The organism is Actinomadura sp. 3N508, assembly GCF_044326375.1.
In the GTDB taxonomy this organism is placed as follows: Bacteria; Actinomycetota; Actinomycetes; order Streptosporangiales; family Streptosporangiaceae; genus Spirillospora.
Window position 1 is genome coordinate 170,770 of record NZ_JBIRAX010000014.1, and the last position, 55,003, is coordinate 225,772.

52 protein-coding genes and 1 pseudogene (2 of these 53 running past the window's edge) are annotated in these 55,003 nt (G+C 72.3%); 31 read left to right on the forward strand and 22 right to left on the reverse strand.

Annotation, left to right across the window (positions count from 1 at the left end):
• The 4 genes in view from ACH34S_RS37090 to ACH34S_RS37105 are tightly spaced (each overlapping or abutting the next) and all read left to right on the forward strand, a layout consistent with a single transcriptional unit that may run on beyond the window.
• Positions 1-1,157 carry the 3' portion of a phage resistance protein gene (locus ACH34S_RS37090; RefSeq protein WP_395957576.1) on the forward strand. Its footprint begins 2,515 nt before the window's first position, so 1,157 of the gene's 3,672 nt are visible here — the last part of the coding sequence; its start codon lies beyond the left edge, outside the window; its stop codon occupies positions 1,155-1,157.
• Positions 1,154-3,874 carry a BREX-2 system phosphatase PglZ gene (gene pglZ, locus ACH34S_RS37095; protein ID WP_395957577.1) on the forward strand — a complete coding sequence of 907 codons (2,721 nt, stop codon included), beginning with the start codon at positions 1,154-1,156 and terminating at the stop codon, positions 3,872-3,874. The genes ACH34S_RS37090 and pglZ overlap by 4 nt, the downstream gene beginning before the upstream one ends.
• A complete protein-coding gene (gene brxD, locus ACH34S_RS37100) occupies positions 3,874-5,217 on the forward strand; it encodes a BREX system ATP-binding protein BrxD (RefSeq protein WP_395957578.1) in 1,344 nt (447 codons plus the stop codon). Before pglZ ends, brxD begins: the two co-directional genes overlap by 1 nt.
• A complete protein-coding gene (locus tag ACH34S_RS37105) occupies positions 5,214-7,343 on the forward strand; it encodes a DEAD/DEAH box helicase (RefSeq protein WP_395957579.1) in 2,130 nt (709 codons plus the stop codon). Before brxD ends, ACH34S_RS37105 begins: the two co-directional genes overlap by 4 nt.
• Here ACH34S_RS37105 and ACH34S_RS37110 read toward each other — a convergent pair.
• Together ACH34S_RS37110 and ACH34S_RS37115 are read right to left on the reverse strand one after the other, a co-directional pair.
• Complete coding sequence (locus ACH34S_RS37110) at positions 7,340-8,308, reverse strand: TIGR03557 family F420-dependent LLM class oxidoreductase (protein WP_395957580.1); 969 nt, start codon at positions 8,306-8,308, stop codon at positions 7,340-7,342. The genes ACH34S_RS37105 and ACH34S_RS37110 overlap by 4 nt on opposite strands.
• Positions 8,309-8,434: 126 nt before the next feature.
• Positions 8,435-8,971, reverse strand: coding sequence for a bacterioferritin (locus ACH34S_RS37115; protein ID WP_395957581.1), 537 nt, complete (start codon positions 8,969-8,971; stop codon positions 8,435-8,437).
• Positions 8,972-9,193: 222 nt separating this feature from the next.
• On the opposite strand from ACH34S_RS37115, the gene ACH34S_RS37120 reads away from it, so the two are divergent.
• From ACH34S_RS37120 to ACH34S_RS37130, 3 genes are all read left to right on the forward strand, one after another.
• Positions 9,194-9,505, forward strand: coding sequence for a hypothetical protein (locus tag ACH34S_RS37120; RefSeq protein WP_395957582.1), 312 nt, complete (start codon positions 9,194-9,196; stop codon positions 9,503-9,505).
• Between the two features lie 99 nt (positions 9,506-9,604).
• Positions 9,605-9,862, forward strand: coding sequence for a hypothetical protein (locus tag ACH34S_RS37125; protein WP_395957583.1), 258 nt, complete (start codon positions 9,605-9,607; stop codon positions 9,860-9,862).
• Complete coding sequence (locus tag ACH34S_RS37130) at positions 9,862-11,208, forward strand: hypothetical protein (RefSeq protein ID WP_395957584.1); 1,347 nt, start codon at positions 9,862-9,864, stop codon at positions 11,206-11,208. Before ACH34S_RS37125 ends, ACH34S_RS37130 begins: the two co-directional genes overlap by 1 nt.
• A gap of 55 nt (positions 11,209-11,263) precedes the next feature.
• Here ACH34S_RS37130 and ACH34S_RS37135 read toward each other — a convergent pair whose 3' ends face one another.
• Positions 11,264-12,487: a PP2C family protein-serine/threonine phosphatase gene (locus tag ACH34S_RS37135; RefSeq protein WP_395957585.1), complete on the reverse strand. Its 1,224-nt coding sequence runs from the start codon at positions 12,485-12,487 to the stop codon at positions 11,264-11,266.
• Positions 12,488-12,581: 94 nt separating this feature from the next.
• On the reverse strand, positions 12,582-14,381 hold the full coding sequence (locus tag ACH34S_RS37140; protein WP_395957586.1) for a serine/threonine-protein kinase: 1,800 nt from the start codon (positions 14,379-14,381) through the stop codon (positions 12,582-12,584).
• A 333-nt stretch (positions 14,382-14,714) separates the two neighbouring features.
• On the opposite strand from ACH34S_RS37140, the gene ACH34S_RS37145 reads away from it, so the two are divergent.
• From ACH34S_RS37145 to ACH34S_RS37155, 3 genes are read left to right on the forward strand one after another with little or no spacing between them, the layout of a single operon-like run.
• On the forward strand, positions 14,715-15,578 hold the full coding sequence (locus ACH34S_RS37145; RefSeq protein WP_395957587.1) for an arpA protein: 864 nt from the start codon (positions 14,715-14,717) through the stop codon (positions 15,576-15,578).
• A gap of 54 nt (positions 15,579-15,632) precedes the next feature.
• Positions 15,633-16,445: a class I SAM-dependent methyltransferase gene (locus ACH34S_RS37150; protein ID WP_395957588.1), complete on the forward strand. Its 813-nt coding sequence runs from the start codon at positions 15,633-15,635 to the stop codon at positions 16,443-16,445.
• A gap of 18 nt (positions 16,446-16,463) precedes the next feature.
• Entirely contained in the window at positions 16,464-18,263 is a 1,800-nt protein-coding gene (locus tag ACH34S_RS37155; RefSeq protein ID WP_395957589.1) for a choline/carnitine O-acyltransferase, read from the forward strand.
• 30 nt (positions 18,264-18,293) lie between these two features.
• On the opposite strand, the gene ACH34S_RS37160 is transcribed toward ACH34S_RS37155, so the two are convergent.
• Genes ACH34S_RS37160 through ACH34S_RS37180 form a run of 5 tightly spaced genes read right to left on the reverse strand, consistent with a single transcriptional unit; the run spans position 18,294 to position 22,446 of the window.
• Positions 18,294-18,869 (reverse strand): antibiotic biosynthesis monooxygenase, encoded by a 576-nt coding sequence (locus tag ACH34S_RS37160; RefSeq protein WP_395957590.1) that lies wholly within the window; start codon positions 18,867-18,869, stop codon positions 18,294-18,296.
• 37 nt (positions 18,870-18,906) lie between these two features.
• Complete coding sequence (locus ACH34S_RS37165; protein ID WP_395957633.1) at positions 18,907-20,082, reverse strand: ABC transporter permease; 1,176 nt, start codon at positions 20,080-20,082, stop codon at positions 18,907-18,909.
• 38 nt (positions 20,083-20,120) lie between these two features.
• The gene (locus ACH34S_RS37170; RefSeq protein WP_395957591.1) at positions 20,121-20,801 is read right to left on the reverse strand and encodes an ABC transporter ATP-binding protein; all 681 of its coding nucleotides are present in this window, start codon (positions 20,799-20,801) and stop codon (positions 20,121-20,123) included.
• Positions 20,798-21,928, reverse strand: a complete 1,131-nt coding sequence (locus tag ACH34S_RS37175; protein ID WP_395957592.1) for a peptidoglycan-binding protein — start codon at positions 21,926-21,928, stop codon at positions 20,798-20,800. The genes ACH34S_RS37170 and ACH34S_RS37175 overlap by 4 nt, the downstream gene beginning before the upstream one ends.
• Positions 21,925-22,446: a hypothetical protein gene (locus ACH34S_RS37180; protein WP_395957593.1), complete on the reverse strand. Its 522-nt coding sequence runs from the start codon at positions 22,444-22,446 to the stop codon at positions 21,925-21,927. Before ACH34S_RS37180 ends, ACH34S_RS37175 begins: the two co-directional genes overlap by 4 nt.
• A 180-nt stretch (positions 22,447-22,626) precedes the next feature.
• On the opposite strand from ACH34S_RS37180, the gene ACH34S_RS37185 reads away from it, so the two are divergent.
• From ACH34S_RS37185 to ACH34S_RS37200, 4 genes are all read left to right on the forward strand, one after another.
• Positions 22,627-23,283: a response regulator transcription factor gene (locus ACH34S_RS37185; protein ID WP_395957594.1), complete on the forward strand. Its 657-nt coding sequence runs from the start codon at positions 22,627-22,629 to the stop codon at positions 23,281-23,283.
• Positions 23,280-24,479, forward strand: coding sequence for a sensor histidine kinase (locus tag ACH34S_RS37190; RefSeq protein WP_395957595.1), 1,200 nt, complete (start codon positions 23,280-23,282; stop codon positions 24,477-24,479). The genes ACH34S_RS37185 and ACH34S_RS37190 overlap by 4 nt, the downstream gene beginning before the upstream one ends.
• A 258-nt stretch (positions 24,480-24,737) precedes the next feature.
• Positions 24,738-25,310 (forward strand): papain-like cysteine protease family protein, encoded by a 573-nt coding sequence (locus ACH34S_RS37195; RefSeq protein ID WP_395957596.1) that lies wholly within the window; start codon positions 24,738-24,740, stop codon positions 25,308-25,310.
• A 1-nt stretch (position 25,311) separates the two neighbouring features.
• Complete coding sequence (locus tag ACH34S_RS37200) at positions 25,312-26,106, forward strand: hypothetical protein (RefSeq protein WP_395957597.1); 795 nt, start codon at positions 25,312-25,314, stop codon at positions 26,104-26,106.
• Here the strand turns inward: ACH34S_RS37200 and ACH34S_RS37205 are convergent.
• Both ACH34S_RS37205 and ACH34S_RS37210 read right to left on the reverse strand, forming a co-directional pair.
• Positions 26,103-27,146 carry a LysR substrate-binding domain-containing protein gene (locus ACH34S_RS37205; protein ID WP_395957598.1) on the reverse strand — a complete coding sequence of 348 codons (1,044 nt, stop codon included), beginning with the start codon at positions 27,144-27,146 and terminating at the stop codon, positions 26,103-26,105. The two genes, ACH34S_RS37200 and ACH34S_RS37205, sit on opposite strands and share 4 nt — an antisense overlap.
• 140 nt (positions 27,147-27,286) lie before the next feature.
• Positions 27,287-28,195, reverse strand: coding sequence for a helix-turn-helix domain-containing protein (locus ACH34S_RS37210; RefSeq protein WP_395957599.1), 909 nt, complete (start codon positions 28,193-28,195; stop codon positions 27,287-27,289).
• 281 nt (positions 28,196-28,476) lie between these two features.
• Between ACH34S_RS37210 and ACH34S_RS37215 the strand changes: the two genes are divergently transcribed.
• The 5 genes from ACH34S_RS37215 to ACH34S_RS37235 are packed head-to-tail and all read left to right on the forward strand — an operon-like array spanning position 28,477 to position 32,443.
• Complete coding sequence (locus tag ACH34S_RS37215; RefSeq protein WP_395957600.1) at positions 28,477-29,868, forward strand: ATP-binding protein; 1,392 nt, start codon at positions 28,477-28,479, stop codon at positions 29,866-29,868.
• A complete protein-coding gene (locus ACH34S_RS37220; RefSeq protein ID WP_395957601.1) occupies positions 29,865-30,299 on the forward strand; it encodes a roadblock/LC7 domain-containing protein in 435 nt (144 codons plus the stop codon). The genes ACH34S_RS37215 and ACH34S_RS37220 overlap by 4 nt, the downstream gene beginning before the upstream one ends.
• Positions 30,296-30,652: a DUF742 domain-containing protein gene (locus ACH34S_RS37225; RefSeq protein WP_395957602.1), complete on the forward strand. Its 357-nt coding sequence runs from the start codon at positions 30,296-30,298 to the stop codon at positions 30,650-30,652. Before ACH34S_RS37220 ends, ACH34S_RS37225 begins: the two co-directional genes overlap by 4 nt.
• Positions 30,630-31,229 (forward strand): GTP-binding protein, encoded by a 600-nt coding sequence (locus ACH34S_RS37230; RefSeq protein WP_395957603.1) that lies wholly within the window; start codon positions 30,630-30,632, stop codon positions 31,227-31,229. The genes ACH34S_RS37225 and ACH34S_RS37230 overlap by 23 nt, the downstream gene beginning before the upstream one ends.
• The gene (locus ACH34S_RS37235) at positions 31,226-32,443 is read left to right on the forward strand and encodes a cytochrome P450 (protein WP_395957604.1); all 1,218 of its coding nucleotides are present in this window, start codon (positions 31,226-31,228) and stop codon (positions 32,441-32,443) included. Before ACH34S_RS37230 ends, ACH34S_RS37235 begins: the two co-directional genes overlap by 4 nt.
• Here ACH34S_RS37235 and ACH34S_RS37240 read toward each other — a convergent pair.
• The gene (locus ACH34S_RS37240) at positions 32,412-33,839 is read right to left on the reverse strand and encodes an SPFH domain-containing protein (RefSeq protein WP_395957605.1); all 1,428 of its coding nucleotides are present in this window, start codon (positions 33,837-33,839) and stop codon (positions 32,412-32,414) included. The two genes, ACH34S_RS37235 and ACH34S_RS37240, sit on opposite strands and share 32 nt — an antisense overlap.
• A 471-nt stretch (positions 33,840-34,310) precedes the next feature.
• Between ACH34S_RS37240 and ACH34S_RS37245 the strand changes: the two are divergent.
• Positions 34,311-35,675: pseudogene (locus tag ACH34S_RS37245) on the forward strand (cytochrome c oxidase assembly protein); the annotation flags it as partial.
• A 14-nt stretch (positions 35,676-35,689) separates the two neighbouring features.
• On the opposite strand, the gene ACH34S_RS37250 reads toward ACH34S_RS37245, so the two are convergent.
• The 5 genes from ACH34S_RS37250 to ACH34S_RS37270 form a co-directional block, all read right to left on the reverse strand.
• Positions 35,690-37,039, reverse strand: a complete 1,350-nt coding sequence (locus ACH34S_RS37250) for an HD-GYP domain-containing protein (RefSeq protein WP_395957606.1) — start codon at positions 37,037-37,039, stop codon at positions 35,690-35,692.
• 23 nt (positions 37,040-37,062) lie between these two features.
• Positions 37,063-38,427, reverse strand: a complete 1,365-nt coding sequence (locus ACH34S_RS37255) for an HD-GYP domain-containing protein (protein WP_395957607.1) — start codon at positions 38,425-38,427, stop codon at positions 37,063-37,065.
• A gap of 588 nt (positions 38,428-39,015) precedes the next feature.
• The gene (locus ACH34S_RS37260) at positions 39,016-39,945 is read right to left on the reverse strand and encodes an NAD-dependent epimerase/dehydratase family protein (RefSeq protein WP_395957608.1); all 930 of its coding nucleotides are present in this window, start codon (positions 39,943-39,945) and stop codon (positions 39,016-39,018) included.
• 23 nt (positions 39,946-39,968) lie between these two features.
• On the reverse strand, positions 39,969-40,274 hold the full coding sequence (rsrA, locus tag ACH34S_RS37265; protein ID WP_395957609.1) for a mycothiol system anti-sigma-R factor: 306 nt from the start codon (positions 40,272-40,274) through the stop codon (positions 39,969-39,971).
• On the reverse strand, positions 40,271-41,026 hold the full coding sequence (locus tag ACH34S_RS37270) for a sigma-70 family RNA polymerase sigma factor (protein ID WP_395957610.1): 756 nt from the start codon (positions 41,024-41,026) through the stop codon (positions 40,271-40,273). The genes rsrA and ACH34S_RS37270 overlap by 4 nt, the downstream gene beginning before the upstream one ends.
• A gap of 179 nt (positions 41,027-41,205) precedes the next feature.
• Here ACH34S_RS37270 and ACH34S_RS37275 point away from each other — a divergent pair, with 179 nt between their 5' ends.
• Complete coding sequence (locus ACH34S_RS37275; RefSeq protein WP_395957611.1) at positions 41,206-41,976, forward strand: methyltransferase domain-containing protein; 771 nt, start codon at positions 41,206-41,208, stop codon at positions 41,974-41,976.
• Here the strand turns inward: ACH34S_RS37275 and ACH34S_RS37280 are convergent.
• Both ACH34S_RS37280 and ACH34S_RS37285 read right to left on the reverse strand, forming a co-directional pair.
• Positions 41,973-42,308 (reverse strand): TraR/DksA family transcriptional regulator, encoded by a 336-nt coding sequence (locus tag ACH34S_RS37280; protein WP_395957612.1) that lies wholly within the window; start codon positions 42,306-42,308, stop codon positions 41,973-41,975. The genes ACH34S_RS37275 and ACH34S_RS37280 overlap by 4 nt on opposite strands.
• Positions 42,309-42,385: 77 nt before the next feature.
• The gene (locus ACH34S_RS37285) at positions 42,386-43,237 is read right to left on the reverse strand and encodes an SOS response-associated peptidase (protein ID WP_395957613.1); all 852 of its coding nucleotides are present in this window, start codon (positions 43,235-43,237) and stop codon (positions 42,386-42,388) included.
• Here ACH34S_RS37285 and ACH34S_RS37290 point away from each other — a divergent pair.
• The 8 genes from ACH34S_RS37290 to ACH34S_RS37325 all read left to right on the forward strand — a co-directional run bounded on the left by ACH34S_RS37290 (position 43,236) and on the right by ACH34S_RS37325 (position 50,929).
• The gene (locus tag ACH34S_RS37290; protein WP_395957614.1) at positions 43,236-44,039 is read left to right on the forward strand and encodes a DoxX family membrane protein; all 804 of its coding nucleotides are present in this window, start codon (positions 43,236-43,238) and stop codon (positions 44,037-44,039) included. The two genes, ACH34S_RS37285 and ACH34S_RS37290, sit on opposite strands and share 2 nt — an antisense overlap.
• Before the next feature lie 176 nt (positions 44,040-44,215).
• On the forward strand, positions 44,216-44,782 hold the full coding sequence (locus ACH34S_RS37295; RefSeq protein ID WP_132175169.1) for a sigma-70 family RNA polymerase sigma factor: 567 nt from the start codon (positions 44,216-44,218) through the stop codon (positions 44,780-44,782).
• Positions 44,779-45,474, forward strand: a complete 696-nt coding sequence (locus ACH34S_RS37300) for an anti-sigma factor family protein (protein WP_395957615.1) — start codon at positions 44,779-44,781, stop codon at positions 45,472-45,474. Before ACH34S_RS37295 ends, ACH34S_RS37300 begins: the two co-directional genes overlap by 4 nt.
• A 38-nt stretch (positions 45,475-45,512) precedes the next feature.
• Positions 45,513-46,784: a 3-phosphoshikimate 1-carboxyvinyltransferase gene (gene aroA / locus ACH34S_RS37305; protein ID WP_395957616.1), complete on the forward strand. Its 1,272-nt coding sequence runs from the start codon at positions 45,513-45,515 to the stop codon at positions 46,782-46,784.
• 17 nt (positions 46,785-46,801) lie between these two features.
• Positions 46,802-47,809 carry a ribosome small subunit-dependent GTPase A gene (gene rsgA, locus ACH34S_RS37310; protein ID WP_395957634.1) on the forward strand — a complete coding sequence of 336 codons (1,008 nt, stop codon included), beginning with the start codon at positions 46,802-46,804 and terminating at the stop codon, positions 47,807-47,809.
• Between the two features lie 60 nt (positions 47,810-47,869).
• Complete coding sequence (locus tag ACH34S_RS37315) at positions 47,870-48,526, forward strand: serine/threonine-protein kinase (protein ID WP_395957617.1); 657 nt, start codon at positions 47,870-47,872, stop codon at positions 48,524-48,526.
• Complete coding sequence (locus tag ACH34S_RS37320; RefSeq protein ID WP_395957618.1) at positions 48,514-49,437, forward strand: hypothetical protein; 924 nt, start codon at positions 48,514-48,516, stop codon at positions 49,435-49,437. Before ACH34S_RS37315 ends, ACH34S_RS37320 begins: the two co-directional genes overlap by 13 nt.
• Positions 49,438-49,441: 4 nt before the next feature.
• The gene (locus ACH34S_RS37325) at positions 49,442-50,929 is read left to right on the forward strand and encodes an FAD-binding oxidoreductase (RefSeq protein ID WP_395957619.1); all 1,488 of its coding nucleotides are present in this window, start codon (positions 49,442-49,444) and stop codon (positions 50,927-50,929) included.
• Positions 50,930-50,939: 10 nt separating this feature from the next.
• On the opposite strand, the gene ACH34S_RS37330 is transcribed toward ACH34S_RS37325, so the two are convergent.
• On the reverse strand, positions 50,940-51,800 hold the full coding sequence (locus ACH34S_RS37330) for a hypothetical protein (RefSeq protein WP_395957620.1): 861 nt from the start codon (positions 51,798-51,800) through the stop codon (positions 50,940-50,942).
• Positions 51,801-51,934: 134 nt separating this feature from the next.
• On the opposite strand from ACH34S_RS37330, the gene hisN reads away from it, so the two are divergent.
• Together hisN and ACH34S_RS37340 are read left to right on the forward strand one after the other, a co-directional pair.
• Positions 51,935-52,738, forward strand: coding sequence for a histidinol-phosphatase (gene hisN, locus ACH34S_RS37335; RefSeq protein ID WP_395957621.1), 804 nt, complete (start codon positions 51,935-51,937; stop codon positions 52,736-52,738).
• Positions 52,739-52,864: 126 nt separating this feature from the next.
• Positions 52,865-53,056 (forward strand): hypothetical protein, encoded by a 192-nt coding sequence (locus tag ACH34S_RS37340; RefSeq protein WP_132175183.1) that lies wholly within the window; start codon positions 52,865-52,867, stop codon positions 53,054-53,056.
• A gap of 16 nt (positions 53,057-53,072) precedes the next feature.
• Here the strand turns inward: ACH34S_RS37340 and ACH34S_RS37345 are convergent, their stop codons facing one another.
• Positions 53,073-54,539: a carboxylesterase/lipase family protein gene (locus tag ACH34S_RS37345; protein WP_395957622.1), complete on the reverse strand. Its 1,467-nt coding sequence runs from the start codon at positions 54,537-54,539 to the stop codon at positions 53,073-53,075.
• Positions 54,540-54,613: 74 nt separating this feature from the next.
• On the reverse strand, positions 54,614-55,003 hold the end of the coding sequence (locus ACH34S_RS37350) for an SDR family oxidoreductase (protein ID WP_395957623.1). It continues 414 nt past the right edge of the window; 390 of the gene's 804 nt are visible here — the last part of the coding sequence; the start codon falls outside the window, past its right edge; it ends in the stop codon at positions 54,614-54,616.

The following is a 55,003-nucleotide window of genomic DNA, read 5'->3' on the forward strand; positions in this document are numbered from 1 at the left end:
TCCGCAAGAGCGAGGTCTCCACCGTGCTGCGGACCGTGGAAGAAGCGGTGCAGAACCGGGTCGGCAGGCTTGAGGTTCCCAAAACCGACGTGCCGGTGCTCAAGCGCGTCGCACACCCGGCGCAGATCGCCACCGTCAGCGAAGTGTTCGTCCTGCGCGACGACTGGAAGATGCTGCTCGGGCGTAGGGCCGCGCAGAGCGGCCGTCCCGTTCAAGAGGTCGTCGTCCGCGACGTACGGAAATGGATTCTGGAGGAACAGCCGGGCCTGCCGCCGCTCATCGTCGACCTGATCACCGCCTGCTACGCGCTGCAGGACAACCGCTCCTGGTTCCGAGGCGACCGGCAGATCGCCCCGCAGGAACCCGGCGACATCCATTCCGACATGATGCTGCGCCGCCAGGAACTGCCGAGCGAGGAGGAATTCCAGCGCGCGGGCGAGCGCGCCGAGGCGATCTTCGGTGTGCCGAAACAGCCCGTGAACACGGCACGGGCCGTCCAGTCCATGGCGAGCGCCGTGCGCGTTCAGGCGGGCGACCTGGTCAGTTCTTTGGAAACGCTCGTCACGATCGCCACCGACAATCGTGTCACCCTCGGGCTGGACGACGACTCGCCCCGCCTCGTCACCTCGAAGGCGATGGCCGCCCTGCTCAACCGGGTGGCTGCGGAGACGGACCCGACGAAGCTGCTCAAGAAGCTGGCCGCTGCTGAACTGCCCGAGGATGGAGACGTCTACCGGGCCGTGCTGACGGGCGTCCGAGATCTCGTCAGCACGCTTCCAGCCCTCCAGTGGCGCATTCTCGACCAGCTCCCCACCCTGGCCGAAACCGCAGGGCCGAAGCAGGAACGCGCCGCCGCCCTGCTGGCACGCCTGCGCAGCGCCTCCCGCCACGACGAGTACACCGTCCCGCTCAAAGCCCAGATCCAGGAGATCGAAAGCCTCGCCGTAGACCTCATCATCGACCGCACCGATGGGGAGCATCACTCGGGAGGCGGCACGATCGTGGCAACGGCCACGCTGACGGGCAGCGGGGTCGCGTCATGGAACAGGCGCGTCCTGGGGCGTGACATCGAAGAAGTGATCGAGGAGCTGCGCGCGACCGCTGAAGCCCGTCCGGACAGAACCTTGGACATCACGTGGCGGACTGTGCACGAATGAGCGAGCAGACCGGCGGACGGAATGTCGTGCCCGAGGCGAACCCGAGTGTCGTCGAAGGAGCGCTGCGGCATGCGCTGCGCAAGGCCGCCGCGCACCGCGAGCGGTTCGGGCCGTCCACCGGGCAGGAGCGTGTGCTGCTGCTTCGCGCCGCGCCGGAGTGGCGGCATCTGTCGGGCGAGGTGACCGTCGCGGTCGACGGCGATGAGAAGGTCACGGCGGTCGTCCGGGCGTGCGGGACCGTGCTGTCCGTCCTGGAAGCGCTGGACGAGCCGCGGGCCCCCGAGGCGTACCTGGTGGTGCTGACCCCGTGCGAAGACGATGACTTGGGCGACTCGGTGCTCGCGCGGGCGCTCGGCAACGAGGTCCGGACGATCAACAGATGGGATCTGGTCGCGGAAGCGTTCGGCGCGCGGCGGCTCGATCCGCGCCTCAGCGGCCGGGAGTACCGCTGGGTGGCCGAGGCCCTCATCGACGCGCAGCCCGGGGCGGGCTGGAGGCACGTCAACGCGCCCGTCCTGCAACTCGACACGGTGCTGCGGCGGCTGACGGCGGCGCGGTTCGGCAAGGACGAGGACGAGCGGCTCGACGCGGCGGCACTGCTGGAATGGAGCCGCGACGAGCTGCGCGTCGGCCGGTTCACCGCACTGCCCGATGAGGAGCGCGCCGGGCTCGCGAGCTGGCTGGAGGCATCGGTCGGGCCGGTCGCGAGGGTGGTGTTCCGGCTGCTGGCGGGCGGGCAGGTGCGGGACGCGGTGCCGTTCGGGCTCGCGGCCGCGGAGCTGTACGCTCCTGCGGCTGGACGGAAGAAGGCTCTCGCCGAGGCCCGTGTCCGCGCAGAAGAGCGCTTCCTCGGCGGGACGGCCCCGGACGAGACGTCGCTGCGGGCGTTCGCCGAGGCGGCCGAGTCGCTCGTGCTGCGCTGGAACGACAACGGTCACACGGCCGAGGCCAGGCTCGCGTGCTCGCGCGCCGAGGAGATCCTCGCCGAGCTGCGCGTCGGCGACCTTGCGGGCACGAGTAAGGTCCTGGACGCGGGGCTGGACGCGAGGCTGACCGCGCTCGCGGGCGAGCTGGCGTCCGTCCTGCCCGCACCGCGCGCGGGAGAGCTGGCCGAGGCGGAGGCCGCGCTGGACGCGCTGCTCGAACACCGCCGCCCGGGCGGTCGCACCGACGAGGTCGAGGCGGCGGTGTGCGCCGTCCGGCTCGTCCGCTGGCTGACGGCCCCGGAGGAGCCGCCCGCCACCGTCGCCGACGGCGCCACCCGGCATATCCGCTCGTGGGGGTGGGCGGACAGGGCGGCGACGGTCGTGTTCAACGCCGACACGAGCCGCGTGCCGCGCGCGGAGGCGGCCTACTCCGCCGTCTTCCACGCCGTCAGGGCGCGCAGGGCGGAACTCGATCACGCCTTCGCCGACCGGCTCGTCGCGTGGACGGAGGCGTCCGCCGAGCCCGGGCGGCTGCTGCTCGCCGAGACGCTCCTCGCGGGTACGGCCCGTCCCATGGCCGAGCGCGCCGCACCCTTGATCATCGTCGTGGACGGGATGAGCGCCGCCAACGCCTGCGCGCTCGCCGAGGAGGTCACCGCGACCCGGACGTGGCGGGAGGTCGGGCGGGAGGCCGACGGGCGGGAGGCGGCGCTCGCGACCATCCCGTCCGCGACGGTCTTCTCCCGCGCGAGCCTGTTCTGCGGCGCTCTCACGTCCGGCGGGCAGTCCAAGGAGCGCAGCGGTTTCGCGGCGATGTGGCGTGGGCGGCGCAGCGCGCTGTTCCACAAGGCGGGTCTCGGCACCGGGCCTGGCGCGCGGCTGGCGGACGACGTCCGCCGCGCCATCGCGGACGCGGGAACGGTCGTCGGCGTCGTCCTCAACACCGTGGACGACGCCCTCGCGGACGACTTCCGCGTCAACGCGCCGACCTGGCGGCTCGACCAGATCGACTATCTCCCCACCCTGCTCGCCGAGGCGGCAGGGGCACGGCGTCCCGTCATCATCACCTCCGACCACGGGCACGTGCTCGACCACCGCGACGGGGTGCAGCCGGTGACCGCCGAGTCCGCCCGTTACCGCACCGGTGCTCCCGGGGACGGCGAATTCGCCGTGCGCGGGCCGCGCGTCCTCGCCAGCGGCGGCGAGGTGACCGTGCCCTGGGACGAGCGCATCCGCTACCTTCCCCGCCGTGCCGGGTACCACGGCGGTGTGTCGCCCGCCGAGATGGTGATCCCCGTGCTGGTATTCGTCCCGCCCGGTGTGCCCGCCCCCAAGGGCTGGTTCGAGTACGACACCACCTCGTTGCACGAACCGCTATGGTGGAACCCGCTCCCGAGCGCTCCCGCGCCGCCGCCCGCGCCGCGGAAGACCGTCGTCCAGGACGACGACGCGCTGTTCAGCGTCACCGAGGCCGCAGCGGCCACGGCGGGGCTCGGAACCCAGATCGTGGCGTCCGCGCTGTTCGCCGCGCAGCGCCGGTTCGTGCGGAAGGCGCCGCCGGACGAGGAGATCGCCGCGCTCGTCGACGGCCTCGCCGACGCGGGCGGGAAGCTGCCGACCGGGCAGGCCGCCGCGCTCGTCGGGCAGCCCGCGTTCCGGATGCCGGGCTACCTGTCCACGGTCGGGCGGCTCCTCAATGTCGACGGCTACCAGGTCATCAGCGAGAGCGACGGCGGCCGCACCGTGGAGCTGGACGTCCGGCTGCTGACGCTCCAGTTCCTGGAGAGCTGATGGACGTCACCGCAGTGAGCGCGGCACGGCGCCGGGAGGTCATCGACGCGCTGCGGCGCGGCACCGTCCCGCACGCCGGGCTCGACCTGTTCGCCGTGGGGCTGGAGCGGTTCGAGAACGCGCTGGACGAGGAGCTGTCCGCGGTCGCCGCGAAGGGGTCGGTGTTCAAGGCGGTCCGCGGCGAGTACGGCTCCGGCAAGACGTTCTTCGCGCGGTGGCTGGCCGAGCGGGCGAAACGGCGCGGGTTCGCCGTCACCGAGATCCAGGTCTCCGAAACCGAGACCCCGCTGCACCGGCTGGAGACGGTGTACCGGCGGCTGGTGGAGCGGCTCGCCACGTCGTCGCACCGGCCGAGCGCGCTGCGGGACGTCATCGACGGCTGGTTCTACACGCTGGAGGAGGACGTCCTCGCGGCGGGCTCGGTCCCGGCCGACGCGGACGGGATGCCCGACGCGGGCGCCCTCCAGCGGGGCGTCGACGAGCTGCTCGAACAGCGGCTCGCGTCCGTCGCGCGCACGACGCCAGCGTTCGCCGCCGCGCTGCGCGGCTACCGCAGGGCGGCTCTCGCCGGTGACACCGCCGTCGCCGAGGGGCTCATCGCCTGGATCGGCGGGCAGCCGAACGTGTCCGCGGCGGCCAAGCGGACCGCCGGGATCAAGGGCGATCTCGACCACTTCGGCGCCCTCGGGTTCCTGCAAGGGCTGCTGGCGGTCCTGCGTGATTCCGGGCATCCGGGGCTGCTCGTCGTCCTGGACGAGATCGAGACGCTGCAGCGGGTGCGCGGCGACGTCCGGGAGAAGGGCCTAAACGCGCTGCGCCAGCTCCTGGACGAGATGGACGGCGGCCGTTTCCCCGGCCTCTACCTGATGATCACCGGGACTCCGGCGTTCTTCGACGGCACCCAGGGCGTCCAGCGGCTCCCGCCGCTGGCGCAGCGGCTCGCGACCGACTTCGGCGACCCGAGGTTCGACAACCCCCGTGCCGTGCAGATCCGGCTGACCGGGTTCGACCAGGAGAAACTCGTCCGGCTCGGTGGTCGTGTCCGCGACCTCTACGCGGTGGGGGCGCATCCGCGCGTCGCGTCGATGGCCGACGATTCCTACGTCGGCGAGCTGGCGCGTGCCGTGTCCGGTGAGCTGGGCGGGCAGGTCGGCATCGCCCCGCGGATCTTCCTGCGCAAGCTCGTCGAGCAGGTGCTCGATCGGGTGGACCAGTTCGAGGAATTCGATCCGCGTCGCCATTATTCGCTTACCCTTTCGGCCGCCGAGCTGTCGGACGTGGAGCGTAATGCGTGGCGGCAGCGCGCGGCCGACGCCGACGACGTCGAACTCGACCCGCCATGAGCCTCGCGGGCCGATCGGGCGCGCTCCACCCGTCCCTCGCGCATCACGTCGTCAACAGCCTGGGCTGGGCGAAGCTGCGCCCGCTTCAGGACGAATCGCTCGCGCCGCTGCTGGCCGGCGACGACGCGCTGCTGCTCGCGCCGACCGCAGGCGGCAAGACGGAGGCGGCCGTCTTCCCGCTGCTGACGCGGATGGCCTCGGAATCCTGGGGGCCGGTCTCGCTGATCTATGTGGCTCCGCTTAAGGCTTTGCTCAACAATCTTTTGCCGCGCCTGGAGACCTACACCGGCTGGCTCGGGATGCGGGCTGGGATCTGGCACGGCGACATCACCGGCGGGCGGCGCGCACGGCTGCTGCGCGAACCTCCCGAGCTCCTGCTGACCACCCCGGAGTCACTCGAATCCATGCTGGTGAGCACAAAGGTGGAGCATCGCCGCTGGTTCTCCGGGGTCCGCGCCGTCGTGGTGGACGAGGTGCACGCCTTCGCCGGCGACGACCGGGGCTGGCATCTGCTGGCCGTCCTGGAACGGCTGGCGCGGCTGACGGACGCACCGATCCAGCGTGTCGGGCTGTCGGCCACGGTCGGGAACCCGGAGTCGCTGCTGAGCTGGCTCCAGGGCTCTGTTCGCCGCTCCGCCCACGTCATCGCGCCCGGGGTGGAGATCCCGGAACGTCCGAGCAGCCACCCCGCGTTCACGGAACCCGCAGGGCGGCCGCCGCCGGGGGACGTGCAACTCGACCATGTCGGCTCCATCGCCAACGCCGCCAAGGTCATCGCGGCCCTGCATCCCGGTGAGAAGCGGCTCGTCTTCTGCGACTCGAAACGGCTCGTCGAGGAACTCGGGGCCGCCCTGCGCGCGCGTGGCGTAACGACCTTCCTGTCCCACGCGTCGCTGTCGGCCGACGAGCGGCGACGCTCCGAGCAGGCGTTCGCGGACGCCCGCGACTGCGTCATCGTGTCGACCAGCACCCTCGAACTTGGTATCGACGTCGGCGACCTCGACCGTGTGCTCCAGATCAACGCGCCCGCGTCCGTCGCGTCCTTCCTCCAGCGCTTCGGCCGCGCCGGAAGGCGCACGGGAACCGTCCGGAACTGCCTTTTTCTTGCGCTGGACGAGCCTGGATTCCTGCACGCCGCCGGGCTCCTCCTGCTGTGGGGCCAGGGCTGGGTGGAGCCGGTCGTGCCGCCTCCCGAGCCCCGGCACATCGTCGCCCAGCAACTCCTCGCGCTTTGCCTCCAAGAGCAGCGGATCGGCTCCCACCTGTGGCGCGACTGGCTCGGCCGGTTCGGCGACGGAGCCGAACCCGTCGTCCGCCACCTGACCGAGCTCGGTTTCCTCGACTCCGACGGCGGCATGTTGTTCATCGGGCCGGAAGCGGAAAAACGCTTCGGTCATCGGCATTTCATGGAATTGACCAGTTCGTTCACCGCCATGCCCGAGTTCACGGTGCTCAGCGGCCGGGACGAGATCGGCCGCACCGACCCCGGGCTGCTCACCGAGCGGATCGACGGGCCGCGGCTGCTCCTGCTGGCCGGCCGGTCCTGGCGGGTGACCTGGATCGACTGGAAACGCCGCCGCTGCTTCGTCGAACCCGCCGACGGCGGCGGCAAGGCCCGGTGGACGGTCCCGGCGCTGGACGGCATGTCGTTCGCCCTGTCCCGGGCCGTCCGCGAGGTGCTGCTCGGCGCGACGCCGCCCGTCCGGCTCACCCGGCGCGGGGAGCAGGTGCTCGCCACGGTCCGGGAAGCGGCGATCGACACCGTCCACCCCGGCGGCACGGTGATCGCCCGGTCCGGCGACGATGTCCGCTGGTGGACGTGGGCCGGTCACCGCACCAACGCGACCTTGAAGGCGACGTTGGGCGATCTGGCCGACCCGGGGCAGCGCGTGGACGACTTCTGCATCCGCCTTCGAGCCGGCCTCACCGCCCCCGGCTGGAAGTCCGCCCGCGACGAGGCCCGCGAGCATCCATGCCTGCCCGCGCCCGACGTCAGGGCGCTACACGGGCTGAAGTTCAGCGAGGCGCTCCCGGAGCGCCTGGCCGAGGCGACGCTGTCGGCGCGCCTGGCCGATCTGCGCGGTGCGGAGATCGTCCTGGGCGAGCCGTGCCGCCTCATGCTTTAGGGGAAGTGTTCGCGGAGGGCGGGGAGGAGGTCGGCCTCCGCCCAGGTGCGGAAGTCCTTCTGGTGGTCGGGGCCCGACTGGCAGAAGGAGATGTGCGTGAAGCCCGCGTCGGCCCACTGGCGGACGGCCCGGAGGTAGTCGTCCACGTTGTTGCCGCACGGGACCGACTTGGCGACGTCCTCGGGACGGACGGTCTGGGAGGCGGCCTCGAAGTTCACCGGGCCCGGCAGCTCGGCCATCACCTTCCAGGCCGGGGCCGAGAACCTCCAGATGCGGTGGGCGCGCCGGACGCATTCGTCGTAGTCGTCGCCGTAGGCGACCGGGATCTGGCCGTAGACGGGCTTGCCCGCGCCGCCCTCGTTGTGGAAGAGGTCGACGACCTTCCCCACGGGCTGGTCGGAGATGAGGGCGTCGGCGTGGCGGGCCGCGATGCGGCCGGCGCGCGGGCCGTAGGCGGCCATCCCGATCGGGACGGGACGGTCCGGCAGGTCGTACAGCTTCGCGGAGTCGACGGTGAAGTGGCGGCCCCGGTAGTTCACGTAGTCGCCGCCGAAGAGCGCCCTGATGATCTCGACGGCCTCCTCGAACATCTCGTGCCGGACGTCCACCGACGGCCAGCCGCGTCCCACGACGTGCTCGTTCAGGTTCTCGCCCGAGCCGAGGCCGAGCGTGAAGCGGCCGTCGGACAGGACGCCCATCGTGGCCGCCTTCTGCGCCACCACCGCCGGGTGGTAGCGCATGATCGGGCAGGTCACGAACGTCATCAGCGGGATGCGGTGGGTGGCCTGGGCGAGCGCGCCGAGCACCGACCAGGCGTAGGCCGAGTGGCCCTGGTCCTCCAGCCACGGGAAATAGTGGTCGGAGATGACCGAATAGTTGAAGCCGGCCTCCTCCGCCTCCACCAGGTCGGCGATGAGTTGTTTCGGCGGTGTCTGTTCGCAGAGCAGCGTGTATCCGAATTCCATGCGGGCTCGCCTACCCCTCCGGACGCGTCGAATGGTCAAGACATGGTCAGGACAGGTCTCGTTTCGGTATCGAAAGAGTTCCGCCCGGCGGTCTGGGAGATCGGCTCGGCGATCAAAGGGATCGGCTCAGTAACCGAGCAGATCGGCCAGGTCGTCGGCGTGTTCCTCTTCTTCTTCGAGGATGTGCTCCATCAGCCGGCGGGTGGTCACGTCGCCGTCGCCGAGCCAGCGGATGATCTCCTGATAGGACTCGATGACGATCCGCTCGGCGACGAGATTCTCCTTGAGCATGCCGGTCAGGTCGCCGTCGTCGAACGTCTCGTAGGTCGTGTGGGAGCGGGTCGCGAGCGTCTCCGGGTCGAAGTCCGGTTCGCCGCCGAGCTGGTTGATCCGCTCGGCCGCGCGCATCGCGTGGTCGCGCTCCTCGTCCGCGTGCTCGCTGAACTCGGCGGCGACCTGCGCCCGGTCGATCCCGCTGGCGCTGATCGCGTGCCGGGAGTAGCGCATCCAGCAGACGATCTCGGTGGCGAGCACGTCGTTGAGGACGCCGATGACCTGGTCGGCGCTCCGGCGATATCCCTCCGTCACCGGCCCGTCCGCCATTTTCTGCCGGGCGCGGTCGCGGATCGCCGCCACGTCGATGCTGAAGCTGTTGTCGGCCATTTCCCGTCCTTCCTGGTCAGCACGCGAACGTAGGGCCCCCTACCCGCCCTGCGCGCGTCATGCCGTCCGGTTGATCGCCACGGCGAGCCGCGCGCCCCTTAGTTGGCCACTGAGAGTGACATCTGCTATACGTAGAGCTACCTCGCTTCGACCTGAGGCGAGGAAAGGGACATCCGGTATCCACCTTGAGAACCGGGCGTGACAAGGGAGAAAAGGAACCACATGAAGTCCTTCAGCTACAGCGAGCTGGACAAGCTGACCGGCGAGGTCCTGCCGGAGCGCGCCGTGCTGTCCACCCTCCTCGTCGGTGGTGGCCACGACGACGACAACGAGAACGACAACACCAACCTCAACCTCGGCGGCGGCCACGGCCACGGCGGCGGCGACGAGGGCGTCACCGCGGTCGTTCCGAACTGCCAGAGCAACATCAACCACTCGCAGGGCGGGCTCATCGGCGCCCTGGGGCTCTCCTCCGAGAACCCCAACCAGTCCTTCACCTGCGCGAGCAGCACGGTGGTCGGTTCCAGCCACTGATCTGGCATGGCTTGACGGCGGGCCTCGGCCCGCCAGGGAAGGGCTGGCGTTCTCCCGCCAGCCCTTCCCCCTCTTTCCGGACAAGGCGAAAGCGAACCGATGCGCGACACCAACCCTCATGCACTCACCTACGCGGACCTCGACCGGCTCGCCCCCGAGGTCCTCCCCGCGCGGCTGGTGCTCTCCACCGCCGCGCCGCTCGGCGGAGGCGACGGCGACGGCAGCACCACGGTCGTGTACTCCTGCCAGGCGATCAGCTCCCCCGGCAACGCCGGTCTCCTCGGGACGGGCCTGCTCGCGCAGGCGCCGTACTCCTCCCTGACCTGCGTGCCCGGCACCGTCGTCCAGCAGCACTGATGGGGACCCCCGGCACACCGGCCGTGGACGGCGCCGACGCGCCCGCGGCCCTCACGCTGCCCAGGCTCGTCGACGGCGCGGAACTCCTCGGCGAGTTCAAGAACTCCGGCTACCGGGAGCCGCCGCAGCTGGTCCGGCTGCCGAACGGGCAGCTCGTCCGGCTGCCGCCGCTGCTGTACGTCCTCGCCAGGGCGCTGCACGCGCACCGCGACCTCGCGGGCGCCGACGTCGCGCAGGCCCTCGACCGGATCGCGGACGCGGTCACCGAGGAGGCCGGCGCGCGGGTCACCGCCGAGCAGATCGTCTACCTGGCCGACCGCAAGCTCGCGCCGCTCGGCGTCACCACCTACAGCGACGGCAGGGAGCCCCCGTCCGTCAAGGCCGACCCGTTCCTCGCGCTGAAGTGGCGGGTCGCGGTGTTCCCCGAGTCGTTCACCTGGTTCGTCGGCGGCCTGTTCGGCTGGCTGTTCCGGCCCGTGGTGATGGCGATGATGCTCGCCGCGTTCGTGGCCGGCGAGGCCTGGATGCTCACCACCGCGTCGGTGGCGGACGCGTTCGCGCTCATGATCGTCAACCCGGTCACCATCCTGCTGGTCATGGCGCTCGGGGTCGCCTCGGTCGCGTTCCACGAGTTCGGGCACGCCAGCGCCTGCCGGTACGGCGGCGTCCGGCCCGGCGCCATGGGCTGCGGCATCTACCTCGTGTGGCCCGCGTTCTACACCGACATCACCGAGTCGTACCGGCTCGGCCGCGGCGGGCGGCTCCGCGCCGACCTCGCCGGGGTCTACTTCAACGCCGTGTTCGTCGTCGCGCTCGCGCTCGCCTACCACCTGACGGGGTTCGAGCCGCTGCTCATCGCCGTCCTGTACGTCAATCTGGAGATGTTCCAGCAGCTCCTGCCGACGCTGCGGTTCGACGGGTACTACATCATGTCCGACCTGATCGGCGTCCCCGACCTGTTCAAGTACATCGGGCCGATCCTGCGCCGCACGCTGCTGCGCCGCCCCGCGGGCGCGGAACTCGCCGACCTCAAGCGATGGCCGCAGATCTTCGTCACGGTCTGGGTGCTGACCGTGATACCGGTGCTGATCTTCCAGATCGGCCTCATCATCAGCCAGGTCCCCGAGCTGATCGCCAAGGACTGGTGGATGATCAAGCGGCTCGCGTCCGAGGCGTCGCACGGCGCCGGGGCGCTCGAGCTGATCACCTCCGCGCTGCAGATCGTTCTCCTGGTGCTGCCGCTGGCCGGTGTCGCGCTGATCCTTTACGGGGTGGGGCGCGGGCTGGTGCGGTGGGCCGTCCGGTACGTGCGGGGCCCCGCGCCCGGCCCGATGCCGGACGCCTGATCACGCCTCGGCATGCGCCGGGCATCCCCTCGCAGGGGTGCCCGGCGTTCTGCGTTCAGGTCTGCCGCAGCGGGGCCTCGGGGTCCTTCGGGATGTCGCACGGGCCGTGCCATTCCAGGAGCAGGACGGTGGCGTCGTCGTCCAGGCGTCCCTCATGATGTTCGAGGATGCTGCGGACCAGGCGCCGCAGCGTCTCGGGGACGGCCATCCCGTCGGCCTCGCGCTTGATGATGAAGTCGGTGAACCGCTCCAGGCCGAACTCCCGCTTGTCGGGGTCGCGCGCCTCCACGATGCCGTCGGTGTAGAGGAGAATGCGGTCGCCCGGCTGGAGCTGCTCGCTGCACAGCTCCGGAACCACCCCGAGCCCCGTGCCGAGCGGCGTGCCCGGACGGCACTCCAGCGTGCTCACCCAGCGCGCCCCGCGGATGATCACCGGCTCGGGATGGCCGTACGCGATCCACGACACGACGCCGGATTGGAGGTCGAGCTGCATCAGCACGGCGGTGACGAACCGCCCGTCGTCGCCGTCCCGGCCCTGCAGTTCCTCGTCGATCGCCTGCCCGGTCTCGACGAGGTTCGCGCCGTGGAGCCGGGCGTTCCGGCAGGCGGCGATCGCGAGGTTGGAGGTCAGGCCTGCGGTGGTGTCGTGGCCCATGGCGTCGAAGATCGCGAGGTGGACGGTGTCGCCGGCCAGCGCGTAGTCGAAGGTGTCGCCGCCGAGTTTGTAGGCCGGTTCCAGCGCGGCTCCGATGACGACCTGGTTGTTGGCGAAGGTCATCGGAGGCAGGAGCCGCCACTGCATCTCCGCCGACACCGTCATTTCCCTGGTGCGTACCAGCCGGGACAGCGAGTCGCTGTACGGCCCCTTGCTGACGATCATCAGCGCGACCAGGCCGGCCAGGTACTCGGCGTCGTCCTTGGCCCCGTCGTCGTCCTGGCGGACGGTGGTCCTGAGCACCCCGATCCGCTCGGACCCGTCGAGGATCGGCAGCCAGTAGTGGCAGGTCCCGTCGTCGAAGATCTGCCCGGTCACCGGCTCCAAGGTCTGGAACGCGCGGCCCGCGATGGTGCCCTCGATGTTCAGTTCGGCGGCCTCCGGGCCCGGATCCTGCCCGGCGTCCGGACCCTTGCCGGTCAGCAGCCGCAGGACGGTCTGCTGCAGGTCCGCCATGTAGATCAGGGTGTCGTGCAGGCCCGCGTCCGCGGCGTGCCGGGCCACCGCGCCCGGCAGCTGCTCCATCGACATCAGGTGGCTGGCCGCCACCAGCTCTCTCAGCATCGGTCGCCGTCCCGCGTCATCCGTTCCTTGCCCGGATCCATTCGACTTGGCCTACCCACTGTGGCCGTGCCCATGTCTTGAAAGTCGCGCCTGGTCAGGTGCGGGACGGGGACGGCCCGCCGGGCAGCATCGCGACGATCTCCGGCTTCAGCAGATCGCGGACGGTCGCGTACGCCGCCCCGAAGTTCAGGTTGCCGCAGCCGTCGCTCCCGCCCGCGAGGTAGGAGACCTGGAACTCGGCGGGCGTGAAGAAGGCACTCAGGAACGGCGGGAGCGCCTGCGCGCCCGGCTCGGTGCCCTTACGGGGGAGGAAGTCGGAGCGCTCGAACCTTCCGTCGGGGCTGCAGTCGTCCCAGCGGCGCTCACCGGGGACCGGGTGCTGCGCGACGAGCGAGCGGATCCGGGCCACACCCGCGTCCGTCAGCGCGGTGGGACGGAACACGTCGGTGTTGGTGAGCCTGCGGCCGGTGCGCAGGTCGACGGTGACGGTCTCACCGCCGGGCGACCCGTCCGCCTGCTGGCACCAGTCGGTGACGTGGAAATAGCGGACGGACACCAGCCGCGGGCCACGGAGCCCGAGCCTCGTCTCCGCGCCCAGCTTCAGGGGTTTTCCCTGGCAGTCGATCCTGGTCGTGCGCGCCATCTCGATGAGGCGGTCGAGCGGGGCGCGCAGCGCGGCGTTGATCCGGCGTTGCAGCGCGGGATCGTTCAGGCCGCTGACGGTCGGATACCGCGTGTTCTGGATCTCGATCCTCGCCCGGTCGCCGGTGAGCGTCCGGTTGTCGGCCGCCATGGCGACGACCGCGACGGGGTCGGGCGGCGGTTCCGTGCTGTCCCGCGCCACGTAGACGCCGCCCGCCGTCGTCGCGACCACGGCGGCACCGGCGGCGGCCAGCCCGGCCTTCCCGGCGGTGGTGGCGAGGAACCCCTGGCTCACGGACGCGCCCACGCCCGTCCCGGTGGTGCCCGCCGCGCTCACCGTTCCGGCCGCGCCCGCCGTCCCGGCGGTGGCGGCCCCCGCCGCTCCCGGCACCGAGAGCGCGGCGAGCGGGAACAGCGCGGCCAGCGCGACCGCGGCGGCGGCCAGCGCGCGCAGGCCGCGCCGCTCCCAGTCGCTCCCGTACGCGGCGACCGCCGTGGACTCCAGCATCGTCACGAACGACGCCGCGCCCAGCGGCCGCTCCCCCGGCGTCTTCGCCATGCCCTGCAGGACGAGCGGGCGCAGCGGCTCCGGCACGTCCGCCACGTCGACGGTCCCGGTGAGGTGCTGGTTCATCAGCGCCGCCCGCTCGCCGGCGGCGAACGGGCGGCGTCCCGTCACGCACTCGAAGAACACGCAGGTCGCCGCGTACACGTCGGTGGCGGGCGAGGACGCCTCGCCGCGCCACTGCTCCGGCGCCATGTACACGGGCGTCCCGGCGAACGAGCCCTCCCCGGCCAGAACGGCGACGCCGAAGTCGACCAGCTTGCTGAGCCCGTCCGCCTGCACCACGACGTTCGCCGGCTTGTAGTCGCGGTGGACGACGCCGACGGCGTGCGCGGCGGCGAGCCCGAGCAGCGAGCCCTTCAGGACGAGCAGCGCCGCCTCCGGTTCGAGCCGCCCGTTCTCGCGCAGCACCTCCTTCAGCGACGCGCCGTTGATCGCCTCCATCACGATCGCGGCGCCGTGCTCGCTCTCGGTGAACCGGTAGAGGCGCGCCACGTACGGGCTGGTCAGCCGGCCGAGCATCTGCGCCTCGGACCGCAGCGCCGCGACCGCCTGCGGATCACCCTGGGCGAGGTACTTGATCGCGACGGGCGTCCCGGACTGGGTGTGGTGGGCGAGGACGACGCGTCCCTGCGCTCCGCGTCCCAGTTCGCGGTCCTCGGTGAACTCCGCCAGCCGCCAGTCCATCCCACGCTCCCTGTACCGCGCTTGCTCGTTCATGTCCCACAGGACGCTGACGCCCCTGCGTAAGGAAAGGTTCGCGCTTTTTGCCCTGGGGGGCGACCCCCTGGAACCCCCGTGCTCGGGTCGTGCGACCTCCGGCGCTGGGCGCCTCCGGCCGCTGGACCCGTGACCCCGGCTGAGGTTCCCGCCTCCGGGAGGCTGCTGGGACGTCCGAAGGCACAGGTCACGGGGCCGCCTTATCGGCTTCTGCCGAACGTTCGGGAAAGCGCTGCCATGAATTGCCGGAGGGGATTGTGCTAAAACCCGTCTGAGGTTCGCCGACGCGGAAGGATACCCATGGACGCAGCGGAGGCTCTCGGCCGGGTGATCGACACGGAGCGCTATCCGCTGACGGAGCCGGGCGGCGCCGCATGGAACGCCGTCGTTTCCCGGGCCAGGGACGAGCTGGCGAAATCGGGATGCCGCGTGCTGCCCGATTTCATTCGCGCCCCATTACGGGACGCGCTGCGCACCGAATGCGCGGCGATCGCGCCGGACGCGCATTATGACGTCGAAACCGTCAACGCCTACAACATCGACATCCGCACCCCATTACCGGACGATCACCCCGGCCGTATCACGGTCGAGCGGGGCAACGCCTTCGTCGCCCGCGACCGCATCCCGGCGGGCTCCATCGTTCACCTGCTGTATTCGAGCGGGCTGTTCCAGCGGTTCGTGGCGGACTGCTTCGGGCTGCCGCGCGTGCACGAGCTCGCCGACCCGCTGTCGGGGCTGTGCCTCAACGTCGTCAACCCGGGGATGGAGCATCCCTGGCATTTCGACACCAACGAGTTCACGGTGAGCCTGCTGACGCAGGAGCCCGAGGGCGGCGGCGCCTTCGAGTACTGCCCCGGCATCCGGTCGGCGGAGTCGGAGAACTTCGGCGACGTCCGCCGGGTGCTCACCGGGCGGGGCGGCGATCTCGTCCGGCGGCTGACGCTCCACCCCGGTGACCTGCAGCTTTTCCAGGGACGGTACGCGCTGCACCGGGTCAGCACCGTCACCGGGGACACGGCGCGGCACACGGCGATCTTCGCCTACAGCGAGCGGCCCGGGGTCGTCGGCAGCGTCGCCCGCACGCGGCAGCTGTTCGGCCGCGTCATGCCCGAGCACCTGGCGGCGGAGGGACGCGCCGTCCGCGTCGACCGCCTGCTCGATTAGACCGAGCCCCATCACCTAGACCGAGCCCCATCACCCTCGACTCGGAGGACCTCCGTGCGCGTCGACACGACCGGGAAGATCTCGCTCGGCCACATCTACACGAGTCCCGATCCGCGCGCCTACTTCGCCGCGCTGCGCGATCTCGACTACCACATCCCGGAACTGGCCAAACCGCACTTCCGCGGGCTCATCGCCGAATACCGGGAGGCGCATCGGGTCCCGGTACCGACCGTTCTGGATATCGGCTGCTCCTATGGCATCAATGCGGCCCTGGTGAAATACGGCATCACCATGGGCGACCTGTACGATCGCTACAGCGGCCGCGACGCCCATCGGCACACGCGCGGAACGCTGCTGAGCCGCGATCGGGAGTTGGTCCGTTCCCTTGAAAAGGAAAGCCGGGTGCGGTTCCTCGGCCTGGACGCATCGGAGGAAGCCCTTTCCTACGCGCTCGAAGCCGGTTTCCTGGACGGCGCCGTCCACGCCGATCTGGAGAACGGCGACCCGACCGGCGAACAGCGAACCCGGCTCGCCGGAGCCGACCTGGTCATCTCCACCGGCTGCCTCGGCTACGTCACCGAGCGGACCATTTCCCGGATCGCCGGAGCGCACGGGCGACGGCGCCCGTGGATGGCGCATTTCGTGCTGCGGATGTTCCCGTTCGACGCGATCGCGGGCGTCCTCGCCGCCGCCGGGTACGCGACCGTCCGGCACGGCGGGCTGTTCAGGCAGCGGCGGTTCGCGACGCCGGAGGAGCGCTCGCTCGTCCTGGACCGGCTGTCGGACGTCGGCGTCGACCCGTCGGGCGTGGAGACCGGCGGGTGGCTCTACGCACAGCTCTATGTTTCACGGCCGACCGACCAATGAAGAACAACGAGGAATGATTTGAACGCCAGCGAAGAATTCTCGTCCCGCACCTTCGGCAACGAGGCCGATCTGCCGCGCGTGCCGCTGCCCACGCTCGACGCGACGTGCCGGCGGTTCATGGAGTGGTGCGCGCCGCTGCTGACCGTGGACGAGCGGACCAGGACCGAGGCCGCGCTGGCCGACTTCGCCCGCCCGGACGGGCCAGGCCGCAAGCTCCAGGCTGCGCTGGAGCGCTATGACGCGTCCGAGGGCGTCGACAGCTGGCTCGACACGTTCTGGCCGTACCGCTACCTGGGCCGGCGTGACCGGATCGCGCTGAACGCGAACTTCTTCTTCCTGTTCAGGGATTCGGGCGAGGACCAGGTGGAGCGCGCGGCCGGGCTCATCGCCGGCGCGCTGGACTACAAGCTGCGGCTGGACGACGAGGCGGTCCCGCCCGCCGTGCAGCGCGGGCGCCCCCTGTCGATGGTGCAGAACAAGTTCCTGTTCTCCACGACGCGCATCCCGGGCGTGCGGCAGGACACCGTCCGCGCCCCGTACACCGACGACTGGCCGGGCCCGTCGCAGGCCCGCCATATCGTCGTGTTCTACCGCGGCAACATCATCCGGATGGACGTGCTCGGCCCCGGCGGCCGCCCGCACGCGCTGGACGAGCTGACCGCCGGCCTCGGCACGATCATGAAGGCGGAGACCGCGCCGGAGCCGTCCGCCGGGCACCTCACCACCAAGGCCCGCGCCGAGTGGGCGGAGAGCCGCATGGCGCTGCTCGCCGCCGATCCCCGCAACGCGGAGGCGCTCGACGCCGTGGAGACGGCGCTGTTCTGCGTCTGCCTGGAAGACTTCACGCCCAAGAACACCCTCGACGCCTGCGACCACCTCCTGCACGGCGACAGCGGCAACCGCTGGTTCGACAAGGCGCTGTCGTTCATCGTGTTCGCGGACGGGACGGCCGGCGTCAACGTCGAGCACTGCCGCCTGGACGGCACCACGATCCTCAGCTTCGTCGACGCGCTGCTCGGCACGCCGCCCGCCGTGGTCGCGCAGCGGTCGGGCGCCAAGTCGCAGGGGCTCCCCCTCATCGAGCCCATCGAGTTCGTGCTGGACGACGGGCTGCGGCGCGACATCCAGGACGCCGCGTCCTCGTTCGCCGCGTACGGCGCCGCGACCGCCACCACGACCGTCTCGTTCGACGGCTTCGGCGCGGACGCGATCAAGAGCCTGAAGATGTCGCCGGACGCGTTCGTCCAGATGGCCTACCAGCTCGCCCACAAGCGCGCGAAGGGCTTCGTCGGCGCCACCTACGAGTCGATCGCGACCCGCCAGTACCGCAACGGGCGCACCGAGGCGATGCGCGTCGTCACGCCCGAGGTGCTGCATTTCGCCGAGCTCATGGACGATCCCGGCGCGGGCCGCACGATCCGCCGGGACGCGTTCCGCGCCGCCGCCGACGCCCATGTCAGGCGGGCGAAGGAGTGCCAGGCGGGGCAGGCCCCCGAGCAGCACCTGTGGGAGCTGCAGCTGATCCACGAGCGGAGCGGCGCCGAGCCGGGCCTCGCCGGGCCGCTGCCGCTGTTCGACTCGCCCGGCTGGCTCGTCATGCGCAACGACTATCTGAGCACCAGCTCGGCGCCGTCCGCGAACATCCGGTACTTCGGGTTCGGGTCGACGAGCGAGCAGTGCATCGGCGTCGCCTACGTCCTGCTCCCGGACCGCTTCAACGTCTACCTCAGCACCCCGCATCCGGTGGCGGGCGCGATGTTCGCGTTCGCCGAGCGGCTCCGGGAGGCCGTCCACGAGCTGCGCGACCTGCTCGCCTGACGCCCCGCCACCGCCCGGTCACCGCCCGGCCTAGCGGCCGGGCTTCGCGGGGCGGTGCACCCGCCCCACCGGGTACAGCCAGCGCCGGAACAGCCTGCTGAGCGCCGGCATGACGACCAGGGTGAGCAACGGGACCACGATCACCGGGAAGGTCAGCGCCTTCAGCGGCAGCGGCCACGACGTCGCCATCGGCGTCACGAACGCCTGCAGCAGGAGGCTCAGCGGGTACACGGCGATGAACGTGACGGCGATCATCTTCAGCTTGGACGGCGCCGGAACCGACTCGCCCGGCAGGCTGAACCAGGTCTCCAGGCCCGTGGTGTCGCGGAGGTGCTCGGTCGCGATCCCGTGGACCCGGTCGATCCACTCCGCGCGCTCGCCGGACGCCAGCCAGCGGTCGAGCCCGTCCTGGTCGGCGAAGTTGACCACGGTGTAGTACCGGTGCCGCGACCCTTCCGCGCGCAGCCAGGTCGCGCCCCGGTGCCCGGGGAAGCGGGTCGCGACCTGGTGCAGGCCCTCCGCCCATTCCTCGAAGTCGCGTTCCCGCCCGGGCCGGACGTCCCAGGTGATCACGATCGTGACGGGCTCGCCGTCCCCTTCCGCCATGAACGGACTCTCACCCGTTCCGGCGCGTCCATTCACGTCAGGTCGTCGCGAGTGCCTCCGTGGGGCTGAGGCGGGACGCCCTGATCGCCGGGTAGAGCCCGGCCATCGCGCCGATGACCAGGGTGGCCGCGACGCCGCCCGCCACCGCCCACGCCGGGATGACGACCGGCCAGCCCTGGTAGAGCGCGTAGATGGCCGTCACCAGCGACCCGATGGCCGCGCCGCCGATCCCGCCCAGCGCGGACAGCAGCAGCGACTCGGCGAGGAACTGGGTGCGGATCTGCCCGCGGGTCGCGCCGAGGGAACGGCGCAGCCCGATCTCCGAGCGGCGCTCCAGCACCGAGATGACCATGGTGTTGGCCACCCCGACACCGCCGACGAGCAGCGCCACCGCGCCGAGCCCGAGCAGCAGCCCGGTGAACGCCTCGCCCGCCGCCTTCCGCGCGGCCAGCGCGTCGGACGGGCGGGACACCTCCACCTCGTTCGGCGCCGCCGGGTTCGCGGTCGCGCCGAGCACGTCCCGGACGTCCTCGACGCTCGCGTCCTGCGACCGGGTGTAGATCGTCGTCGGATGCCCGTCGAAACCGAGCCTGGCCTGCGCCGCCGGCCAGCCGATGAGCGCGGCGGTGTCCAGCTCGGGGGCGAGCGGCGCGGGGTCGAGGATGCCGATGACGGTGAACCAGCGGCCACCGATGAGGACCTGCACGTCCGCGGCGGCGTGGCCGATGCCGAGCCGTTCGGCGGCGGCCGACCCGAGGACGGTCGCGGGGTAGCTGCCGGTCGCGGCGTTCAGCCAGGTGCCGCTGCGCAGCCGCGCGCCCGTCGCGTCGCGCAGGTCGGTGCGGGCGGCGTAGGCGGCGATGCCCTTGGTCTCGGTCTCGGGCATCTTGCCGGTGCGGTAGACCTTCGCGTCGTCCAGGAGGGCGATGGACGAGACCTCCCGGATCGGCGCGATGCGTCCGACCATGTCCTCCGATTCGAGCGGGAGCTGCGCCTTGTCGCCGGTCAGGGTGCTGCCGGGCGAGACGGTCAGCAGGTTCGTGCCGAGCGCGGCGAGCGCCCGGTCGAGGTCGGCGCGCGACGACGAGGACACCCCGACGACCGCGACCATGGCCGCGATCCCGATCGCGATGCCGAGCGCGGACAGGAACGCCCGCATCGGACGCGTACGCAGCCCGACCGCGCCGACCCTGACGACGTCGCCCGGCCACATCCGGGCGGGCTGGAGCGGCCGGGTGGCCGCGGGGGCCGTCACAGCGCCGCCCCGGTGAGCGCCGTGTCGTCGACGACGAGGCCGTCGCGCATCCTTACCTGGCGCGGCAGGCTGCCCGCGATCTCCCGGTCATGGGTGATCACCACGACGGTGGTCCCGGCGGCGTTCAGCTCGCGGAGCAGCGCCATCACCCCGTCGCCGGACGCCGAGTCGAGCGCGCCGGTCGGCTCGTCCGCGAGGAGCAGCGCGGGCTCGCCCGCGACGGCCCGCGCGATCGCGACGCGCTGCCGCTCGCCGCCGGACAGCTCGTGCGGCTGGTGGTCCAGCCGGTGGCCGAGCCCGACCCGCTCCAGCGCCGCCGCGGCCTTCCGGCGCCGCACCGCCGGGCGGAGCCCGGTGTAGAGCAGGCCGTCCGCGACGTTGTCGAGCGCGAACGTCCCGGCGGCGAGGTGGAAGTGCTGGAAGACGAACCCGATGCGGCTCGCCCGCAGCGCGGAGAGCTTCGCGTCGGGCAGCCGCCCGACGTCGTGGCCGTCGATGTGGACGGTGCCCGACGTCGGCCGGTCCAGCGTGCCGAGGACGTTCAGCATCGTCGACTTCCCCGACCCGGACGGCCCGACGATCGCGACCAGCTCCCCCGCGCCGATGTGCAGCGACACCCCGGCCAGCGCGCGGACGCCGCCCGGGTACTCCTTCGTCACGTCCCGCAGATCGATCATTTCGGTACCCCCACGAGGACGCCCTCGGCGATGCCGGGCCCGGAGACCTCGACCTTCCCGTCCGCGAACAGGCCCGTCTCGACCGGCACGTACGACGCCGCGCCGCCCTTGACGATCTCGACGCCGAACCCGCCCTCCCGCAGCGCGACCAGCGCGGACACCGGCACGGTCAGCACGCCCTCGCGCTGCCCGGCGGTGAACGTGACGTCGACGGACGCGAGCGCGTACCCGGCGGCGGCCTTCTTCGCCTCCGCCGAGCGGAGCCAGATGGTGACCTCCACCTTGGTCGCCGGGTCCTCGCCCTGCTCGCCCGGCTGGATCACCGTCGTGACCTCGTCGATCTTGGCCTTGACGGTCCTGTTCTCGGGGAGTGTCACCTCGACGGCGGCGCCCTCCTTGGCCATCCGCTGGTCGCCGGTGTCGAGCTCGACGGTCACGGCCTTCGCGGTGCCGGTGTAGTCGAGGACCTTCTTGCCCGGTGCCGCCGGTTCGCCCGCGTTCGCCTGGACGGTGTCGACCCGGACGGCCCCGTCCGCGAACGCGACCCGCCCTAGCTCCACGATCCCGGTCTCCGCGACGCCGATGTCGTCCTGCCATTCCCGGACGGCGTCGGCGGTGTCCTCGGTGTACTCGGCGTCCACGGTGAAGCCGTCGTAGCCGAGCGCGCTGAGGTTCGCCTCGAACCGCTTCACGTCGGAGCCCTCCGTGCCGGGGCGGAGCGGCCGGTAGGACGGTTTCGACCCGTACATCAGCACGACCGGGGCGCCGTCCACCTCGTACAGCTCGTGGCCGCGGGTGATCTCGTCGCCGCTCTCGGGGAGCTTGGTCAGCGTGCCCCTCGCCTGGCTCGTCACGGTGTGCGTGGGGCCGTGGCCGAGCTGCCCGTCCTCGGTCTGGGTGTCCTTGAGCGTCTGCCTGGTCACCTTCGCGGTGGCTGGCGGCAGGCCGGTCGCCGCCGCGCCGCCGCCCGCGCCGCCGTCGGCGAGCGCGGCCACGGCGCCGGCACCGCCCGCCGCGACCAGCACCGCCGTGCCGAGCGCGATCTTCAGCCGGGGCCTGCGGCGGCGCACCCGCCGGGGCCGATCCTCCTTCGGCGGGGCGGGCTCCACGGTGACGTCGCCGGTCACTTCCGCCCGCCCTGCAGGATGTCCTGGCATTTCTGCTGCGCGGGCTCAAGGTCCGGGTCGTCGCCGACCGTGTTCTTGTCGATCATGATGCCGCGCTGGCCGGGCTTGGGGTCCGGGAACTTCTCGACGCCGTTCTGCCGCATGCACTCGGCGAACTTGCGGCCCCGCTCCTGCTGCTGCGGATCGGGCGCCCCGGTGGCGTTGGCCTGCGGGTTGTACTGCCGGCACGCCTCCATCGCCTTGTCGACGGTCGCCTTCGGGATGTCCTTGATCTTGAGCCGGATGCCCTGGCCGGGCTTGGGGTCGTCCATGTGGACGCCGTTCTCGCGCATGCACTGGGCGAATTTCACGCCCATCTCGTCGGGGCTCAGCTTCCCGCCACCGCCGCCCCCGGCCGCACCGTTCTGCTTCGCGCCGCCCGCCGACGCCACCCCGCCCGAGCCGCCGTCGTCGCCGCCGCATCCGGCCAGCGCCAGGGTGAGCGCGAGCGGCAGCGCCGCCAGTATCCGCAGTCGCATGTCGCTTCTCCTCGTCTCCGCGGCCGGAGCGGTTCCGGCCGGCGAGGAGCGATGCAACCCGCCCGCGCGTTTCCCCTCCGTTTCCCCGGCCCGGCGACCCGGCCGGTCCGCGATCACTAACGGAAACGAAACAGCCGATCAGGCAGCATCACGGGCGGAACAGGTGCGGAAGGGGAACACATGCGGGTGCTGGTGGTGGAGGACGAGCGGCTCCTCGCCGACGCGATCGCCGAGTGGCTGCGCGACGGCGCGCACGCCGTCGATCTCGCCTACGACGGCGCGTCGGCCCTGGAGCGCGTCGGCGTCAACGACTACGACGTGGTCGTCCTGGACCGCGATCTCCCGCTCGTGCACGGCGACGACGTGTGCCGCGCGATCGTGGCCGGCGAGAGCGCGGCGCGGGTCCTGATGCTGACCGCCGCCGCGGAGATCACCGACCGGGTCGACGGCCTCGGGCTCGGCGCGGACGACTACCTCACCAAGCCGTTCGCGTTCCCCGAGCTCGCCGCCCGGGTCCGCGCCCTCGCCCGGCGGTGCCGTCCGGCCGCGCCGCCGACCCTGCGCCGTGCGGGCATCACCCTCGACCCGGCGCGCCGCGAGGTGTTCCGGGACGGCCGCTATGTCCCGCTCGCGAAGAAGGAGTTCGCCGTCCTCACCGAGCTGCTGCTCGCGGACGGCGCCGTCGTCTCCGCCGAGCGGCTGCTGGAGAAGGCGTGGGACGAGCACGCCGACCCGTTCACCGGGGCCGTGCGGCTCACCGTCCTGAAGCTGCGCCGCAAGCTCGCCGACCCGCCCGTCGTCGAGACCGTCAAGGGAGCGGGGTACCGGATCGCATGAGGCTGTCGCTGCGCGCCCGCCTGACCCTCACCTACGGCGGCCTGTTCCTCGTCGCCGGGGTGGTGCTCCTCGGCGTCACCTACGCGCTGTTCAACCAGGACCTGTCCCGGTCGGGCACGAAGATCCTCACCACCCGCATGAGCCAGCTCCCGCCGGGCGATCCCACCGCCGCGCCCACGCAGACGCCGCAGGGCCGCGTCTTCGGCGACGACCCGGCGCTGATGGGCGAGGCGGAGCGGCTGGCGCGCAAGCAGCGCGAGGAGCTGCACGACGCGGCCGTCACCTCCCTGATCACGCAGGGGTCGATCGCGCTCGGCGTCGTCGGCGGGGCCGCGGCCGGGTTCGGCTGGCTGATCGCCGGGCGGGTCCTCGCCCCGCTGCACCGCGTCACCGAGACCGCCCGCCGCATCGCCGGGTCGCCCGCCGCCGACCGCGTCCTGCACGAGCGCATCGCCCTCGAAGGCCCGCGCGACGAGGTCAAGGAGCTCGCCGACACCTTCGACACGATGGTCGAGCGGCTCGACCGGTCCTTCGACGGGCAGCGCCGGTTCGTCGCGAACGCCTCCCACGAGCTGCGCACCCCGCTCACGCTGGGCCGCGCGCTGGTCGAGGTGGCGATGCACCGCGAGTCGGCGTCCCCCGACGTCCTCCAGCTCGGCGAGACCCTGCTCCAGATCAACTCGCGGCACGAACGCCTCATCACCGGCCTTCTGCTGCTCGCCCGCTCCGAGAACGAGATCACCGCCCGCGCGCCCGTGGACCTCGCGGACATCGTGGGGCACGTGACGTCCCAGACCGCACGCGAGGCCAAGGACGCGGACATCACCGTCGAGACGGACGCCGCCGAGGCCGTCACGACCGGTGACGCCCTGCTCCTCGAACGCGTGGTGCAGAACCTCCTGGAGAACGGCCTGCGCCACAACACCGCCGAGTCCGGCTGGGTCAAGGTGGCGTGCCGTACGCGCGCCGGCCACGCCGTCCTGGAGGTGTCGAACTCCGGGCCCATCGTCCCGCCCTACGAGATCCCGGCCCTGTTCGAGCCGTTCCGCCGCCTCGACAACGACCGCATCGTCACCGCGAAGGGCGCGGGGCTCGGCCTGTCGATCGTCCAGTCGATCGTCCGCGCGCACGGCGGCACGGTCACCGCGACCTCCCGCGAATCAGGCGGCCTCCACATCACGGTCACCCTTCCCTAACCCTCGATTCCCTAATAAGGGCATAGAGCTTTGTTATGACCTGCTGGCATTACCGAAATTCGGTGACGAATGAGACTTTTACTGCGTTCCCTTTGCCTCTCACGCGGGGTTCCCAGCCCGGAGTTCCCCCGGCACCGGTAGGGACCGCTCGATGCGCAGCATCCCCGTAGCGGCAGTGCACCGCTCCAGCCAGGGGATGACGGCGCACTCGCCCGCGTGAGGGCTGCATGGCATTGCCGGGAGAAAAGGCGGAAGCCAATGACAACGCGTACCCGTCCCGCCCGGGCGCGCAGGCGATTCGCGGTCGGCGCCGCGAGCGTGGCAGCAGCCACGCTCGCGATGTCGGGCAGCGTCGCCTCGGCAGGAGAACTGCAGATCACGCAGTTGGTCCAGGAGCAGAACCAGTGGTGCTGGGCCGCCAGCGGCCTGACGATCGCCAAGTTCCACGGGAAGGGCAACGTCAGCCAGAACGAGTTCTGCAACATGGCACGGAACCGGCAGGCGGGCACCCAGTGCCCGAACCAGCCCGGCTACCTGCAGTGGGACCAGACGGCCTTCCAGAAGCTCGGGCTCTCGCCCGGCACCGTCACCGGCCCGCTGTCCTACCAGGCCGTGGTGACCGAGATCGACGCGAAGCGTCCGATCGAGACCGGCATCTACTGGACCGCCGGTGGCGGCCACGCCCAGGTGATCTACGGCTACAACGGCCAGACGCTCTCCTACGGCGACCCGTGGCCCTCCAGCCCCCGGTACGGGCAGATGAGCCACAGCAGCTACCGAAGCAACGGCCAGTTCCGCTGGGGCGAGGCCCTCTCGCAGGTTGGAGCCTGACATGCGCATTTCTGCAAAGGTCACGGCCGCGACCCTGATCGGCGGCACCGTCCTGCTGGGCGGGAACGCGGCAATGGCCGCGGGCCCGCCGTCGCCCGACGAGACCGCGGCGGCGAAGGTCGCCGAGTCCCAGGCCACGAAGCAGTGGCTCGGGCGGTTCTTCGTCAACCTCGACCAGCACCAGAGCGGCAAGTCGACGACGCAGAGCGTTTCCCCTGCGGCGGCAGCGGCGAAGGCACCGCAGCTCCAGGGCGACGTCCAGCGCGTCTACTCGCTGAACCCGGCGTTCGTGAAGGGCACGGCGAACGCCCCCGTCGCGACGTTCGTCTACATGGCGGTCGGCGCGAAGTCGGCGTCCGGGCAGCAGGCCACGGTGTGGCTGACGAAGTCCGGTAACGGCTGGGTCGCCTCGAACGTCATCTCCGGGACCGACGAGGCAGCCTTCCCGGCGATGGCCGACGGCGGCACGGTGTTCACCGAGCCGCAGATCCGCGCCTGGTACCGGCTGAAGGACGGCCGCGTGACGGGCCTCAACGACGCGGCGAAGACGTCCGTCGGGCAGGGCGTCACGGTCGGGTCGTACCAGAAGCTCGTCAACCTCCGGTACGGAGACAAGCTCCCCGGCTCCGAGTACCAGCGGTCCGGCAAGCTGGGCGGATACTCGCCCACCACCGGCGTCAGTGACCGGGCGCCGGACCGGGGCCCGGCGCCCGCGCTGATGGCGCTCGGCGCCGGCGGCGCGGTGCTCGCCGCCGCCGGCGTCGCCGTCGCGCGGCGCCGCCGCGGCAGCTACTAGCCGCCCGCCCGCGGGTTCCGGGAACCGCCCCCCTTTCCGGAACCCGCCTCCCGTCCCGCGGCGACCGGTCCGGCTCGGACCGGTCCCGCGGTGACCGGGAGCCCGGGGTGCGCCTCGGGATGGTCGTCCCACCAGTCACGGAAAACGGGTTGAGCCCGGACGAGGTCCAGGTAGATGTCACTGAACACGACGCGCAGGCGTTCCGCCGCCTTCTCGGCCTCGGGACGCCACACCAGCACGACGCGCTGCACGATCGGGTCGCCGGTGATGCGCCGGAACACGACCCCGTCGCGCGCGCTCGCGGACGGCTGGTACAGCCCGATGGCGCGTCCCGACCGGATCAGGGAGGAGGAGATCTGCCAATCGCTCGACCAGAACCGCACGCGCGGCTGGAACCCGGCACCGGCGCACACCCCGCGGACGTAGGCGGGCCACGGCCCGTCGTCCAACGGGTCGTCGAGCCAGTCCTGGTCGGCGAGATCGGCCAGGTCGACGGTGTCGCACGCGGCCAGCGGGCTGGACGACGACACCCCGACGAGGATGGGCTCGCGGTCCACGATGACGAGGCGTTCGAGCTCGTCGCGCGCGTCGCGCGGCCGTGGGACGTGGTCGACCGGTTCCTGGAACAGGCCGACGTCGAGCGCGCCGGAGGCGAGGAGCGCCGGGATGCGCCCCCCGCCCTGGTCGACGCGCAGCTGCAGCCGTGACACCGGCGACAGCGCGCCGAGATGGTCGCTCAGCCGGGTCAGCGCCGGGCACGCCTGCACGCCGAGGCGCAGCAGCGGCATCGCCGACGGGTCGCGGATGCGGTGCGCGAGCGCGGCGTTCAGGTCGTCGATGCTGGCCAGCGCGGCGCGGGCGCGGGTGGCGACCTCCGCCCCGACCGGGGTCGGCGTGACGCCCTCCGGCGACCGGACGAACAGCTGCACGCCCAGATGGCTCTCGACGCGGCGCAGCATCGTGCTGACGGCGGGCTGGGTGAGGCCGAGCCGGGCCGCGGCCTTGCTGATGCTGCCGGTCGCGGCGATCGCTTCGATCATTCTGAGATGGTGGGGGCCGAGGTCCACGAAAGCACTCCTGACCGTCATCGCCCCGTTGCCATGATCTTGCCGCATGGTAACCCCGGGATCGGTCCCGGAAGAATGGAAATGCGTGCCAACCGAATCCGGCGTCCGCGCGTCTAGTGGCCCCGCGCGGCCCGCCTGCGCTCCAGTTCCCGCAGCTCACGGGGGCTGACACCGAACCGCTGCCGGAAGGCGTGGCTGAGCGCGCTCGCCGAGGAGAACCCGGTCGCGTGCGCCAGGTCGGTGATGGTGTGCCGGTCGAACGGGTCGCGCAGCCGGTCCCGGACGAGCCGGAGCCGCTCCTCGCGGATCAGCTCGCGCGGGGTCGTCCCGGCGCGCTGCAGCGCGAGCTGGATCTGCCGCAGCGACCAGCCGAGGACCTTCGCCATCGCGGCGCCGGTGAGGCCCGGGTCGGTGGCGTGCTCGCGGACGTGCCGCCGCACGACCGCCTCCACCTCGGCGAGATGGCCGGGCGCGGGCGGCCGGTCCCGCTCGGCGCCGGCGAAGTCGGCGACGACGATGCACAGCAGCTCGGTGATCCGGTCGCAGGCGGCGTCGAACTCCCGCGCGGTGAGCGTCCCGCGCTCCTCGCCGACCGCCCGGACCATGTCGGCGACGACGCGGCCGAGCCCGGTGGACAGGTCGAGGTCGGCGGCGAGCGGCGCGCCCGGTGCGGGCGCGCGGGTCAGCCGCCGGTCGACCTCGTGCGCGGGGATCGTCAGCACGAGGGCGCGGGCCGGCCGGTGCGGGACGAGCCGGACCTGCGCGGTCAGCGAGACGAGCCCGCCCGTCCCGGGCCGCAGCCGCGCTTCGGAACCGTCGCGGAGCAGCAGCATCTCGCCGTGCAGCGGCAGCAGGAAGCGGTAGTCGCCGTCGGGGGTGTTCCGTGGGGTGCCGTCCGCCGGGCCGTGGCCGCCGCGTGCGCGGGCGGTCGTCTGGACGTGGTCGGCGCGGTCCGACCGGTAGAGGACGAGCCGGTAGGCGGCACTGCTCTGGCGGACGGCTCCGCCGAGGAAGTCGTCCACCGCAGGCTCCTCCGCCGATCCGTCCAGCGCTGGTGATCGTAACGGATCACCCGGCCTCTTATCAGGCGAATCCTGCGGAAGGTGACGCGGTTCGGACGGCGCGTGATCATGAGGATGCGTCCGGCGGCAAGTTTCCTTGCGCGCATGCACAAGCGCGCACGTGCATTTCCGCCTTACGGTGCCGAAACCGCGGCGTATCGGCACCCGCCCGGACCCCACCCCACCGGCCATTGAGGCGGCATGCCGGTCCGCCTCGCCCGAAAGTGTGCACTGAGGATCTGATGCAGACATTCCTCTTGGCGATGGCGTTCGTCATCGTGGCCGGCGCGGGTGTCGCCGCCGCGATGCTGCTGGTCCGCGCGCGGCGCGAGGCCGCCGTGCTCCGCACGCAGGCCGCCGCGCTGGCCCGCGGCGTCGACCTGCGCGAGCTGGAGCTGCGGCACCTGGTGGACGTCCGGCTGCCGGAGCTGATGGAGTCGCTGACGAACCCGGGCATGGACGTCGCGGGCCCCCTGTGCGACCTGTCGCGCGAGGCCCCCGCCTTCGAGAAGGCCCTGCAGACCGTGATGGAGCTGTTCGCCGGGGCCGCGGAGGGCGTCCGCGAGCGCTCCGACCAGGCCGCGAAGGCGACGCTGCGCGCGATGATGCGCACGGTGCAGAGCCTCGCGAACGAGCAGCAGCTCGCGATCTCCACCATGCAGGAGCGCCACGACGACCCGGACGTGCTGGAGGGCCTGCTCCGCATCGACCACATGAACGCGCAGCTCGGGCGGCGCGCGCAGGCCACGGCGGTGCTGTGCGGGTCGTGGCCGGGGCAGCAGCGGTCGGCGTCCTCGCTGAGCGACGTGGTCCGCGGCGCGACCTCCCGCATCCGCGACTACCTGCGCATCAACCTGGAGGGGACGATCGGCGGCGCGGTGACGAGCCGGGCGGTGGAGCCGGTCGTGCTGACGCTGGCGGAGCTGCTCGACAACGCGGCGCGGCACTCGCGTCCCGACACGACCGTCGAGGTCAACTTCCGGTCCACGCACAACGGCGTCGCGATCATGATCGACGACGCGGGCGTGGCGATGGACGCCGAGGAGCTGCAGCGCGCGGCGGAGCTGCTGTCCGGCGAGACGTCGGTGGACGTGCACCGGCTCGGCGACCCGCCGCAGATCGGGTTCGCGGTGGCGGGCGTCCTCGCCGCCCGCTACGGGTTCCGCGTTTCGGTCGACTCCCGCTCCCCCTACGGCGGCGTCCGGGCCGTGGTGTTCGTGCCGAGCGCGCTGCTGACCACCGTCCCGGCCGAGAAGCGTCCCGAACCGGCGGCCGAGCCGCCACGCCTGCCTGCCGCCACGGGGCCCGAGCCGAGCCCCGCCGCGGTGGACGGCGCGTCCACCGCGAGCGGCCTGCCGAAACGCAGCCGCGTGTCGTCCGCCAGACGTCCCGGTGCCGGCAAGAGCGAGGGGACCGGCGCGGCGCCGGACGGCGGAGCGGAACCGTCCGCCAGGCCGGCGCGGGAGACCGCCGCGGGCCTCGGCGCCTGGCAGCGCGGCACCCGGTCCGGCCGTGCCTCGACACCGCCCGACGTCCACGATCCACCCGGCGCGGACCCCGGAACCGCCGGCGGCGACGGCTCTGGCGCCGGCGATAGGGACCCCGCCACCGACGACGGGGACGAGCGGTCATGACTAAGGGGCGGAAGATCGCGATGGACGACGGTACGAACCGGCTCGGCTGGATGCTCGACGACGCGCTGCGGATGCCGGAGACGCGCTACGCGATCCTGCTGTCGGCCGACGGCCTGCTCATGGCGCACTCCGAGCGGATCGGCAGGGACGACGCCGAGCGGCAGGCCGCGGGCATGTCCGGGCTGCAGTCGCTCGCCCGCGCGACCGCCGAGTTCTGCGGCGACCCGGGCACCACCTGGCGGCAGACGGTGAACGAGTTCGACGACGGGTACGTGTTCCTCGTCGCCGCCGGTCCCGGCGCGTACCTCGCGGTGTCGGCGACGCAGCACGTCGACATGGAGGCGGTGTCGTTCCGGCTCCAGGAGCTGGTGCAGCGGCTGGGCAAGGAGATGACCAGCCCGCCGCGTCCGGGCGCGGACGCTCCCGCATGACGGCCCGCCGGAACGAGCGGGCGCTGGTGCGCCCGCACGTCGTCACCGGCGGGCGCGCGCGGCCCTCGCGGAACGTGTTCGACGTCGTGACGATCGTCCTCGCCACCGGCGACCCGCCGCGAGCGGGGCTCACGCCCGAACAGATCCAGATCGTGGAGCTCTGCTTAGGCGGCGCCCTGTCGGTCGCGGAGATCTCCGGGCATCTCGGCCTGCCCGTCGGGATCACCAGGGTCCTGCTGTCCGACCTCGTCGACAGCGGGCATCTCACCACCCGGGCCGGCGCATCCGCCGCCCCGACACCCAAGGTCCGGCTCCTTCAGGAGGTGCTCGATGGACTCCGCGCTCGCCTCTGAGCCACCGCCCTATCTGCCCGACACCGTCCGGACGTCGGTCAAGATCCTCATCGTGGGGCATTTCGCGGTCGGCAAGACGACCTATATCGGGACGCTGTCGGAGATCCGCCCGCTGCGCACCGAGGAGCGGATGACGCAGGCCGGTGCCGCCGTCGACGACCTCGCCGGGATCAAGGACAAGACGACCACCACGGTCGCGATGGACTTCGGCCGCCTCACGCTGACCGAGGACATCGTCCTGTACCTGTTCGGGACGCCGGGCCAGGAACGTTTCAGCCGGCTCTGGGACGACCTGGCGCGCGGCGCGCTCGGCGCGCTGATCCTCGTCGACACGAGCCGCCTCGACCAGTCGTTCGCGGTCATGGACCTCGTGGAGAAGCAGGGCCTGCCGTACGCGGTGGCGGTCAACCACTTCGACGGCTCGCCCGCCTTCCCGGTGGAGGAGGTCCGCGAGGCCCTGGACCTCGCGCCCGGCACCCCGCTCGTCAGCTGCGACGCCCGCGACCGCCGCTCGTCCACCGAGGCGCTGATCTCGCTCGTCGACCACCTTCTCACCCTCGACACGGAGCAGCCGTGACCACCGCACCGCAACACGAGCGCACCGGCACGGAACCGGAGCGGTTCCCGATGTACGGGCCCGAGTTCACCAGCGCGCCCGACCGCGTGTACGACCGGATGCGCGCGCAGGGCGACCTCGTGCCGGTCGAGCTGGTGCCGGGCGTCCCGGCGACGCTGGTGCTCGGCTACGACGCGGCGCTGGAGATCCTCCGCGACCCGGACCGGTTCCCGCGCTGCAGCGAGGTGTGGGAGGCGGAGGTCGGGCCGGAGTGCCCGGTGCTGCCGATGCTGCAGGCCCGGCCGAACGCGCTGTTCACCAACGGCACCGTGCACGCCCGGTTCCGGTCGGTGATCGTCGACAGCCTCGCCCGCGTCCACCCGGCCGCGCTGCGCCGGTACTCCGAGGACGCCGCGGACAACCTCATCGACGCGTTCGCGGGGGACGGCAAGGCCGACCTCATCGCCCAGTACACCCGCCCGATACCGCTGCTGGTGTTCAGGGAGCTGTTCGGCTGCCCCGAGGAGATCGCCGAACGGCTCGAACAGGGCATGACCGGCATGCTGGAGGGCGTCGGCGATCCGGCGCAGTCGCTCGTCATGCTCGAACAGGCCGCCCGTGACCTGGTGGCGCTGAAGCGCGTGAAGCCGGGCGCGGACGTGGCGTCCTGGATGCTGCGGCACCCCGCCGGTCTGGACGAGACGGAGGTGACGAACCAGGTCGGGCTGCTGCTCGCGTCCGGTACCGAGCCGGAGAACTCGCTGATCGCCAACGGCATCCGGCTGCTGCTGTCGGACGACCGGTTCGGCGGCGACCTGTCCGGCGGCAGCCTGCCCGTCGAGGACGCGCTGGACGAGATCCTCTGGACCGACCCGCCGATCTCCAACTACGGCCCGACTTTCCCGCGCCGGGACGTCAACTTCCACGGGGTCAAGCTGCCCGCACACCAGCCGGTGATCATCAGCTACACGGCGGCGAACACCGACCCGTCGCGGTCGTCGGCGAACCGGAAGGGCAACCGGGCGCATCTGGCGTTCGCGGGCGGGCCGCACACCTGCCCGGCGAAGAACCACGCCCGGCTGATCGCGTCGGTGGCGATCGAGAAGCTTCTCGACCGCCTCCCGGAGGTGGAGCTCGCCGTCGCGCCCGAGGATCTGGAGTGGCGGCCGGGCGCGTTCCACCGCGGCCTGACCGCCCTCCCCGTCACCTTCCCGCCGGCCCCCGGCCGTCCGTAGCGGACGTACCGCCACCGTCGGCCGCGGCGCGCAGGGCGCCGACGACTGCGGTGAGCTGCGTGATCAGGCCCGCCACGCTGGTCTGGTCGGCGCCGTTGACGGTGACGGTGCGCAGCTCGTCCGGCTTGGGCAGCTGCGCCATGATGTCCGGCAGCGAGGCGATCAGCCGGGTCTGCACGGCGGCGGGCGTCCGGTCGTTCTCGATCGCGGCGCGGGCGCCCTCCCGCTCCAGGTCCAGCAGCGCCTGCTCGTGCCGGGACCTGGCGTGCATCTCCGCGATCGCGTGCTCGCCCTCCGCGCGGAGCCGGGCTAGCTCATGGTCGCGTTCGGCGCGGAGCCGTGCCGTCTCGGCCTCCTCCTCGTGCCGCTCCCGCTCCAGCGGCAGCGCGTGCCGCATCGTCTCGGTCTGCAGCTCGACGACCGCGCGGGCGTCGTCGTGCTCCCGCCTGGTACGGCGCAGCTTCTCGGCCGCCTCGGTGTCGAACAGCTGCGACTCGTTGCGGGCGCGCAGCTCCGCCAGCTCCCGCTCGTGCTCCAGCCGCTGCGTCTCCTTCACCCGCGCGGCCGCCATCTCGCGCTGCCCGACGGCTTCCTCGGCCTCCAGCTCCGCCAGCCGCGCGATCTGCCCCTGCTCGGCCCGGTACGGCTTCTGCAGGTTCTCCCAGAGCCGGGACGAGCTGACCACGGCCTCCTTGATCTGCACCGTGACGATCCGGAGCCCGAGCCCCTGGTCGCCGCCGTCCTCGCCTTCGGCGACGGCGCGGAGCCGGGCGGTCAGCTCCTCGATGATGGGCTGCTTGTCGCTGAGGACGTCCCGCACCCCCATCGTGGACACCTTGTCCTTGATCGCGGCCTCCGCCTGCTCGCGGAGCTGCAGGTTGACCAGGCGCATCGGGTCGTCGGCGTCGCCGAAGTCGAGCTTGCGGTAGGCGATCCCGAAGTCCTGGATGATCCACTGGACGTAGCCCTGGACGAGCACGCCCTGCAGCTCCCGGCAGATGCAGTACGCGTTGATCAGGATCGTCTGCGTCGCGCCCGGCACCACGAGGAACGAGTCGGTGGACGGGTTGAACCGGAACGACACCCCGAGCCCGATGTGCAGCGGCTCGGCCCGCCCGCGCCGGGTGTGCACGACGAACGCGTTCGGCGGGACGAGCACGTTCTTCCACCGCCAGAAGCCGCTGATCCGCACGTCCACGGGGCCGGGGCTCGACCCGTCGCCCGCGGGCGCGCCGCCGAGGGCCTGCTTCCGCTTGGCGATCGGCCCGGGCGGCGGCGGGGCGATGCCCGTCGGCGCGGGCGCCGGCGCGCGCCTGGACCGCAGATCGTCCTCCAGCACCGCCTGCTCCGCGACGACCTTCTCCAGATACGTGTTGCCCCGGCCCGAACCGCTCATCTCGCTCCCTACACCCTGATCGGTTGGCGGTACCTTATTGCCGCCTGAACCTTCCGGACGGGTTTATGCGTATCTCCGACCGTGACGGCACGTGTGCGGCACGCGCCCCCGGCGGACAGGCCGATGCTCGCGATCGGCGCCGCCGCGATCGCGCTGGTCGTCCTCGCATTGGCGGTGCGGCTCGGCGGAGCGTTCAGCCCCGAGGCGGCGCCGGGACTGTCGCAGGCCGGGGCGCTGACGAAGACGGGGCTGTCGGTCGCGAAGCTCGGCATGAACGTCGCGGCGGTGCTCACGGTCGGGTGGCTGCTGGTCGCGGCGGTGTTCGTCCGTCCGCCCTCCCCAACGGCGGGCCGCTGCCTGCGCGCCGTGTCGCTGACCGCGCTGGCATGGGCGCTGTGCACGCTGGCGCTGATCGTGTTCTCCGTCCTGGATCTGTTCGGGACGGGTGTCACGGGCGTCACCGCCGACATGATGCGGACATTCCTCATCGAACTCCCACAGGGCCGGGCGCTGCTGCTCGTCCTCGCGATCGCGGTCGCGCTCGCGGTGGCGGCGAGCCTGCCGCACGCCGGGAACGCCGCGGGACACCTGCTGGCGGGCGCGCTGGCGGGTCTGCTCCCGCCGCTGTTCACCGGGCACGCGGCGGACGCCTCGAACCACGCGCTCGCCGTCCACAGCCTGGCCGCGCACGTCATCGGCGTCTCGCTCTGGATCGGCGGCCTCGTCGCCCTGATCACGATCGCGCCGGACGTCCCCGGCAGGCTCCCGGAGGTCGTCGGCCGCTACAGCGGGCTGGCGCTGGCGTCGTTCGCCGTCGTCGGGCTGAGCGGCGTGGTGAACGCGTGGGTGCGGCTCGGCGGCGTCGACCTCGGGTCGCGGTACGGGGCACTGGTCATGGCGAAGATCGCGGCACTCACCGCCCTGGGCGCGATCGGATGGTGGCACCGCCGCACCACCATCCCGGCCCTGCGCGACGGACGCGGAACGCGGACCTTCATCCGGCTCGGCGCCATCGAGGTCCTCATCATGGTGGCGGCGATGGCGCTCGCGACCGGCCTGTCCCGCACACCGCCGCCCGAGAACCCGCCCGGCACGCTCGACGTCGTGACACTGCGCCTCGGCTTCCCGCTGCCCGGCCCCGCCGGTCTCGGCCCCTACCTGCTCGACTGGTGGATCGACCCGCTGTTCCTCGCGCTTGTCGCGACGGCCGCCGTCCTGTACGGGCTGGGCGTCTCGCGCGTACAAGCATGGCCGTGGCGACGCACCGCGTCATGGGCCGCCGGGCTGCTGGTCGTGCTGCTCGCCACGTGCAGCGGCATCTCCCGCTACAGCATGGTCCTGTTCAGCGCCTACGCGGTGCAGCACATCCTCATCGGATTGGTCGCCCCGATACTCCTCCTCTACGGCGCGCCACTACGCCTAGCGCAGCGGGCCATGCGGGGAGGCGCTGAATCGCTTACCGCCGCGGCGCACAGCCGCGGGCTGCGGGCGCTGGCGCATCCGGCCATCGCGTCCGCGCTTCTCCTGCTCAGCCTCTACGCGTGGTACGTGTCGCCGCTGTTCGGGGCGTCCCTCTCCAACCATGCGTTGCACTCCCCCGCGTTGCTCTGCTTCCTGATCATCGGAGCGGCCTACTTCCACGGGACGGCCGGGACGCTCATCCCCGTCGCCGTCCTGCCGCTGCACGTGGTCGCGGGCGTGGCGCTCATGCGGGACGGCACCGTCCACGGAAACTGGTACGAGGATCTCGGCAGGCGATGGGGCGCGTCACCCCTGGACGACCAGCACCACGGCGCGCTGATGCCCTGGACGGCCGCGACGGCGATCACTCTCGCGGCCGCGCTGCGAGGTCACTGGCGGGGGCGGCGGTCCACGACGCGGCTGAGCGCCTCCACGACGGTCGGGTCGTACTCGGCGGCGGAGTCGAGCCTGAGCCGCTCCAGCACGGCGGCGCCGCGGTCGCGGTCGGCGGAGTCGCCGACGAGGTCGTCGTAGGCGTTGGCGACCTTGATGATGCGGCCGGCGAGCGGCGGCGGGGCGGGCCGGTCGGCGGTGGCGGAGTCGCCGGACGGGTCGTCGGCGAGGGGCTCGCGCCCGGTCCGGTACGGGTGGGACGACAGCTGGACGATGTGCGCCACCCGGTCCAGTACCCCGGTCTGCTTGATCACCTCGGCGCCGAGCTCGGCGATGCGGCGCTGCTCGGCCGGGGACGCCAGCACGGTCGCGCCGCCGGGGATCGGGTCGCCGAGCGAGAGCTGCCCGATGTCGTGCATCAGCGCCGCGTACTCCAGTTCGAGGAGCTCCTCCTCGGACATGCCGAGCTCGCGGCCCATCGCGACCGCGAGCTGCGACACCCGGTGCGAGTGCCCGGTCTCGACGTAGCCGCCGACCTCGGTGACCCGCGACAGCGCCCGGACGGTCTGCAGGTAGGTGGCGCGGATCCCGGCGTACCGGCGGAACGCGAACTGCGTCACCAGGATCGGCACCGTGAAGATCAGCAGCGCGGCCTCGCCCATCGCGGTCGTCGCGACGGCGATCAGCATGGCGGTGGCGCTGGTCGCGGCGCACAGCGCCATCTTGGCCTCGGCCTCGTCCCGCAGCGCGATGCCGAACCGCGCCCGGACCGCCTCCGCCCGGATCACCGCGGCGATCAGCACGTCGGTGAAGCACGAGGCGATCACCACGACGCTCATGACCGCCAGCACCAGCTGCCAGGGCAGGTCGAACGACAGCACCGGGCGGAAGCACAGCGCGACGACCGTGACGTTGAACAGCCGCCGCGCCATCGCGTCCGGGCGCGGCGACCGGCCGACCGCGATGTGCGGCAGCGACCCGATCAGCATCGCGACCGCGGTGACCGCGACGACCTGCAGCGCCGAGTGTTCGGCCGCGACGACGCCGAGCCGCGCGTCGTCCGGCGCGCCCGCGGGGCCGACGCCGACGAGCAGCGCGTACCCCATCGCGCCCGCGGTGGCGATCGGCGCGACCTCCCGGTTGCCGGGCATCACCATGCGGAACAGCTCGCCGAGCGCGATCAGCACCCCGAAGATGATCGCGATGTTGGGCTGCCGGAGCCCGACCGCGGCGACGTGCGCGATGGCGACGACGACGAACAGCCCGGCGGTCGCGATCAGCAGCAGCTGGCCGGAGTCGATCGTCTGCCACGCCGCCCGCTCCCGGGCGCGCCCGTGCCCGCTCATGTGAGCCCGTTCATGGACGTCCGTCACCGCCGTGCTTCGTCGCTCGGCCGGACACCGTCGCCGGCGACCCGGAGCGGCGCGCTCGGGTCGTCGTGGTCCTGCTGGGTGGTCTCGACGACGTCGTCGTCGGGCAGGACGACCGGGTCGGGCGGCACCCAGGGGTCGCGGTCGAGGGCTCGCAGGAACGCCTCGACGATCTCCGGGTCGAAGTGGTCGCCCATGCAGCGGCGCAGTTCCGAGACGGCCTCGTCGACGCTGCGGGCGGGCCGGTAGGAGCGGGTGGAGGTCATCGAGTCGAACGCGTCGGCGACGGCGATGACCCGGGCGAACTCGGGGATCTCGTCCCCGGCGAGGCCCATCGGGTAGCCGCGGCCGTTCATCTTCTCGTGGTGGTGCATGATGCCGGCGAGCGCCTCGTCCAGGAACCCGATCTCGCGGACGATCTCCAGCCCGCGCATCGGGTGCAGCTGGATCGCGGCGAACTCCTCCTCGGTCATCGGCCCGTTCTTCTGCAGCACCTTCGTCGGGACGCCGAGCTTGCCGACGTCGTGCAGCATCCCGGCGTAGCGGATCGCCTCGACCCGGTCGGGGCGCATCCCGATCTCCTGCGCGATCATCACGGAGCCGCGGGAGACGCGCTCGGAGTGGCCGCGGGTGTAGTAGTCCTTGGTCTCGACGGCCTGGCACAGCGCGGCGAGCGTGGCGGCGTGCGCCTGCTGCTGCACGTACGCCTGGTCCATCGCCCACCGGGCGATGAGCAGCGGCAGCAGGACGAGGACGGCGGCGAACGGCCCGACCCGCGGCCACAGCCCGGCGATCAAGAGGCCGACCATCCCGTAGCCGAGGCAGCCGACGGCGAGCCGGCCGCTCTCGTGCAGCAGCTCGCGCGGGGTCGCCTGCCGGGCGAGCAGCAGCACCCCGCCCATGAGCGTCAGGTTGACCAGGACGAAGACGACGAGCGCGGCGAGGAACGGGCCGATGACGTTCTCGACCCAGCGGGCCTGCTCGGGATCGAACCGGTCGCCGCCGAGCGCCTCGAAGACCGTCCCGGCGACGAAGCCGCAGAGCGCGAGCTGCCCGCCGTTGAAGAGGCGCTTGACCGGCGCGAAGAACCGCTGGCCCGTGACCACGGCGCAGAACCCGAGGAGCGCGGCGCCGGCCGGGCCGAGCAGCACCACCGAGGCGAGGCTGGCGGCGAAGCTCATCGACACGCGGGCGCGCGCGAGGTTCAGCCGGGCGGGGGCGGAGTCGCAGATGAGGAACAGCAGGGCCAGCACGGCGAGCTGGTCCCACTCGATGTCGGCGAATGACGACGTGGCGATGAGCCCGGCCGCGAGGGCGACCACGCCACAGACGTACGCCCAGGCAGCGAGAGGTAGACCACGCATTGCCGCCCCTCAGGGAGGGAACACGCCTCATCCGGCCTGTCCGCGACGGCGCGCCGCCGTAGGCGGGCCGGGGAGGAGAAGTGTTCGGTGACCAATGGCGGGGCGTCACCGGGCCGGCGCGTGCCTCTCGGCACCCGCGCTACACCCAGGACACACCTTCGGACATCATCAGCGACGACGCCGAGGCGCACCGGCACCGGTCGTGTCCTGCCGGCGTCACGGGCTTGCGCATGGCTCCTTGCCTCCCCCCACGATCCGGGCCGTCCGGCCTCGCGGCCGGTCGCCGGGACCGGGACGGTCCAGGCTTCCGGCCGAGCACATACCCCGAATTCACGGGTATGCACGTGCTCCCGTCGCTGATTTCGGCACAAGCCTAACGTGGACTGCCCAGGCCACACAGGCATGCGAGGAAACGTGAGCAAAGCGTGAACCTATCGTCACCTTAGGTGATCATTTGCCGGACCCGAATGCACGTTTCGTATGCGGACAAAATAGACCGAGACCGGCGCCGCACGTGCATCCGCAATTCCAGCCGAATATGCACTCAGGAAAGGGCGGGAAACGGCAAGACCTGCCAAGGCCCGGCATTCAGCGCGGAGCCGGGGCGTTCCGCTCCCGAGCCCACGCGACCGTCGCGGCGACGCCCTCCCGCAGCCCCACCTGGGGCGTCCAGCCGAGCGCCTCGCCCGTCCGCCGCGGATCGACGGACATCGCGGGCAGGTCGCCGAGGCGGGGCGGCGCGAACTCCGGGTCGTCCGGGGCGCCCGCCGCCTCCGCGACCACGGTGTGCAGCTCGCGGTCGGTGGTCTCGACGCCGGTGCCCACGTTGAGCCGGAGCCCGCCGCCCCGCTCCCCCGCCGCGCGGGCGAACGCGTCGACCACGTCCAGCACGTACACGTAGTCGCGGGTCTGGGTGCCGTCGCCGTACACCTTGGTGGGGCGGCCCGCCAGCAGCGCGTCGGTGAAGATCGAGACGACGCCGGCCTCGCCCTCGGGCGTCTGCCGCGGCCCGTACACGTTCGCGAGCGTCAGCGTCGTGAAGTCGATGCCGTGCAGCTCCCGGTACATCTGCGCGTACACCTCGCCGGACACCTTCGACGCCGCGTACGGGGACGCGGGCCGCAGCTCCGCGTCCGCGGGGACGGGCAGCGCGTCCGGCACCCCGTACACCGCGCAGCTGGAGGTGAACACGACCTTGCGACCGCCCGCCGCCCGCGCCGCCTCCAGGACGTTCGCCGTCCCGACCACGTTCGTCCGCGCGTCGTGCAGCGGGTCGGCGACGCTGGCGCGCACGCTGACCTGGGCGGCGAGATGGCAGATCACCTCGGGCCGCCGCACGGCGGCCTTCTCGACGAGCCCGGGATCGGCGACGTCCAGCTCCCACATCTCCACGCCGGGACGGACGTTCGCGCCTGAGGACAGGTCGTCCACGCCGATGACCTCGTGGCCGTCGGCGACCAGCCGGTCGACGAGATGGGAACCGATGAAACCGGCCGCGCCGGTGACGAGTGCGAGCACCCGCAGCACGATACCGGTGACGCTCAGGCGCTACCGGACGTCTCGGACTTCTCCGCCCCGCTGGACGCCTTGATCTCGCCGCAGATCTCCTCGATGCGGCCGAGCACCTTCTCCCGCAGGTCCGTCGGCGCGGGCTCGCAGCCGCAGGACTTGTTCACCAGCTTCTTGACGGCCTCTTCGAGCCCGTACTCGCGCAGGCACGGGCCGCACTCGTCGAGGTGCTCGCGCACCTCTCCGCAGCCGCCCTGGTCGAGCTCGCCGTCGAGGTAGGTATAGACCCGCGCCAGTACCTCGTCGCAGGGAGTCTCATGGTGGTTGCCACAGCTCATTTGGCAGAACCTCCGCTCGCCCTGGTCAGGCCCCGGTCTTGAGCGTAGTCCTCCAGCATGCCGCGCAACTGCCGCCGGCCGCGGTGCAGCCGGGACATCACCGTGCCGATGGGCGTGCCCATGATCTCGGCGATCTCCTTGTACGCGAAGCCCTCGACGTCGGCGAGGTACACGGCGATGCGGAACTCCTCCGGCAGCTCCTGCAGCGCCCGCTTCACATCGGAGTCGGGCAGGTGCTCCAGCGCCTCCGCCTCGGCGGACTTCAGCCCGCTGGAGGTGTGCGACTCCGCGCGGGCGATCTGCCAGTCCTCGATGTCCTCGGTGGCGGATTGCTGCGGCTGGCGCTGCTTCTTGCGGTAGGAGTTGATGAACGTGTTGGTCAGGATCCGGTACAGCCACGCCTTGAGGTTGGTTCCTTCCTTGAACTGGTGGAAGGAGGCGAACGCCTTGGCGAAGGTCTCCTGGACGAGATCTTCGGCGTCCGCCGGGTTGCGCGTCATGCGCAGCGCGGCCGAATACAGCTGGTCCAAGAACGGGAGCACGTCGCGCTGGAACCGCTCCTGGCGCTGCTCCACGGTCTCCGTGGTGCCCTGTACCTGACCCACCCCCTCGGCTGTGGCGCCCGTGGCCCTGGTCCGGCCGGCGGCGTCGTTCCCCACAGACGATATCGGCCCGCGCGGTCCGCCAACGCGGGCGGGTGCCGGCGCGTCCGCGGGCGACGTCCGCCGCAGATCGGCAACGGCTGTGGTCATCGGTGTGCACCTCCGCTGTACTTGCCTGTGAGACGGTGCAACACCGCAACGTCCCCGCCGATTCCCCGTCAGGAAGTGACGAAACGAGCCCGCTCCCGCGCGCCCCCGTCCTGTACGGAGGGTGATGATCACCCGCAACGGGGAAGACCAGACATATACGGCGAGAACAGGAGCAAGCGGTGCAACCGGTGCTACCGGCGCAACCTTCCCAGCCCACCATCGCCAGCCTGCGTGACGTCTCCGGGGACTCCCTGGCGCGCTACTGGAGGTTCTACTGGGCGGTCGCGTCCGCCCAGCTGGCCAGATGGCTGCCGCGCAGACCCTCCCGGGTGCTGGACGTCTCGGGCGGGCGCTGCGCGGCACAGGCCGCCGCGGCGGGCCACACCGTCCTGGAGGTGCGCGACCCGGGCCGGGCCGACGCCGGGGAGCGTCCGGCCAAGGGCACCGCCATCCCGCTGATCGGCGACACCGGCACGCTCGGCTTCCTCGCCGACGCCTGCATGGACGCCGTGATCGCCGAGAACCGCGTCCTGTCCCGGCATCTCGCCACCGAGTCCACGATCGCCGAGATCGCCCGCGTGCTGCGTCCCGGCGGACGCGTCCTGCTCTGCGTCGACTCCCTCACGCTCGGCATGGCGCTGCTGGCGGAGCGGAACTACTGGGCGCACCTGTCGGACGTCCCGAGCGCCGAGGTCGTCCTCGTCCCCTGGCCGGACGGGACGATCACCCGCTCCTTCTCCGCCAACCAGCTCCGCGAGCTCCTCGCCGACGCGGGCCTGGAGGTCGAGTGGGTCAGGCCGCGGACCGTGCTGTCGCCGTCGATGGTCGAGCACGTCCTGGCGGGCTCCCCCCGCGCCATGGCGCGCCTGGTCCGCACGGAACTGAACGCCCCGAGCCCCGACGAGTCCCTGGGCATCCACCTATTGGCCAGCGCCCGCCGCAGGAGCTAACCGCGCGTGCTCCGGTCGTGTTCGGCCTGGCAGGTTATGCAGCGGGCGGCGTCGGGGCGGGCCTCCAGGCGGCCTTCTGGGACGGGACGGCCGCAGCCGATGCAGCGGCCGTAGGTGCCGGCGCCGATCCGTTCCAGCGCCTCGGCGACGGCGCGGCGGTGGCGTTCGAGGGAGTCCAGGGCGGCCTCCACGCGATCCTGGGCGGTGAGGCCGGCCCCGGCGTCCGCGGGCGAGCTGTCGCGCTCGGGGCTCTCCCCGCGAAGAATGGCGATGGAACGGTCGAGATCTGCGCGCATGGACTCCAGGCGGGAGCGGGCTACGGCGGTGTCCACGATGCTGGGACTCCTCCCGGTGGGGATTCCGGGCGATGCGAGGGTCGGGGGTCCGGCCGCCGCCGGGTCGGCAACGGTCAGAACAAACTGCCGGAATGGTTTTCAGAACTATCCCCAGAAGCCGCCGGTTCTATGAGTTCCGGGCCGTTGTTTCTCACGCTGTTGACGGCCTTCGACACCGGATAGGCCTCCATTGTCCCGGCCATCGCGGGCACCAGCAGGCCGCGGACCTGCTCGGTGTCGGTGAGCGCGGGGTCGAGCCAGGCGTCCCAGCGGTCCGGTTCGACGATCATCGGCATCCGGTCGTGGATGCGGCCGAGGTCGTCCGGCGCGTCGGTGGTGATCACCGTGCACGTCCAGAGCCATTCGTCCTCGGGCGACTTCCACAGTTCGTAGAGCCCGGCCATCGCCATGATGGCGCCGTCGTTGGGACGGATGAAGAACGGCTGCTTCTGCGGCTTCTTCTTCTTGGCCTTCTTCTCGCCGTCGGCCGGATCGGGCGAGCCGCCCTGGTCTTCCAGGGTGTACCACTCGAAGTAGCCGTCGGCGGGCAGCAGGCAGCGGCGCCGCGCGAACGCGCGGCGGAACGACGGCTTCTCGTGCACCGTCTCGAACCGCGCGTTGATCATGCGCGAGCCGATCGACAGGTCCTTCGCCCAGGACGGGACGAGCCCCCAGCGGACCGTCCGCAACTGCCGGACGGCGGCCTCCTCTTCGGGCGCGTCCTTGGGACGTCTGTTGAGGACGGCCGGGACCTGCTTGGTCGGCGCGACGTTGTAATCGGGCTGGATGTCCCCGTCGACGGCGTCGAGCTGGACCTGGAACTCGTCCAGCAGCTCCTGACGCGCGCGGGTGGTGGCATAGCGTCCGCACATGCCTCCCATCCTGCCGCGCTTGAGGAGCGGCGCGCTGGGCATGAAGCGGGTCATGCGACCCTTCACGACTCTGGCCCGCCCGTTCGTGGCGGCCCCTTTCATCATGAACGGCCTGGACGCGGTCCGGGATCCGCGCGAGCGCGCCGAGCGGGTCGGCCCGGTGGTCAAGCCGGTCGCGGACCGGATCGACTGGCTGCCGAAGGACGCCGAGACGCTCGTCCGGATGCAGGGCGCGCTCAGCCTCGGCACCGGCGCGCTGCTGCTGACGGGCCGGTTCCGGCGGCTCACCACGCTGCTGCTCGCGGCCCAGCTGGTGCCCGCGCTGGCGACCGAGCACCGCTACTGGACCGAGGACGACCCCGAGCACCGGGCCAGCGAGCAGTCGCACCTGCTGAAGAACGCCGGGCTGTTCGGGGCGCTGCTGATGGTGGCGTCCGAGCCGCGCCGCTCGCCGCGGACGGCGGAGGCCCGGCGGCAGGTCAGGGAGGCGCAGCTCAAGAGCGCGGCGGAGGCTAAGGCGCTGCGCCGCGAGGCGGCCGTCACGCTGCGGGACGCGCGCCGCGAGGCCGCGCGGCAGGTGCGCGTCGCCCGCGCCGAGGGCGGGCGCAAGGCCGCCAAGCGGACCGCGAAGACGCTCAAGTCGGCGAAGTCCAAGAAGCCGGGCGGCATGCTGAAGAGCGCCGGGGCCGCGTTCCAGATGGGGCGGGCGTCGAAGCCGGGCCGGGCGGCACGGGCCGGGAAGACCGTCAAGGCCGGGACGGCGGCGCAGGCGGCCAGGGCGATGAAGGCCGGGCGGACGGTGAAGACGGGAACGGCCGTCAAGGCGGGCCGCGTCAGGCAGGCGGTCAAACGCTGACGTTCCGGGCGGTTTCCCGAAGAGAACCTTAAAAGAGGCTCAAATCCGTTGAACCGCGGGCGGCAAGGGTCCCGTACTGCCATGTGACGTGACCCGACCACCGTCCTCCAGCCCCCACCCACCACCGATCAATCGACGAGTTTCACTCGGCGCCATCTGACGGAGACGCCCCGGCCATGGCAGTTCCCGGATCGACCGGTCGCCAGACCGGCGGGTTGCGGAGCCTGCTCCGCAGGCCGCGCGACGAGGACATCGTCGCCGAGCTCTATCGCGAGTATCATCGGCCGCTCCTCGCGTTCGTCCTCCGGCTGACCGGCGGTGACCGCCCGTGGGCCGAGGACGTGGTGCAGGAGACCATGATCCGGGCATGGCGCAGCGCGGACCGGCTCGATGACCGCACGTCCTCGCTGATGCCCTGGCTGGCCACGGTCTCCCGGCGTATCGTGATCGACAATCGGCGGCATCGCGAGGTCCGGCCGCCGGAGGTCGGCGACGGCCCCCTGGAGAACCTGCCGATGGCGGACGAGCTGGACGGACTGCTGCGCAAGGTCGTCGTGACGGAGGCGCTGGAGTCGCTCTCCCCCGCGCACCGGCAGGCGCTGACGGAGACGGTGCTGCGCGACCGGACGGTGAACCAGGCCGCCGAGTACCTGGGCATCCCGGTGGGGACGGTCAAGTCCCGCGTCTACTACGCGTTGCGCGCGCTGCGCGTCGCCTTGGAGGAGAGGGGGGTGACCTCATGAGCTCCCAGGTCGAGCACACCGACGTCGGCGCGTACGCGCTTGGCCTTCTCGAAGAGGTCGACCGGCGGGCGTTCGAGGCGCATCTTCAAGGGTGCGCGTCGTGCCAGGCGGAAATGCGGGAGATGTCGGGAACGGCGAGCATCCTCACCGCGCTCGGAGCCGAGCGGCCCGGCGAGGACGAGCCGTCCACGGCCCCCGCGCCCGTGATCGACATGATGCGGCGCAAGCGGCAGGCCGACCGGCGCTCTCGCCGTGCCGTCCTCGCCATCGGCACCGCCGCCGCCGCGGGCGCGCTGGTCGCGGGCGTCGGCGTGGGGACGGTCTTGAACGACGATGGCCCGGCCCCGAAGACACCGCCCGCGCCGCCCATCGCCGGAGAGCAGTTCAAGGGGACGAACCCCAGCACGGGCGCGTCCGGCCTGGTCGCGCTGGTCGACAAGGGCTGGGGGACGCAGGTCAACCTGGAGCTGCGCGGCATCAAGGGCCCGCTGCGGTGCCATCTGGAGGCCGTGTCAAAGGAGGGTGAGCGCAGCGTCGTCGCAGGCTGGCGCGTCCCGGACAAGGGATACGGGGTGCCGGGCCAGCCGAAGCCGCTCGTGATGCAGGGCGGGACGGGCCTCACCCGTCCGGAGATCAGCCGCTTCGAGGTGCGGCTCGACGACGGCGGGACGCTGCTGACCATCCCGCTGTGATCATCGGGATGGCGGTCCCGGCCGGATAGCCTTGGGTCATGCCCTCTCCGCACTGGTCCGCCCCGGTCGCCCATGCCCCGGTGGACGCCGCCGTCCCGCTGCCCGGGTCGAAGTCGATGACGAACCGGGCGCTGATCCTGGCCGCGCTCGCCGATGCGCCGTCCACGATCACCCGGCCGCTGCACAGCCGCGACACCGAGCTGATGGCGGACGCGCTCCGCGCGCTGGGCGCCGGCATCGGCGAGGACTTCGACGACTGGCAGGTCACCCCGGGCGAGCTTGCGGGCCCGGCGCGCGTGGACGTCGGCCTCGCCGGGACGGTCATGCGGTTCCTACCGCCCGTCGCGGCGCTGGCGTCCGGCGAGGTGGCGGTGGACGGCGACCCCCGCGCCCGGGAGCGTCCGATGGGCCCGATCATCACCGCGCTGCGGGCGCTCGGCGCGGACATCGACGACGGCGGGCGCGGCGCGCTCCCGTTCACCGTGCGCGGGACGGGTTCGGTGAACGGCGGGCAGGTCGTGATTGACGCGTCCGGGTCGTCGCAGCTGGTGTCGGGGCTGCTGCTGGCCGCGCCGCGCTTCGAGAAGGGCGTGGAGGTCAGGCACGAGGGGCCGCCGGTGCCGTCGGCGCCGCATCTGGCGATGACCGTCCAGATGCTGCGGGACGCGGGCGCGGCCGTCGAGACGGAGCAGAACGTGTGGCGGGTCGCGCCGGGCCCGCTGCGCGGCGGCGAACGGGCGATCGAGCCCGACCTGTCGAACGCGGCGCAGTTCCTCGGCGCGGCGCTCGTCACCGGCGGCCGCGTCACCGTGCCCGGCTGGCCCGCCGAGACGACCCAGCCCGGCGACGCGCTGCGCGACCTGCTCGCCCAGATGGGCGCGGAGGTCTCCCTCGGCCCGGACGGTCTCACCGTGCGCGGCACCGGCGCCTACCAGGGGCTGAACGCCGACCTGCACGAGGTCGGCGAGCTGACGCCCGTGCTGGCCGCCCTGGCCGCGCTGGCCGGCTCGCCGTCCAGGCTGACGGGCATCGCGCATCTGCGCGGCCACGAGACCGACCGGCTCGCGGCGCTGGTCACCGAGATCAACGGGCTGGGCGGCGACGCCCGCGAGCTGCCGGACGGCCTGGAGATCAACCCCCGCCCGCTGCACGGCGGCGTGTTCCACACCTACGACGACCACCGGATGGTGATGGCCGCGGCCGTGCTCGGATTGGCCGTTCCCGGCATCGAGGTGGAGAACCCGGGCACCGTGGGCAAGACTCTTCCGAACTTCACCGAGCTGTGGGCGTCCATGGCGGCGCCCGCCTGAGCATAGGGACCGGACCACTGGCACGACGAGTACAGGACTACGACGAGGACGACGTCCGGGTGCGGCCCGGGCGCCGCGGGTCGCGCCCGCGCACCCGGCGCCGTCCCGCGCACGAGGACGCCTCATCCGGGTTCGTCACCGCGGTGGACCGGGGCCGGTACCGCTGCCTCGTCGATCAGGGCACCGGCGACGAGCGCGGCGTCATCGCGATGCGCGCCCGCGAGCTGGGCCGCAAGGGCGTCGTCGTCGGCGACCGGGTCGCGCTGGTCGGGGACGTGTCCGGCGCGCCCGACACCCTCGCCCGCATCGTCCGGGTCGAGCCGCGGACGTCGTCGCTGCGCCGCACCGCCGACGACACCGACCCGTTCGAGCGGATCGTCGTCGCGAACGCCGACCAGCTCGTGATCGTGACCGCGCTCGCCGACCCCGAGCCCCGCCCCCGGATGATCGACCGGCAGCTCGTCGCCGCCTACGACGCCGGGATGGACCCGCTGCTCTGCCTCACCAAGGCCGACCTCGCGGGCGCCGCCGAGCTGGTCGCCGAGTACGCGCCGCTCGGCGTCCGCTACGTCGTGACGCAGCACGGCAGCGACCTGGACGGGCTGCGCGGCCACCTGTCCGGGCGGACGAGCGTGCTGGTCGGGCATTCGGGCGTCGGGAAGTCGACGCTGGTGAACGCGCTCGTCCCGGACGCGGAGCGGGCCGTCAGCGAGGTCAACGCGGTCACCGGGCGCGGGCGGCACACGTCCTCGTCGGCGATCGCGCTGGAGCTGCCCGGCGGGGACGGCTGGATCATCGACACCCCCGGCGTGCGGAGCTTCGGCCTCGCGCACGTCGACCCCGAGCACGTGATCAACGCGTTCGAGGACCTCGCGGACGGCGCCGCCGAACGCTGCCCCCCGCACTGCGACCACTTGCAGGAGAACTGCGGGCTCGACGGCTGGGTGGACGAGGGCCACGCCAGCCGCGCCCGCCTCGACTCCCTCCGCCGCCTCCTGGCGAGCCGCGAAGGCGACGCCGAATAAGCCCGGCATAGCGTGGCATAGGCCGCGACTCGACCGGCCGGCCTCGGTATCGTCGCCCCCATGGTCCAGACGATCGCAGCGCGCTACGAGCTGGTGGAGGTGCTCGGACGCGGCGGGATGGGCGCCGTGTGGCGGGCCCGCGACCGCACGCTCGACCGCGAGGTGGCGGTCAAGGAGGTGGCGCTGCCGCCGGGCCTGGACGAGGCGCAGGTCGAGCGGACCTACGCGCGCACGTTCCGGGAGGCGCGGTCCGCGGCGCGGCTGGACCATCCGGGCATCGTGACCGTGCATGACGTGGTCGAGGAGGACGGGCGGCCCTGGATCGTGATGCAGCTCGTCCGGGCCGAGAGCCTCGACAAGGTCATCGCGCGGGAGGGGCGGCTGCCGCCGGACCGCGTCGCCGCGATCGGCGTCGACCTGCTGGACGCGCTGAACGCCGCGCACGCCGCCGGGGTCGTGCACCGCGACGTCAAGCCCGGGAACGTGCTGCTGCCGCAGGGCCGGGCCGTGCTCACCGACTTCGGCATCGCGACCGTCGCCGGCGACGAGACCCTCACCCAGGCGGGCGCCATCGTCGGGTCGCCCGCCTACCTGGCGCCCGACCAGCCCGCCACCAGAAGGCGACGCCCGCGTCCGACCTGTGGTCGCTGGGCGCGACGCTGTACGCGGCCGTCGAGGGACGTCCCCCGTACAGGCGGCCGGACATGTGGGGCATGATGGCCGCCCTGCTGGCCGACGACCCGGATCCGCTCCAGCTCGCCGGGCCCCTGACGCCCGTCCTGCACGGCCTGCTCCGCAAGGACCCGGACCAGCGGATGAGCCCCGACGAGGCCGGACGGCTGCTCCGCCAGATCGCGCGGGGGCCCGCGCCCGCCCAGCCGCAGCCGCCGCTTCCCTACGCGCCGCCGCCCCACAACATGACGTTGCAGCCACCGCCCGCAGCGCCGACGGTCGAGTCCCCGTCGTGGCCGACGCAGCCGCCGGCGGGCGGTCCGCGCCCGCCACGGCGGCGGCGCCCGCCGTGGCCGCTGATCATCCCGGGCGGGATCTTCGCGGCGGCGCTGGCCGTCGCCGTCGTCGCGGTCGTGGTGTTCACCGGCAACGGCGACGAGCACGCCAACGACCCGCCGACCTCCTCGGCGGGGTCGTCGTCCTCACCGTCGGCGAAGGTCGCCGTGCCCTCCGGGTACCGCCTGTACCAGGGGTCGGCGTTCGTCGCGGCGGTCCCGCAGGGGTGGAAGGACGAGGGCTCCGGCGACGACGCGTCGTTCACCGACCAGGCTCCGGGGGTGCGGCGGGGCCTGGCGATCCAGCGCGTCTCGAACACCGACTTCGCCGACCCCGGGGACGGCCTCGTCGACGCCCTCGACCAGATGAAGAAGGACACCGCGGAGTATCCCGAGTTCAAGCAGGAAAGCATCAACCGGAAGGTCGCCTATCTGGGCGACCAGGCCGCCGAAGCCCAGTTCACCTTCACCAAGAACAACATCCCCGGCAGGGCCCGCGTCCGGGTCTTCAGGTTCGACGACGCCATCTACCAGGTCATCATCGTCGCCGGGCAGCAGCACTGGGACGGGGCCGTCCCGGTCTACGACACCTTCCTCAAGACGCTGCGAAGCAGCGCCTGACGCCATGGACAGGCGATGGGTGCTCAAGGCGACGCTCCTCGGGCCTCTGGCCGCCGCCGGGTGCTCCGGCGAGAAGCCGTCGCCGGACGACCGCCCCTCCCGGCGGCCGCGCCCGACCGGGCCCGCCGACTGGAACGCGCTCGAACGCGGCCTGGACGGGACGCTGATCCGGCCGTCCGACGCCTCCTACGCCCAGGCCCGGCGCCTCCACATTCCGCGCTTCGACCGCAGCGAGCCCGCAGGCATCGCGTACTGCGCGACGCCTCAGGACGTGTCCGAATGCATGGCGTTCGCGACGCTGCAGCGGATCCCGGTCGCCATGCGCTGCGGCGGCCACAGCTACGCGGGCTGGTCGACGGGCACGGGCCTGGTCATCGACGTCTCCCCCATGGACACGGTGAAGCGCGACGGCGGCACCGCCGTCGTCGGCGCTGGGACGCGGCTGATCGACATGTACGCGGGGCTCGCCGAGCATGGCGTGGGCGTCCCGGCGGGGAGCTGCCCGACGGTCGGCGTGGCGGGGCTGACGCTGGGCGGCGGGATCGGCGTGACGTCCCGCGCGTACGGGCTGTCCTGCGACGCCTTGACGTCGATCCAGGTCGTCACCGCCGACGGGCGCCTCCTGACCTGCGACGGCGAGCAGAACCCCGACCTGTTCTGGGCCTGCCGGGGCGGGGGCGGCGGCAACTTCGGCGCCGCGGTCTCGTTCACGTTCCGCACGCACGAGATCGCCGAGGTCACCCCGTTCAGCGTGCGCTGGGCCTGGGCGGACGCGGCCGCCGTGTTCCGCGGCTGGCAGCGCTGGGCGCCGTCCGCGCCCGACGAGGTCTGGACGAGCCTGCGCCTCGACACGCGGCCCGACCAGGCGACCCCGAGCGTCGAGGTCATCGGCGTCGCGCTCGCCGACGCCAGCGCCCCCATGAAGGCGCTGACGGCCGCGGCGGGCGCCGACCCGATCTCGTCCACCGCCCAGAGCAGCCCCTACCTGGACGCCATGAAATTCATGGGCGGATGCGCGGGGCAGACCGTCGAGCAATGCCACACCCAAGGCACCTTGCCCGGCCAGCGCCCCAACGGCACCTTCCCCAGAACCAACTACGCCGGTAAATCACACATCGCCTACAAGCCCTTGCCCGACACCGCCATCGACGCTCTCCTGAACCGCTTCGAGACAGGCAACGACGTCCAGAACCGCTCCGTCCTGCTGGACGCCTTAGGCGGCGCGATAGGCCGCCTAGGCCCGGGCGACACCGCCTTCCCGCACCGGAAGGCTCTGTTCTGCGTCCAGTACCTGGCACCCGACAACGCCTGGCTTCGCGCGACGCATGCGGCGATGGAGCCGTCCATGGGCGGCACCGCCTACGTGAACTACATCGACCCGGATCTCAAGGGCTGGGCGACCGCCTACTACGGCCCCAACCTGGACCGCCTCAGAAAGGTCAAGGCCGCGCACGACCCCGAGGGCCTGCTCCGCTTCCCACAGGCGCTCTAGCGCGCCCGCCCTAGCCCGCCGACGGCTCCTCGAACAGGCTGCGCGCCCTGGCCTCGGCCTCGTTCAGCGCCTTGACGTGCTCGGGCGCGAGCTCCTCCACGCAGCGGGTCATCTCCTCGGTGACGCGGCTGAACGCGCTCTCCTCCGCGCCGCGCAGCGCGGCCCGGACGCTCGCGGAGCGGGCGCCGAGCGCGGCCCATTCCAGCTCCAGCCGCGCGACGGCCTCGTCGAACGCGCGGGCGGCCTCGGCTCCGGCGTCCTTCAGCTCGTCCGGGACCGGTCCGCGCCCCGCCTTGCGGGCCCGGCCGGACAGCGTCGAGATGCGGCCCGCGAGCGCCAGCCCCTCCCGGGCCAGCGGCAGCACGTCGTGGATCAGGTCGGTGACCGCCTTCGCCAGCTCCTCGACCTGCGTCAGCAGCGTCTGCGTCGCGTCCTCAAGCGCGGTGGACGTGCGTTCGGCGACCCGTTCGGCGACGTCCTGCTGCTGCTTGGACAGCACCGGGACGATGTCACGGTCCAGCTTGCGGCGCACCTCGCGCTCCCGCGCCTTGCGCTCGCCCGGCTCGCCGGGCCCGGTCCGCTCGGCCCAGTCGGCCACGACGCGTTCGATGCGCTCCGTCCCGGACGCGGCGATCTCCGCCGTGATCTCCTCCATGGCCTCGCCGACCCGGGCCTTCAGCCGCTCCACGCGCCCGTAGAGGGCCTCGCGCTTGAACGGCTCGTTGAGCTCGTTGAGCTGCGCCTGGAGGCGGCGGGACACGTCGATCGCGTGCTCGGCCAGCGGGACGAGGCGGTCGGCGAGCTCGTCGAGCGTCCCGGCCCGGCGCGGGTCGGTCAGCTCGGCCACCCATGCGGGAAGGTCGTGCACCATGCGCCCACTCTGCCATCACCGGCCCGGCGATACCCCCGATAACCCCACGGCGCGCCCCACCGGGACGACCGAAAAGCCGGAACGGCCGGGTAAGTGTGTCTGGACCAGACGTGATCAGGGTAGCGTTGCACGCCGTGGCGGGCTATTCCGATGACCTGCGTCTCGCGCATGTGCTGGCGGACGGGGCCGACGACATCACGACCAGGCGTTTCCGTGCCCTCGATCTCGACATCGAGACCAAGCCGGACCTGACGCCGGTCAGCGACGCCGACCGCAGCGTGGAGGAGCAGATCCGCGGCACGCTGAAGCGGGCCCGCCCGCGCGACGCGGTGCTCGGCGAGGAGTTCGGCCGGACCGGATTCGGGAACCGCTGCTGGATCATCGACCCGATCGACGCGACGAAGAACTTCGTCCGGGGCGTCCCGGTTTGGGCGACGCTGATCGCGCTGATGGAGAACGACGAGATCGTCGTCGGGGTCGTGTCCGCGCCCGCGCTGCAGCGGCGCTGGTGGGCGGCGCGCGGCGGCGGCGCCTGGACGGGCCGCAGCCTGACCCGCGCGACCCGGATGACCGTGTCGTCGGTGACGGCGATGGAGGACGCGTCCCTGTCGTTCTCCAGCCTCAGCGGCTGGGAGGAGCAGGGCCGCCTCACCCGGTTCATCGAGCTGACCCGCGAGGTGTGGCGGACGCGGGCGTTCGGCGACTTCTGGTCGCACATGATGGTCGCCGAGGGCGCGATCGACATCTCCGCCGAGCCGGAGGTGTCGCTGTGGGACCTCGCCGCGCTCCAGGTCATCGTGGAGGAGGCCGGCGGGATGTTCACCGACCTGTCCGGCGTGCCGGGCCCGGACGGCGGCAGCGTCGTCTGCACGAACGGCAAGCTGCACGCGGAGGTCCTGCGCACGCTCGGCGGCGGCCAGCTCTCCCTGCGCATCTGACCGCCCCGGCTTCCGGGAGTCCCTGGTGAGATCATTGTTCCATCGGACGGACTCGCGACATATCGTGGAACAGCGGCCGCCGGGCGGCCGTTGTCCATAGGGGCGGCCCGTTAACGGAGGTACCAGATGTCGACCCAGACAAAGTTCGTGATCGGCGGCGTCGTCGTCGGGCTGCTGACCCTGTTCATCTTCCCCTGGTGGCTGACCACGCTGATCATCCTCGGCGTCCTCGGGGCACCGGTCGTCGGCTACCTGATGCTGGACCCGTCCCAGCGCAAGCGGGTGCGCGCCCAGGGCCGCAAGCGCCTGGGGAGCTGAGCCCTCCGGACAGGGGTCAGTCCCAGAGCTTGCGCTCGTCGCCGAGCGGGTCGTGGACGACGCCGTCTTCCCGGGCGCCGAACACCCGCACCGCGCGGCCGGACGGCTCGAACCGCGCCCAGCCGGGGTCGCCGCCGGCGGCGAAGGCGACCCACGCGCGGTGCATCCGGTCGGCGAGCTCCTGCGGCGGGTTCGGCCCGGCGAGGCCCTCGGGATCGCCGGTGAGGTTGTCGAACACGAAGCCGAGCTCCAGCGCGTGGCAGGCGCCGACGTCGAAGGTCGGCGACCGCCACGCGAACTCGTACATCCAGGTCCGCCCGCCGGCGGCGGCGTGCCCGGTGGCGGCGCGGTCGGCCGGGACGCGGAACATGCCGTCGGTGAGGATCGCCGCCATCAGCTCGCCGGGCGTCATCCCGGGACGGCGGTCGCGGTAGGCGGCGGGCACTCCCGGCGGGAGGCTCATGCCCGCCGCGACGAGACCGATCAGCTCCTCGGTGACCGCCCCGGCGAGCCCGGACGGCATCAGGAAGAACCGGAACTCCTCGGACGTGCAGCCCATGAGCAGGTCGACGTCGCGTCCGGCGCCGTCGGCGATGGCGTCCTCGGGGCGGCGGCGCAGCAGCTCGCCGTCCAGGACCGGGGTGAGCGACATGGCGGAGGCGGCCGTGGTCGGGCCCCACCGGGCGGGGTCGGGCAGCGCGAGGACCTCGGCGGCGACCTCCGCCTGGACGGGGATGATCGCGGCCGGGTCGAGCGCCGCGAACCCCTCGGCGGTGGGCTCCACGCCGAGCCGGGCGGCCATCTCCCGGGTGACGAGGAGGGCGTCGTCCGGGTCCTGCGCGACGGCGCCCGCGCCGCTCTGCGCGATCGCGCGGCCGAAGAGCCCGAGGTCGAGGGAGAGCAGGGTGGTGACGCTCATCGCGCCCGCCGACTCACCGAACACGGTCACGCGGCCGGGGTCGCCGCCGAAGGCCGCGATGTTGGCGTTGACCCACTCCAGCGCGGCGATCTGGTCGAGCAGCCCCCGGTTCGCGGGGGCGCCGGGCAAGTTGGCGAAGCCCTCGACGCCGAGCCGGTAGTTGATCGTCACGCAGACGACGCCGTCCCGGGCGAAGTTGCGGCCGTCGTAGACGGGCAGCGCGCCCGACCCGTTGCGGAACGCGCCGCCGTGGATCCACACCATGACCGGCAGCCCGGAGCCGCCGGGCGTCCAGACGTTCAGGTTGAGGCAGCCGTCGCCGGGGATGTCCGGGTCGTCCAGGAGCCGGGTGTAGGGCGGCAGGTAGCCGGGCTTGGGCGCGGTCGGCCCGTACTCGACGGCGTCGCGCACCCCGTCCCAGGGCTCCGGCGGGCGCGGCGCCCGGAACCGGTTCTCCCCGAACGGCGGCGCCGCGTAGGGAATGCCGAGGAACGCGCTGACGCCGTCTCGCGTCGTCCCGCGAACCTTCCCGTAAGCCGTCTGAACGACCGGTCCCCGTCGCATAGCGTCCCCCGCTTTTAGAACGAAGTTCGACCAAGGGAGAGCCTACGGGACGCGAATGCGGCCGGGCACGCCGGCTAGGCGCGGATGCGGGCGTCGTAGGCCTTGCGGGCGTCCGCGTCGAAGTCGAGGAAGATCCGGTCGAGCCCGTAGCGGCGCGCCATGGCCCGCTTGACCCGTTCCGGGAGCAGCGCGCCGATCTTGACCTGCCGGGCGAGCTTCGCCGGGATGACGGCCTGCGGGCGCGGGCGCCCGACCAGCGCCACGACGGCGGCGGCGATGTCCTCGGGCTCGCAGTTCCGCTGCCCCTTGGGATTGCGCATCCCCGAGACCAGCTCGGTGTTGGTGAACGTCGGCAGAACGGCGCTGACGTGCACGCCCCGCTCCTGCACCTCCAGCCGGGTCGCCTCGGTGAACGCGACGACGGCGGCCTTGCTGGCGTTGTAGAGCGCCAGGCCGGGCATGTA

What these genes read in the sequence shown, in the direction of transcription:
- ACH34S_RS37320 (WP_395957618.1), top strand. Translation starts at nt 48,514, where the DNA reads ATGTGGGGCATGATGGCCGCCCTGCTGGCCGACGACCCGGATCCGCTC.
- ACH34S_RS37340 (WP_132175183.1), top strand. Translation starts at nt 52,865, where the DNA reads ATGTCGACCCAGACAAAGTTCGTGATCGGCGGCGTCGTCGTCGGGCTG.
- ACH34S_RS37215 (WP_395957600.1), top strand. Translation starts at nt 28,477, where the DNA reads ATGCAGACATTCCTCTTGGCGATGGCGTTCGTCATCGTGGCCGGCGCG.
- ACH34S_RS37110 (WP_395957580.1), bottom strand. Translation starts at nt 8,308, where the DNA reads ATGGAATTCGGATACACGCTGCTCTGCGAACAGACACCGCCGAAACAA.
- ACH34S_RS37300 (WP_395957615.1), top strand. Translation starts at nt 44,779, where the DNA reads ATGAGCTCCCAGGTCGAGCACACCGACGTCGGCGCGTACGCGCTTGGC.
- ACH34S_RS37270 (WP_395957610.1), bottom strand. Translation starts at nt 41,026, where the DNA reads ATGACCACAGCCGTTGCCGATCTGCGGCGGACGTCGCCCGCGGACGCG.
- ACH34S_RS37135 (WP_395957585.1), bottom strand. Translation starts at nt 12,487, where the DNA reads ATGCTGAGAGAGCTGGTGGCGGCCAGCCACCTGATGTCGATGGAGCAG.
- ACH34S_RS37285 (WP_395957613.1), bottom strand. Translation starts at nt 43,237, where the DNA reads ATGACCCGCTTCATGCCCAGCGCGCCGCTCCTCAAGCGCGGCAGGATG.
- ACH34S_RS37220 (WP_395957601.1), top strand. Translation starts at nt 29,865, where the DNA reads ATGACTAAGGGGCGGAAGATCGCGATGGACGACGGTACGAACCGGCTC.
- ACH34S_RS37250 (WP_395957606.1), bottom strand. Translation starts at nt 37,039, where the DNA reads ATGAGCGGGCACGGGCGCGCCCGGGAGCGGGCGGCGTGGCAGACGATC.
- ACH34S_RS37120 (WP_395957582.1), top strand. Translation starts at nt 9,194, where the DNA reads ATGAAGTCCTTCAGCTACAGCGAGCTGGACAAGCTGACCGGCGAGGTC.
- ACH34S_RS37230 (WP_395957603.1), top strand. Translation starts at nt 30,630, where the DNA reads ATGGACTCCGCGCTCGCCTCTGAGCCACCGCCCTATCTGCCCGACACC.
- ACH34S_RS37190 (WP_395957595.1), top strand. Translation starts at nt 23,280, where the DNA reads ATGAGGCTGTCGCTGCGCGCCCGCCTGACCCTCACCTACGGCGGCCTG.
- ACH34S_RS37290 (WP_395957614.1), top strand. Translation starts at nt 43,236, where the DNA reads ATGCGACCCTTCACGACTCTGGCCCGCCCGTTCGTGGCGGCCCCTTTC.
- ACH34S_RS37145 (WP_395957587.1), top strand. Translation starts at nt 14,715, where the DNA reads ATGGACGCAGCGGAGGCTCTCGGCCGGGTGATCGACACGGAGCGCTAT.
- ACH34S_RS37125 (WP_395957583.1), top strand. Translation starts at nt 9,605, where the DNA reads ATGCGCGACACCAACCCTCATGCACTCACCTACGCGGACCTCGACCGG.
- aroA (WP_395957616.1), top strand. Translation starts at nt 45,513, where the DNA reads ATGCCCTCTCCGCACTGGTCCGCCCCGGTCGCCCATGCCCCGGTGGAC.
- brxD (WP_395957578.1), top strand. Translation starts at nt 3,874, where the DNA reads ATGGACGTCACCGCAGTGAGCGCGGCACGGCGCCGGGAGGTCATCGAC.
- ACH34S_RS37240 (WP_395957605.1), bottom strand. Translation starts at nt 33,839, where the DNA reads ATGAGCGGTTCGGGCCGGGGCAACACGTATCTGGAGAAGGTCGTCGCG.
- rsrA (WP_395957609.1), bottom strand. Translation starts at nt 40,274, where the DNA reads ATGAGCTGTGGCAACCACCATGAGACTCCCTGCGACGAGGTACTGGCG.
- ACH34S_RS37115 (WP_395957581.1), bottom strand. Translation starts at nt 8,971, where the DNA reads ATGGCCGACAACAGCTTCAGCATCGACGTGGCGGCGATCCGCGACCGC.
- ACH34S_RS37295 (WP_132175169.1), top strand. Translation starts at nt 44,216, where the DNA reads ATGGCAGTTCCCGGATCGACCGGTCGCCAGACCGGCGGGTTGCGGAGC.
- ACH34S_RS37225 (WP_395957602.1), top strand. Translation starts at nt 30,296, where the DNA reads ATGACGGCCCGCCGGAACGAGCGGGCGCTGGTGCGCCCGCACGTCGTC.
- ACH34S_RS37330 (WP_395957620.1), bottom strand. Translation starts at nt 51,800, where the DNA reads ATGGTGCACGACCTTCCCGCATGGGTGGCCGAGCTGACCGACCCGCGC.
- ACH34S_RS37170 (WP_395957591.1), bottom strand. Translation starts at nt 20,801, where the DNA reads ATGATCGATCTGCGGGACGTGACGAAGGAGTACCCGGGCGGCGTCCGC.
- ACH34S_RS37140 (WP_395957586.1), bottom strand. Translation starts at nt 14,381, where the DNA reads ATGGACTGGCGGCTGGCGGAGTTCACCGAGGACCGCGAACTGGGACGC.
- ACH34S_RS37160 (WP_395957590.1), bottom strand. Translation starts at nt 18,869, where the DNA reads ATGGCGGAAGGGGACGGCGAGCCCGTCACGATCGTGATCACCTGGGAC.
- ACH34S_RS37165 (WP_395957633.1), bottom strand. Translation starts at nt 20,082, where the DNA reads ATGTGGCCGGGCGACGTCGTCAGGGTCGGCGCGGTCGGGCTGCGTACG.
- ACH34S_RS37205 (WP_395957598.1), bottom strand. Translation starts at nt 27,146, where the DNA reads ATGATCGAAGCGATCGCCGCGACCGGCAGCATCAGCAAGGCCGCGGCC.
- ACH34S_RS37185 (WP_395957594.1), top strand. Translation starts at nt 22,627, where the DNA reads ATGCGGGTGCTGGTGGTGGAGGACGAGCGGCTCCTCGCCGACGCGATC.
- ACH34S_RS37195 (WP_395957596.1), top strand. Translation starts at nt 24,738, where the DNA reads ATGACAACGCGTACCCGTCCCGCCCGGGCGCGCAGGCGATTCGCGGTC.
- ACH34S_RS37180 (WP_395957593.1), bottom strand. Translation starts at nt 22,446, where the DNA reads ATGCGACTGCGGATACTGGCGGCGCTGCCGCTCGCGCTCACCCTGGCG.
- ACH34S_RS37325 (WP_395957619.1), top strand. Translation starts at nt 49,442, where the DNA reads ATGGACAGGCGATGGGTGCTCAAGGCGACGCTCCTCGGGCCTCTGGCC.
- pglZ (WP_395957577.1), top strand. Translation starts at nt 1,154, where the DNA reads ATGAGCGAGCAGACCGGCGGACGGAATGTCGTGCCCGAGGCGAACCCG.
- ACH34S_RS37255 (WP_395957607.1), bottom strand. Translation starts at nt 38,427, where the DNA reads ATGCGTGGTCTACCTCTCGCTGCCTGGGCGTACGTCTGTGGCGTGGTC.
- ACH34S_RS37200 (WP_395957597.1), top strand. Translation starts at nt 25,312, where the DNA reads ATGCGCATTTCTGCAAAGGTCACGGCCGCGACCCTGATCGGCGGCACC.
- ACH34S_RS37130 (WP_395957584.1), top strand. Translation starts at nt 9,862, where the DNA reads ATGGGGACCCCCGGCACACCGGCCGTGGACGGCGCCGACGCGCCCGCG.
- ACH34S_RS37315 (WP_395957617.1), top strand. Translation starts at nt 47,870, where the DNA reads ATGGTCCAGACGATCGCAGCGCGCTACGAGCTGGTGGAGGTGCTCGGA.
- ACH34S_RS37105 (WP_395957579.1), top strand. Translation starts at nt 5,214, where the DNA reads ATGAGCCTCGCGGGCCGATCGGGCGCGCTCCACCCGTCCCTCGCGCAT.
- ACH34S_RS37345 (WP_395957622.1), bottom strand. Translation starts at nt 54,539, where the DNA reads ATGCGACGGGGACCGGTCGTTCAGACGGCTTACGGGAAGGTTCGCGGG.